At 64.1% G+C, this 56627-nt stretch carries 48 protein-coding genes and 4 pseudogenes (2 of these 52 running past the window's edge); 31 read left to right on the top strand and 21 right to left on the bottom strand.

Annotation, left to right across the window (positions count from 1 at the left end):
* A protein-coding gene (locus ACZY1F_RS03165) for an aminotransferase class I/II-fold pyridoxal phosphate-dependent enzyme (RefSeq protein ID WP_463940203.1) crosses the window boundary here: on the bottom strand, window positions 1–281 show its beginning. The gene continues 916 nt to the left of window position 1, outside the view; only the first 281 of its 1197 coding nucleotides appear in the window; the start codon lies at window positions 279–281; its stop codon lies beyond the left edge, outside the window.
* Between the two features lie 131 nt (window positions 282–412).
* Entirely contained in the window at window positions 413–1339 is a 927-nt protein-coding gene (locus ACZY1F_RS03160) for an aldo/keto reductase (RefSeq protein ID WP_463940202.1), read from the bottom strand.
* Window positions 1340–1545: 206 nt separating this feature from the next.
* On the opposite strand from ACZY1F_RS03160, the gene ACZY1F_RS03155 reads away from it, so the two are divergent.
* From ACZY1F_RS03155 to ACZY1F_RS03145, 3 genes are all read left to right on the top strand, one after another.
* Window positions 1546–2511: an alpha/beta hydrolase gene (locus ACZY1F_RS03155; RefSeq protein WP_463940201.1), complete on the top strand. Its 966-nt coding sequence runs from the start codon at window positions 1546–1548 to the stop codon at window positions 2509–2511.
* A gap of 84 nt (window positions 2512–2595) precedes the next feature.
* On the top strand, window positions 2596–3597 hold the full coding sequence (locus tag ACZY1F_RS03150) for a helix-turn-helix domain-containing protein (protein WP_463940200.1): 1002 nt from the start codon (window positions 2596–2598) through the stop codon (window positions 3595–3597).
* A gap of 245 nt (window positions 3598–3842) precedes the next feature.
* Window positions 3843–4541 (top strand): hypothetical protein, encoded by a 699-nt coding sequence (locus tag ACZY1F_RS03145; RefSeq protein WP_463940199.1) that lies wholly within the window; start codon window positions 3843–3845, stop codon window positions 4539–4541.
* A gap of 253 nt (window positions 4542–4794) precedes the next feature.
* On the opposite strand, the gene ACZY1F_RS03140 is transcribed toward ACZY1F_RS03145, so the two are convergent.
* Window positions 4795–6303, bottom strand: a complete 1509-nt coding sequence (locus ACZY1F_RS03140) for an MFS transporter (protein ID WP_463940198.1) — start codon at window positions 6301–6303, stop codon at window positions 4795–4797.
* 85 nt (window positions 6304–6388) lie between these two features.
* On the opposite strand from ACZY1F_RS03140, the gene ACZY1F_RS03135 reads away from it, so the two are divergent.
* From ACZY1F_RS03135 to ACZY1F_RS03110, 6 genes are all read left to right on the top strand, one after another.
* Window positions 6389–6772 carry a MarR family winged helix-turn-helix transcriptional regulator gene (locus ACZY1F_RS03135; protein ID WP_463940197.1) on the top strand — a complete coding sequence of 128 codons (384 nt, stop codon included), beginning with the start codon at window positions 6389–6391 and terminating at the stop codon, window positions 6770–6772.
* A gap of 213 nt (window positions 6773–6985) precedes the next feature.
* Window positions 6986–7441, top strand: coding sequence for a nucleoside deaminase (locus tag ACZY1F_RS03130; protein ID WP_463940196.1), 456 nt, complete (start codon window positions 6986–6988; stop codon window positions 7439–7441).
* Window positions 7442–7974: 533 nt separating this feature from the next.
* A complete protein-coding gene (locus ACZY1F_RS03125) occupies window positions 7975–8814 on the top strand; it encodes an alpha/beta fold hydrolase (RefSeq protein WP_463940195.1) in 840 nt (279 codons plus the stop codon).
* 51 nt (window positions 8815–8865) lie between these two features.
* Window positions 8866–9861, top strand: a complete 996-nt coding sequence (locus tag ACZY1F_RS03120) for an NADP-dependent oxidoreductase (RefSeq protein WP_463940194.1) — start codon at window positions 8866–8868, stop codon at window positions 9859–9861.
* A gap of 65 nt (window positions 9862–9926) precedes the next feature.
* Window positions 9927–10793, top strand: a complete 867-nt coding sequence (locus ACZY1F_RS03115) for an alpha/beta fold hydrolase (RefSeq protein WP_463940193.1) — start codon at window positions 9927–9929, stop codon at window positions 10791–10793.
* A gap of 133 nt (window positions 10794–10926) precedes the next feature.
* On the top strand, window positions 10927–11190 hold the full coding sequence (locus ACZY1F_RS03110; RefSeq protein WP_463940192.1) for a Clp protease/crotonase-like domain-containing protein: 264 nt from the start codon (window positions 10927–10929) through the stop codon (window positions 11188–11190).
* A 265-nt stretch (window positions 11191–11455) separates the two neighbouring features.
* Here ACZY1F_RS03110 and ACZY1F_RS03105 read toward each other — a convergent pair whose 3' ends face one another.
* Together ACZY1F_RS03105 and ACZY1F_RS03100 are read right to left on the bottom strand one after the other, a co-directional pair.
* The gene (locus tag ACZY1F_RS03105) at window positions 11456–12181 is read right to left on the bottom strand and encodes an SDR family oxidoreductase (protein WP_463940191.1); all 726 of its coding nucleotides are present in this window, start codon (window positions 12179–12181) and stop codon (window positions 11456–11458) included.
* A gap of 224 nt (window positions 12182–12405) precedes the next feature.
* Entirely contained in the window at window positions 12406–12627 is a 222-nt protein-coding gene (locus ACZY1F_RS03100) for an oxidoreductase (protein ID WP_463940190.1), read from the bottom strand.
* Between the two features lie 163 nt (window positions 12628–12790).
* Here ACZY1F_RS03100 and ACZY1F_RS03095 point away from each other — a divergent pair, with 163 nt between their 5' ends.
* The 5 genes and pseudogenes from ACZY1F_RS03095 (at window position 12791) to ACZY1F_RS03075 (ending at window position 18687) form a co-directional block, all read left to right on the top strand.
* On the top strand, window positions 12791–13396 hold the full coding sequence (locus tag ACZY1F_RS03095) for a TetR/AcrR family transcriptional regulator (RefSeq protein ID WP_463940189.1): 606 nt from the start codon (window positions 12791–12793) through the stop codon (window positions 13394–13396).
* 168 nt (window positions 13397–13564) lie between these two features.
* Window positions 13565–15163 (top strand): PucR family transcriptional regulator, encoded by a 1599-nt coding sequence (locus tag ACZY1F_RS03090; RefSeq protein WP_463940188.1) that lies wholly within the window; start codon window positions 13565–13567, stop codon window positions 15161–15163.
* On the top strand, window positions 15160–16092 hold the full coding sequence (locus ACZY1F_RS03085) for a glutaminase (protein WP_463940187.1): 933 nt from the start codon (window positions 15160–15162) through the stop codon (window positions 16090–16092). The genes ACZY1F_RS03090 and ACZY1F_RS03085 overlap by 4 nt, the downstream gene beginning before the upstream one ends.
* A gap of 84 nt (window positions 16093–16176) precedes the next feature.
* The gene (locus ACZY1F_RS03080) at window positions 16177–17697 is read left to right on the top strand and encodes an amino acid permease (protein WP_463940186.1); all 1521 of its coding nucleotides are present in this window, start codon (window positions 16177–16179) and stop codon (window positions 17695–17697) included.
* Window positions 17698–17753: 56 nt separating this feature from the next.
* Window positions 17754–18687 (top strand): annotated as a pseudogene (locus ACZY1F_RS03075) (thiamine pyrophosphate-dependent enzyme).
* 156 nt (window positions 18688–18843) lie between these two features.
* On the opposite strand, the gene ACZY1F_RS03070 reads toward ACZY1F_RS03075, so the two are convergent.
* Window positions 18844–19218 carry a DoxX family protein gene (locus ACZY1F_RS03070; protein WP_463940185.1) on the bottom strand — a complete coding sequence of 125 codons (375 nt, stop codon included), beginning with the start codon at window positions 19216–19218 and terminating at the stop codon, window positions 18844–18846.
* A gap of 169 nt (window positions 19219–19387) precedes the next feature.
* Here ACZY1F_RS03070 and ACZY1F_RS03065 point away from each other — a divergent pair, with 169 nt between their 5' ends.
* The 4 genes from ACZY1F_RS03065 to ACZY1F_RS03050 all read left to right on the top strand — a co-directional run bounded on the left by ACZY1F_RS03065 (window position 19388) and on the right by ACZY1F_RS03050 (window position 22417).
* Complete coding sequence (locus tag ACZY1F_RS03065; protein ID WP_463940184.1) at window positions 19388–19915, top strand: MarR family winged helix-turn-helix transcriptional regulator; 528 nt, start codon at window positions 19388–19390, stop codon at window positions 19913–19915.
* Between the two features lie 88 nt (window positions 19916–20003).
* Window positions 20004–20609 (top strand): helix-turn-helix domain-containing protein, encoded by a 606-nt coding sequence (locus ACZY1F_RS03060; RefSeq protein WP_463940183.1) that lies wholly within the window; start codon window positions 20004–20006, stop codon window positions 20607–20609.
* Between the two features lies 1 nt (window position 20610).
* Window positions 20611–21516 (top strand): EamA family transporter, encoded by a 906-nt coding sequence (locus ACZY1F_RS03055; RefSeq protein ID WP_463940391.1) that lies wholly within the window; start codon window positions 20611–20613, stop codon window positions 21514–21516.
* A gap of 4 nt (window positions 21517–21520) precedes the next feature.
* On the top strand, window positions 21521–22417 hold the full coding sequence (locus tag ACZY1F_RS03050; protein ID WP_463940182.1) for a dihydrodipicolinate synthase family protein: 897 nt from the start codon (window positions 21521–21523) through the stop codon (window positions 22415–22417).
* A 126-nt stretch (window positions 22418–22543) separates the two neighbouring features.
* Here the strand turns inward: ACZY1F_RS03050 and ACZY1F_RS03045 are convergent, their stop codons facing one another.
* Entirely contained in the window at window positions 22544–22900 is a 357-nt protein-coding gene (locus ACZY1F_RS03045) for a VOC family protein (protein WP_463940181.1), read from the bottom strand.
* A gap of 88 nt (window positions 22901–22988) precedes the next feature.
* Window positions 22989–24542: a glycoside hydrolase family 32 protein gene (locus ACZY1F_RS03040; RefSeq protein WP_463940180.1), complete on the bottom strand. Its 1554-nt coding sequence runs from the start codon at window positions 24540–24542 to the stop codon at window positions 22989–22991.
* Window positions 24543–24810: 268 nt separating this feature from the next.
* On the opposite strand from ACZY1F_RS03040, the gene ACZY1F_RS03035 reads away from it, so the two are divergent.
* Both ACZY1F_RS03035 and ACZY1F_RS03030 read left to right on the top strand, forming a co-directional pair.
* The gene (locus ACZY1F_RS03035; RefSeq protein WP_463940179.1) at window positions 24811–26559 is read left to right on the top strand and encodes an ABC transporter ATP-binding protein; all 1749 of its coding nucleotides are present in this window, start codon (window positions 24811–24813) and stop codon (window positions 26557–26559) included.
* On the top strand, window positions 26556–28610 hold the full coding sequence (locus tag ACZY1F_RS03030; RefSeq protein ID WP_463940178.1) for an ABC transporter ATP-binding protein: 2055 nt from the start codon (window positions 26556–26558) through the stop codon (window positions 28608–28610). The genes ACZY1F_RS03035 and ACZY1F_RS03030 overlap by 4 nt, the downstream gene beginning before the upstream one ends.
* A 62-nt stretch (window positions 28611–28672) precedes the next feature.
* Here the strand turns inward: ACZY1F_RS03030 and ACZY1F_RS03025 are convergent, their stop codons facing one another.
* Together ACZY1F_RS03025 and ACZY1F_RS03020 are read right to left on the bottom strand one after the other, a co-directional pair.
* On the bottom strand, window positions 28673–29515 hold the full coding sequence (locus tag ACZY1F_RS03025; protein ID WP_463940177.1) for a hypothetical protein: 843 nt from the start codon (window positions 29513–29515) through the stop codon (window positions 28673–28675).
* Between the two features lie 73 nt (window positions 29516–29588).
* On the bottom strand, window positions 29589–30938 hold the full coding sequence (locus ACZY1F_RS03020; protein ID WP_463940176.1) for an AAA family ATPase: 1350 nt from the start codon (window positions 30936–30938) through the stop codon (window positions 29589–29591).
* A 785-nt stretch (window positions 30939–31723) separates the two neighbouring features.
* Between ACZY1F_RS03020 and ACZY1F_RS03015 the strand changes: the two genes are divergently transcribed.
* Window positions 31724–32476 (top strand): DUF2971 domain-containing protein, encoded by a 753-nt coding sequence (locus ACZY1F_RS03015; protein WP_463940175.1) that lies wholly within the window; start codon window positions 31724–31726, stop codon window positions 32474–32476.
* A 177-nt stretch (window positions 32477–32653) separates the two neighbouring features.
* The gene (metH, locus tag ACZY1F_RS03010) at window positions 32654–36304 is read left to right on the top strand and encodes a methionine synthase (protein WP_463940174.1); all 3651 of its coding nucleotides are present in this window, start codon (window positions 32654–32656) and stop codon (window positions 36302–36304) included.
* A 469-nt stretch (window positions 36305–36773) separates the two neighbouring features.
* On the opposite strand, the gene ACZY1F_RS03005 is transcribed toward metH, so the two are convergent.
* The 4 genes from ACZY1F_RS03005 to ACZY1F_RS02990 form a co-directional block, all read right to left on the bottom strand.
* Window positions 36774–37226: a peptidase inhibitor family I36 protein gene (locus tag ACZY1F_RS03005; RefSeq protein ID WP_463940173.1), complete on the bottom strand. Its 453-nt coding sequence runs from the start codon at window positions 37224–37226 to the stop codon at window positions 36774–36776.
* Window positions 37227–37506: 280 nt separating this feature from the next.
* The gene (locus tag ACZY1F_RS03000) at window positions 37507–40428 is read right to left on the bottom strand and encodes an ATP-binding cassette domain-containing protein (RefSeq protein WP_463940172.1); all 2922 of its coding nucleotides are present in this window, start codon (window positions 40426–40428) and stop codon (window positions 37507–37509) included.
* Window positions 40425–40982, bottom strand: coding sequence for a hypothetical protein (locus ACZY1F_RS02995; protein WP_463940171.1), 558 nt, complete (start codon window positions 40980–40982; stop codon window positions 40425–40427). The genes ACZY1F_RS03000 and ACZY1F_RS02995 overlap by 4 nt, the downstream gene beginning before the upstream one ends.
* A gap of 124 nt (window positions 40983–41106) precedes the next feature.
* The gene (locus ACZY1F_RS02990) at window positions 41107–42693 is read right to left on the bottom strand and encodes a phospholipase D family protein (RefSeq protein ID WP_463940170.1); all 1587 of its coding nucleotides are present in this window, start codon (window positions 42691–42693) and stop codon (window positions 41107–41109) included.
* 114 nt (window positions 42694–42807) lie between these two features.
* Here ACZY1F_RS02990 and ACZY1F_RS02985 point away from each other — a divergent pair, with 114 nt between their 5' ends.
* The 4 genes and pseudogenes from ACZY1F_RS02985 to ACZY1F_RS02970 all read left to right on the top strand — a co-directional run.
* Window positions 42808–43116, top strand: coding sequence for a hypothetical protein (locus tag ACZY1F_RS02985; protein ID WP_463940169.1), 309 nt, complete (start codon window positions 42808–42810; stop codon window positions 43114–43116).
* A 537-nt stretch (window positions 43117–43653) separates the two neighbouring features.
* Window positions 43654–43959, top strand: coding sequence for a hypothetical protein (locus ACZY1F_RS02980; RefSeq protein WP_463918708.1), 306 nt, complete (start codon window positions 43654–43656; stop codon window positions 43957–43959).
* 313 nt (window positions 43960–44272) lie between these two features.
* Window positions 44273–44904 (top strand): annotated as a pseudogene (locus ACZY1F_RS02975) (MmyB family transcriptional regulator).
* A pseudogene (locus tag ACZY1F_RS02970) lies at window positions 44897–45244 on the top strand (SDR family NAD(P)-dependent oxidoreductase); the annotation flags it as partial. The pseudogenes ACZY1F_RS02975 and ACZY1F_RS02970, both read left to right, overlap by 8 nt.
* Window positions 45245–45321: 77 nt before the next feature.
* Here the strand turns inward: ACZY1F_RS02970 and ACZY1F_RS02965 are convergent.
* Together ACZY1F_RS02965 and ACZY1F_RS02960 are read right to left on the bottom strand one after the other, a co-directional pair.
* Window positions 45322–45945 (bottom strand): annotated as a pseudogene (locus tag ACZY1F_RS02965) (FAD-binding protein); the annotation flags it as partial.
* A gap of 170 nt (window positions 45946–46115) precedes the next feature.
* Window positions 46116–46784 carry an HAD hydrolase-like protein gene (locus ACZY1F_RS02960; protein ID WP_463940168.1) on the bottom strand — a complete coding sequence of 223 codons (669 nt, stop codon included), beginning with the start codon at window positions 46782–46784 and terminating at the stop codon, window positions 46116–46118.
* A 136-nt stretch (window positions 46785–46920) separates the two neighbouring features.
* Here ACZY1F_RS02960 and ACZY1F_RS02955 point away from each other — a divergent pair, with 136 nt between their 5' ends.
* Complete coding sequence (locus ACZY1F_RS02955; RefSeq protein WP_463918706.1) at window positions 46921–47388, top strand: Lrp/AsnC family transcriptional regulator; 468 nt, start codon at window positions 46921–46923, stop codon at window positions 47386–47388.
* A 356-nt stretch (window positions 47389–47744) separates the two neighbouring features.
* Here the strand turns inward: ACZY1F_RS02955 and ACZY1F_RS02950 are convergent, their stop codons facing one another.
* Together ACZY1F_RS02950 and ACZY1F_RS02945 are read right to left on the bottom strand one after the other, a co-directional pair.
* Window positions 47745–49157, bottom strand: coding sequence for an aldehyde dehydrogenase family protein (locus tag ACZY1F_RS02950; protein WP_463940167.1), 1413 nt, complete (start codon window positions 49155–49157; stop codon window positions 47745–47747).
* Window positions 49150–50202: a homoserine dehydrogenase gene (locus ACZY1F_RS02945; RefSeq protein ID WP_463940166.1), complete on the bottom strand. Its 1053-nt coding sequence runs from the start codon at window positions 50200–50202 to the stop codon at window positions 49150–49152. The genes ACZY1F_RS02950 and ACZY1F_RS02945 overlap by 8 nt, the downstream gene beginning before the upstream one ends.
* Before the next feature lie 300 nt (window positions 50203–50502).
* On the opposite strand from ACZY1F_RS02945, the gene ACZY1F_RS02940 reads away from it, so the two are divergent.
* The 3 genes from ACZY1F_RS02940 (at window position 50503) to ACZY1F_RS02930 (ending at window position 54025) form a co-directional block, all read left to right on the top strand.
* On the top strand, window positions 50503–51942 hold the full coding sequence (locus ACZY1F_RS02940; protein ID WP_463940165.1) for an amino acid permease: 1440 nt from the start codon (window positions 50503–50505) through the stop codon (window positions 51940–51942).
* An 81-nt stretch (window positions 51943–52023) separates the two neighbouring features.
* Window positions 52024–53193, top strand: a complete 1170-nt coding sequence (alr, locus tag ACZY1F_RS02935) for an alanine racemase (protein ID WP_463940164.1) — start codon at window positions 52024–52026, stop codon at window positions 53191–53193.
* Between the two features lie 31 nt (window positions 53194–53224).
* Entirely contained in the window at window positions 53225–54025 is an 801-nt protein-coding gene (locus tag ACZY1F_RS02930; protein WP_463940163.1) for an IclR family transcriptional regulator, read from the top strand.
* Here ACZY1F_RS02930 and ACZY1F_RS02925 read toward each other — a convergent pair.
* The 3 genes from ACZY1F_RS02925 to ACZY1F_RS02915 are packed head-to-tail and all read right to left on the bottom strand — an operon-like array spanning window position 54022 to window position 56017.
* Window positions 54022–54798 (bottom strand): IclR family transcriptional regulator, encoded by a 777-nt coding sequence (locus ACZY1F_RS02925; RefSeq protein ID WP_463940162.1) that lies wholly within the window; start codon window positions 54796–54798, stop codon window positions 54022–54024. The two genes, ACZY1F_RS02930 and ACZY1F_RS02925, sit on opposite strands and share 4 nt — an antisense overlap.
* A gap of 32 nt (window positions 54799–54830) precedes the next feature.
* Window positions 54831–55583: a cyclase family protein gene (locus ACZY1F_RS02920; RefSeq protein WP_463940161.1), complete on the bottom strand. Its 753-nt coding sequence runs from the start codon at window positions 55581–55583 to the stop codon at window positions 54831–54833.
* On the bottom strand, window positions 55580–56017 hold the full coding sequence (locus tag ACZY1F_RS02915; protein WP_463940160.1) for a YqfO family protein: 438 nt from the start codon (window positions 56015–56017) through the stop codon (window positions 55580–55582). Before ACZY1F_RS02915 ends, ACZY1F_RS02920 begins: the two co-directional genes overlap by 4 nt.
* 339 nt (window positions 56018–56356) lie before the next feature.
* Here ACZY1F_RS02915 and mmuM point away from each other — a divergent pair, with 339 nt between their 5' ends.
* Window positions 56357–56627 carry the 5' portion of a homocysteine S-methyltransferase gene (gene mmuM / locus ACZY1F_RS02910; RefSeq protein ID WP_463940159.1) on the top strand. It continues 698 nt past the right edge of the window, so the window shows 271 of its 969 coding nt (coding positions 1–271); it begins with the start codon at window positions 56357–56359; the stop codon falls past the right edge of the window.

The following is a 56627-nucleotide window of genomic DNA, read 5'->3' as shown; positions in this document are numbered from 1 at the left end:
CTCTGAAGTGACTCCGCGGCGGCCTCCCGGGCGGCCTCGCCGTTGGTCTGGTAGGCGAACCACTGATCATTCTGCGGCGTCAGGGCGTCCCGCAGCGTGTTGACGTAGCGGGCGGCCGGCATCTGGTGCGGGTTGCCGAAGGTGAAGTCGCACCCGGGCGCCTGCCCGTGCCCGCGGGAACCATATTCGCGGATGTAGGCCTCAACCCGCCGGAAAGACGGGATCGACGCCAGCCGGGCAGCGCGGGCGGATACCGCTGAGGTGGCTGTCGGATCGTTCATGTGACCACTCCTGGGCAGGGCAGCCGTGGGCCGGCAGCCGGACGGGCAGCGCGCTGCTGAGTCAGTGGAGGCTGTGGTGCGACCTATTCTGGACTCCGAGATGAGTCGAAGTAAAGGGGCGCGGGAAAGGCTCAGCCCAGCTCGCCGGTCCCGGCCGCCGCGAGCGGCAGGATGTGGCTCCAGAAGTCCTCGGGGATATCCCATTCGGCGAGCCGGACGGTTTCCTCGACACGGCCGGGCTCGGACATGCCCACAATGGTGGAGCTGACCCGCAGATCCCGGGTGGAAAACTGCAGCGCCGCGGCAGCCAAAGGCACGCCGTATTCCTTGCAGATCGCTTCCATCTTCTTGACCCGCCCGATAATGGCCTCGCTGGCCGGACGGTAGCAGTAGTTGGGTGCGGCGTCCGGGCCCTTCACGAGCATGCCGCCGCCGAACGGGGCAGCGTTGACGTAGGCCACGCCGCGGTCCGCCGCGTCCTGGATGAGCGGCTCGGCAGTCTGGTCCACGAGCGTGTAACGGTTGTGGCTGATGACGACGTCGAATGCGTCGGTGGCGAGGTACTTCAGTTCCAGGTCGATGGGGCCGCCGGCCACGCCGAGGTGCCCGATGACGCCTTGGTCGCGCAGTTCGATCAGCGCTTCCAGCGGGCCGCCCGCTGCGATGCCTTCCTCGAAGGTGATCTTCTCGGGATCGTGGAGGTAGACCAGCTGCAGATGGTCAAGGCCGAGGCGTTCGAGGGATTCCTCCACGGAGCGGCGGACCCGTTCGCCGGAGAAATCGCTGACGCCGCGGATGGGGTCCACCTTAGTGGCCACCACAACGCCCTCGGGCAGGCCGCCGGCTTCCGCCAACGCCTGGCCGATCCGGCGCTCGCTGTTAGTCTGCCCGTACTCGTTGGATGTGTCGATGAAGTTGAAGGGGCCTTCGAAGACCCGCCGGATGGTGGCGACGGCGGTGTCGGTCCCGTGCGGTGCCGGGTGGCCGCCCAGCGAGCTCGTGCCCACGCATACGGCGGAGACTGACAGGCCGGTGCGGCCGAGTGGGCGGTAGTCCATGGTGGATTCCTTCAGGTATGAGGTCCAGAAAAGGCTTTCTCTCTCTGTATTCTGCCTGCTTCGCATGCTCGATCGTGTGATTGGTCCCCGCCAGATGGCGGTTTGGACACTCCGGTTTGCGTGTTGCTGGCGGTTAGAATCGCGATAGGGAATACCTAGGCTGAATTCAGGTCACAACGCGGTGGCCAGCCACCCAGGAGTACACAATGCCAACCCCGAAAGCCCCACCTTTTGATGCTGAACTTGGTGCAACACTGGCCGCGCTGGGGGATCTGCTCAACCCCACGCTGACCCCGGACATGATTTCCGGGATGCGGGGTGCGCCGCTCACGTCGCCCATCGAAGAGCAGCTTGCAGGTCACGCCGTGACGCACGTAGAGCGGACCATCCCGGGCCCCGAAGGCGCCCCCGACCTCATTGTTTCCATCTTCTCCAGGATCGATCATGTTCCCGGCGGGCCCGGGATTTGTCACACTCACGGCGGCGGGATGGTCATTGGTGACCGCTTCCTGGGGGCGGACATGCTCATCGAGTGGGTGGAACTCATGGATGCTGTGGCCATATCGGTCGAGTACCGCCTCGCCCCCGAAAACCCGGACCCGGCGCCCGTGGAGGACTGCTATGCCGGCCTCCTCTGGACCGCGGCGCATGCCGAGGAGCTCGGCTTCGACCCGGAGCGCCTCATCATCGCCGGCGCGAGTGCCGGCGGCGGGCTGGCCGCGGGAGTGGCCCTGATGGCGCGGGACCGGGGAGGTCCGGCATTGGCTGGCCAGGTGCTGATCTGTCCCATGCTCGATGACCGCAACGAAACGGTCTCCAGCTACCAGATTGACGGCTTCGGGCTGTGGGACCGGACCAGCAACGACACCGGCTGGGATGCTTTGCTGGGCGACCGGCGCAAGACGGCCGACGTGTCAATCTATGCGGCGCCGGCCCGGGCAACCGACCTCTCCAACCTGCCGCCCGCTTTCGTCGACGTAGCCACGGCAGAGGTGTTCCGGGACGAGGTTGTGGCCTACGCCTCGGCAATCTGGGCCATAGGAGGTGTTGCCGAGCTACACGTCTGGGCAGGCGGATTCCACGGCTTCGACATGATTGTCCCGCAGGCAGCAATGTCCATCCAGGCCCGCGATGTGCGGACGAAGTGGGTACGCCGCATCCTCGGCGCCTGACGCGGTGCCTGAGGCGGTGCAGGCGCCTGGAAGACGCTGGCGGAGTAAAATTCGCACCACAAGCTAATTCAACGAGCGGCAGATATGCAGGGATTGGTATGGCGCCTCAAGGCGCTCGACCCTGAGGCCTCCGAAAGCCTTAAGGTGATCGCGTACTTTGACGCGCTCGTTGACGGGCACGCCAGCGCCCAGGTCCTGCTGAGCGGGGCCGCCGTGCTCAGCGGCTGCCCGGCAGGATACGTGGCTGACGGGAACACCCTCCGCGTCGACGCCTCCGGTACCAAAACTGCGCCCGGCGAACCTGGCGCCTGGCCCGGACACGATTTCGGTGACGGCGGGCGGGTATGGATCGAGCGGTCCGGCCCGGCCTTCGCCAACGATGAGATGATCCTGGAGCGGGTAGCCATCGCACTGGGGATATCGTTCGACCGCACCAGCCCGGTGGCGGCCACCCGCCGGGCCGTCGCGACGATCGTCGACGGTACTGCGCCCCTGGACCGGCGGATGGATGCTGCCGCCTTGCTCCATCTTGATCGTGACACGCCCTACCGCATCATGGCTGTCCCCGCGGCCACGATGCTTACGGGACCAAACGCGGTCATCTACACAAAGGTGGGGCCCGTGCGGGCAGCTGTGCGCAGGCCCGCCGATGCCCCGCCTGAGTCCCGCTCGGGGATCGGCCTGGCCATGGTTCCCGGCGCGCTGGATCGGTCGTGGGCATCGGCCCTCCCCGCGCTGCGGTTGACCACTCCGCAGAATCCGAGCCAGCTTGCCGACGGTCTGGGCAGCCTGCTCGTCTTTGCGGAGCTGGCCGATTCTTCGGGGCTGGAAACCCCTGACCTCACGGCACTGAAGCGTCTTCTCCAATCGCAGCCCAAAGCGCTGGCGCTCCTCGAGTCCATTGCAGCGACCAGCAGCCTGCGGGCCGTCGCAGAGGAGGTTGGCCTCCACCATTCCAGCGTGCAGAACCGGGCGGCCGACTACTCGACGGCGCTTGGGTTCGACCTCCGCACCGCGCCGGGGCGCGTGCGACTGTCACTCGTGCTCACGCTGTACAGGCTGGCCACCACTACATTCGGCCAGTGAGCGCAGGCAATCCGCCGATGGACGCCAGCGCCTGTCGGGTGTCCGGCAGTTGGCGCTCTGGCGGGAAGCCGGCCAGCGGGTCAGGACTCTTTCGTTATCGCCGCAACGGTTCGGCACCAATCGGTCCGCCGCCGGATCCCGGCGCGCCCGCCGGCCCCACAATTTAAGGACCAAACTCGGACCCAAGGGAGAGTGTGATGCGCAGTCCCGCCGCGTCAGGCGCGGTTTTTCCTACAGCCATTCTGATGGCTTTGCTCTTCACGGGCTGCGGCCCCCAGGCGGGACCGACGACGACGTCGAGTCCCAGCCCCACCGTCACCTCGACGACGTCCACCGGAACCACCACTGCGACGCCGACGGCGACCAACTCGCCGAGTGCCACCGCACCGGCGTCGGCCTCCTGGACCAGCTACACGACGGCGGACGGCCAACTGACGTTCGAGTATCCGGCCACATGGAGCGTCCGGGACCCGGCCGGCGAACTGCCGGAGGGCGGCGGTGCGTTCGCGGAGGTGACGAACCAGGCCGGCAAGCCGCTGGCGACACTCCGGACCAACATGGCCACCGGGTCCATGTGCCTGGAGCGGTTCCCGTACGAGGTGCTGGAATCCCAGGAGTTGCCTTGGCTGTCGCAGGGCGGGCCGGCGCCCTGGTTTGTTTTCGAGACCCGCGGCAATGATGCGGCGCCGGGTCCGGCCGACACGCCGGCCGCGGCCTACGGCATCGCGTGGGCGCCGCCCACGGGCGACTCGGCCTGCGCCATTTTCCACTTCTTCACCTGGCCGCCCACCGCTGCCATGTTTGGAGCGTTCTACAACCCCGGGAACAATGTGTCGCCGGGGGCCGAGTCCCTGCCGTATCTGGAGCAGGCGAAGAAGTACGCGGAGACCCCGGAGTACCGGGACATCAAGCGGATGATTACGTCCTTGAAGCCAGCCGGTTAGGCGCCAGGGGTTAGGCTCCGCGGGCTCATGCGGGCTGGCTCAAGGTTCACACAAGATTTGGGGAAGAAGGCCATATTCCGTCCTTGCGTCCGCCTGGATTCGATAGATTGATCCCGGTTCCGGTCCCCCCACCGAAACCCGGAAGCCCCCGCGCTTGAGTTCAACTCGCGTGGGGGCTTCCAACCAGAGGTCAGGCTTTGGGCAAACGAAGCAGCTGGGTCTTGAATCCGGCCGACAGGGGTTGAACCGATGGTTAGCTAGGCACGTCCTCCCCGCTGGTTTCAACTCCCGGCTGCCGCCTTTTGCCCAGCGATAGCTTGGGCGTCGCGGCCACCAGGAGGGCAGCCACGGCCACCGCGGCGCTCAGGATCAGGCCCGGCCGGTACTGTTCCAGCATCGCGGCCGCATCGACGGCGGCACCTGGGCCGGGCGCATTGCCGTGACCGCTCACCATGGCCGTGGTGACGGCCAGCACCAGGGCGGCACCGACTTGGGTGCTGGTCTGGATCAGGCCCGCTGCCAGGCCTTGCTCGGCATCCCGGATGCCAGCGGTGGCCTGGACGTTGATGGACGGGAAGGCCAGGGCGAAACCGACTCCCAGCAGCAGGACGGACGGCAGGATGTCGGTCACGTAATTGGGCGAGGTGCCGACGCGAAGGAACAGCACGTACCCGAGCGTCAACGACGCCAGTCCGGTCAGGATCAGCCGCGGGGCGCCGAATCTCTCGATGAGCCGGTCCGCGAGGGGTGCGCTCGAGGCCACCAGCAGGCCGGTCGGGAGCAGCGCCAGGGCCATGCCAAGGGGGCTCCATCCAAGCACGGACTGCAGGTAGAGCGTCAGGATGAACTGGAAACTCAGGTAGGAACCGAACAGTCCCACGGCACTGAGGTTGGCCCGGGCAACCCAGCCTTCCTTGAGTATGCTGAACCGGATCAGGGGGTGTTTGACGCGGTTTTCGATCACGGCGAACGCTGCCAGCACCGCGGTGGAGGCCACGAATCCGGCGATTGTTGCCACAGATCCCCAGCCGTTCCCCGGCGCCGCTACCAGCGTGTACACCAGCCCCAGCATGCCGCCCGCGAGTGTGATGGCGCCCCAGACGTCATGCCCGCTCTCTTGCTCCCCGTCTGCGGCCTGGCCTGCGGCTCCGTCCCGAGGGATGTACCTCAGGCCAAGGATCACAACGGCCACTGCCACCGGAACGGAGACCAGGAAGGTCCAGCGCCAGCTCAGGGCGGTCATGAGGCCACCCACGACCAGGCCGAGGGAAAATCCGCTGGCGCCGAACGTGGTGAAGATGGACAAGGCGCGGTTGCGTTCGCGGCCTTCAGCGAAGTTGGTGGTGATGATCGAGAAGGCAGCGGGGGCTGTGAATGCGGCGGCCAGGCCCTTGACGAAACGGGTGGCGATCAGAAGGGCCGGGTCATCCACCAGTCCGCCGAGCATGGATGCTGCTGCGAAAACGCTGAGCGCAATCAGGAAGATGCGACGCCGGCCGAGCAGGTCCGCCATTCGTCCGCCCAACAGGAGCAGGCTTCCGTAGCCGAGCACGTAGGCGGAGACGATCCACTGGAGGGATTCGGTCTCGAGATGAAGTTCGTTGCCGATCGAGGGCAGGGCCACACCGACCATTGATACATCTAGTGCGTCGAGGGCCAGAACGGTGCACAGGACCAGGAGGAGCATCCACTGGGCGCGGGTCCAGCGCACGGCTGTGAGCCGGCCGCCGGCTGATCTTTCAAGGGTGGAAGTTGAAGTCATGGGAATAACTTATATGACGCGTCATTGAATGACAAGGAATATTATGACGTGGACTTTTTAATGGGTCATGAACTAGAATCACCTCATGGCAACACAGCAGGACCGTCAGTTGGTTGAGCAATGGCGCAGCATCCAAACCACGTACTTCAACACTGCGGGGGCACTTGAGCGTGCGCTGGAGTCGAAGTTCAGCATCGGCCTGACGGAGTTTGAAATCCTGGACCTCGTGGCCGAAAGCACCGACGCGGCATGCCGCATGAAGCAACTGGGTGAGCGCACGCCCATGACCCAGAGCGCCATGTCCAAGGTGGTGGACCGGCTCGACAAAGCTGGGCTGATTTCCCGCCAGTCCTGCGAAGATGACCGGCGCTCACTGTTCTTGGAACTCACCGACGCCGGCCGCGCGCTCCACCGACAAGCCGCCGTCGAACACCGCGCCCTGCTCAGGGAAAACTTGGGCAAGGACTAGCCGTCAGCCTTTGCGGTCCGGGCTGGTCTCTTCCTCATCCCTGGTTCGCGATGCCAGGCATGCAGCCGGCCACGCTTCTTATTGCGGCGGCTGCTGAGTAGTGTCTGACTTAGTAGACAAACTTGTCCAGTCTGGTGGTCCTCAGAGACTTTATTCCGCTCAGCGACCGGGAGCATAGCGCCGATGGTGGACATATGTCTTTAGACTGCCCCCATGTCCGAAACTGAACGAACCATCGCAGACCCGGCCTTCGAGGCTGCCTACGAGGCCGCACAAAAGAGCCTCCGAGAGGGCGGCATCCCGATCGGTGCCGCCTTGGCCCGCGGCGGGGTGGTCATTGCCAGCGGCCACAACGAGCGTGTCCAGCATGGCGACCCAATCGCCCACGGCGAGATGTCTGCGTTGCGGGCTGCCGGACGCCAGAAGAGCTACCGGGACACAACCCTCTACACCACCCTGGCGCCGTGTGCGATGTGTACCGGGACCATCATCCAATTCAAGATTCCGCGCGTCGTGGTGGGCGAGGCCGAGACGTTCCCCGGCGAATTCGACCTTCTCCGCTCACGCGGCGTCGAAGTGGTGGTGTTGGATGATGCCCGATGCGTTGCGATGATGCGCACCTTCCAGGACGAGCACCCTGAACTATGGGCGGAGGACATCGCCGAGTAGCACCCCTGGCGGGAATGTCTGGCGACCGCGCGGTCAGCAGCCGCAGGACCGGCGAATGATGAGCTCTGCGGGGAGAAGTTGGCCCTTGCCATTTGAATGGTTGGCAGAGAGCGCTGCTTCGACCGCTGCTTCGGCAGTCTGGTTGTGGGCTGACGGACAGTTGTGAGCCGAGGCCAGCTGACTTCCGATTCCGAGGTTCCGTCGCATGAGACAGCCGGCCGTCAGCCGCCGGCCAGGCGATTGAACCCGACTCCCTCCGGTCAGCCACCCAGGATGACGTGATCTTTCCCGGAGCCAACTTGCCCGGCAGTGTCCCGTCAAGGGTGGGTGTCGCATGCCCGCGGATCCACCCCGACCAGGTGGTTCTCTACCGAATCACCCGGACCGGCTGACGCCTACGCGTGCCGGACGGCGTGGCCCGGCTTTGTTCGCGGGTGCCGGTGGCCGGCGGCCTCCCTTGACAAGAAAACTGAGCGAACTCATAATTGAGTATATTCAACTATGTCGACTAGGGGACCCAATAGGAGAAAGTCATGGCAGACGTACCCAGCACGCAGGGTCATCGGAATGCGCCGCCGATGGCTGTCGCGGCGGCGGGTGCGGAGTTCGCGTATCGCGAGTACGGCCCACAGGGCGGCGTCCCATTGATTGTCCTGACGCACCTCGGGGCGAACCTGGATAGCTGGGACCCCCGCATCGTAGAGGGCCTGGCTGAGGAGCGGCACGTGATCGCTGTGGGTTACCGCGGCGTCGGCCACTCCACCGGTCCCGTTCGTGAGTCGATCGAGGACATGGCCGCAGTGATCCGCGCGCTCGGATACGGCCGGGTCGATGTGTTCGGCCTGTCGATGGGTGGGATGGTCGCCCAGGCGATCGCCGTGCAGGCGTCGGAGCTGATTGACCGGCTCATCCTCGCCGGGTCCGGCCCGGCCGGAGGACCCCGGCTCACCGACATGACCCGCACTACCATCACAACTGTGTTGCGGGCGGTCATCACGTTCAACGATCCGAAGGCGCTCCTGTTCTTCACCCGCACCCCTGCCGGCAAGAAGGCCGCGCGCGAGTATCTCGCGCGGTTGGAGGAGCGCACTGCCGGCCGCGACAAGCCAGTCACTCCCAAGGTGTACCGGGCGCAGTTGGCCGCGGTGCACGGGTGGGGTCTGCAGCAGCCCGATGGTCTTTCCCACGTCACCGGCCCGGTGCTCATCGTGCACGGAGACAGCGACCGTATGGTGCCGGCGGCAAACGTGGCCGCGCTCACCCGGCAGCTGCCCACCGCGTCGGTCACGATCTTCCCGGATTCCGGCCACGGCGCCGTCTTCCAAAACCACCACGCGTTCGTCGACGCCGCCCGGAATTTCCTCGGCCGGTAACGGGGACCCGTCAACTTCACCACGCAGCATCACCAATAAGGAGCAAGGTTCATGAGAGCGTTCGTCGTCGAAAAGTACAAAGGCCCACTGCAGGAATCGAATGTTCCTGAGCCCACAGTGGGGGAGCTGGATGTGCTGGTGCAGGTGCAGGCCGCGGGTCTCAACATGCTCGATGAAAAGATCCGGGCGGGCGAGTTCAAGCAGATCCTCCCGTACCGGCTTCCTTTGATTGCCGGAAATGATGTCGCGGGAACCGTCATCCGTGTCGGTTCGAAGGTGCGTGCGTTCAAGCCTGGTGACGAGGTTTATGCACGGCCTGGCCAGGACCGCATCGGCACGTTCGCCGAGCGAATCGCCATTGCCGAGGCCGATCTTGCGCTCAAGCCGGTATCGATCAGCATGGAGGAGGCGGGCTCGCTGCCGCTGGTCGCACTGACCGCCTGGCAGGCGCTCGTTGAGCGCGGTCACGTGCGGCCCGGCCAGAAGGTCCTCATCCACGCCGGCGCCGGGGGAGTCGGATCGATCGCGATCCAACTCGCCAAACACCTCGGGGCGACCGTCGCGACCACAGTGAGTGCCTCCAACATGGACTTCGTGCGCGAGCTCGGCGCCGACATCGTCATCGACTACCGCAGCCAAGACTTCGAACAGCTCCTGAGCGGCTACGACCTGGTGCTGGATAGCCTCGGCGGCGAAAATCTCCAGAAGTCCCTGCGCGTACTCAAGCCCGGCGGCAAGGCGATCGGGATCACCGGGCCTCCGGACCCGGCCTTTGCCCGCGAAGCCGGCCTGAATCCGGTGCTCCGCCTGGCGATCAGCGGCCTCAGCGCAGGGATCCGCCGGCAGGCCAGGAAGCTCGGCGTCAGCTATCAGTTCCTCTTCATGCGCGCCAGCGGCGACCAGCTGCGCCAGATCACCGCACTGATCGACGACGGCGCGCTCCGCCCCGTCGTCGGCCGCGTTTTCCCCTTCAGTCGGACCGTCGAGGCCCTTCAGGGCCTGGAAAAGGGCGGCATCCGTGGCAAGGCCGTCATCAGCAACCCCTGAGCCTTCCAGGGCACCCGCCCCATCTTCATCAGACAACTACCAACCAACTTCACAGGAGAACCGTCATGAACGCGCACGAGCCCTTAAACGAACCCGTAGTTACGTCCTACGCCAAAGCGCCGTCCCGCCGAATCAGCGCCGGCGGCGTCACCTACGCCTACCGGGAGCTTGGCCCCAAAGGCGGCATCCCTGTCATCTTCTTCGTCCATCTCGCAGCGACCCTGGATAACTGGGATCCACGCATCATCGACCCCATGGCAAGAAGCCGCCACGTCATCACTTTCAACAACCAAGGTGTCGGCGCCTCCACGGGCCAGGTGCCCGACAGCATCGAGGAGATGGCCGACGACGCCTACACCTTCATCAAGGCGCTCGGATTCGAGAAGATCGACGTTTTCTCCTTCTCCCTCGGCGGTATGGTTGCCCAAGCCCTGGTCCTCAAGCACCCGGACCTCGTCCGAAAGCTCGTCCTCACGGGAACCGGTCCCAAGGGCGGCAAGGACATGGACAAGGTGGCCGGGACCACCTACTACGACATACTTCGGGCCACCCTTACCCGGTCCGACCCGAAGGAATTCCTGTTCTTCAACCGCGACACCGCGGGCAAGCAAGCCGGTAAAGCATTCGTAAAGCGACTCGAGGAGCGCACAGCCGACCGCGACGCGCCAATCAAGGTCAAGGCGTTCCAGACCCAGCTGAAAGCCATCAAGAAGTGGGGGCGCGGCACGCCGGCTGACCTGTCGAAGATCACCCAGCCCACCCTGATTGCCAATGGGGACAACGACCGGATGGTGCCCTCAGTCCTTTCCGAGGATCTGCACCGCCGCATCAACGGCTCCGAGCTGATCATCTACCCCGGTTCCGGCCACGGCGGTATCTTTCAGTTCCACGACAAGTTCGCCCCTATCGCGGCAGAGTTCCTCGCCCGCTGACGGACATGAACGCCCACCCCGACGGCGGGCAGCTGAGACTGAGAAAACATCGGCGAGACCGTCCACCGTCTCACCGAGATCGTCGAAGAGTTGGCGGCTGATCCCGACGTCCAGGTCGTCGTATTCGACGGCGGTGTGCCCGACTTCTTTCTACAACCACTTCGACCTCGTCGCGGCCGCCGACTTTCCCGCCCCTGAAGGCGAGGGAGCAGTGCCGGTGTGGACCGACCTGGTCCTGAAGCTTTCCAAGGCCCCCTACATCACCATCGCAACCATCCGGGGCCGCACCCGTGGTGGGGGCAACGAGCTCGCCCTCGCCTTCGCAGCCCGAGGTCGGCGGTGGTCTGCTGCCCGGTGGTGGGGGTACGGAGCGGCTTCCGCGCACTATCGGTCGTGACCGGGCACTGGAGGTCGTCCTCACAAGCGCCGACGACGACCTGGAATACCGGCTTGGCGAGTACATCGGCATCGCCAACCAGCGCTGCTGACATAGCCACCACGAGTGAGGGCCGCAGCATTTGCTGCGGCCCTCATGGGTTCCACACCTGCTCGAAGGTGAGCGTCAGCTCGGCATCAGGTTGAATCTGCGGCGAGTGCGATCGCTGCCGCTTTGCCGATGCTTGAGGAAGCGCCTGTCGCCAGCGCGACCTGCCGGGTTGCTGTCATGACTGGCTCCTGGAGTTCGTGCCCTGCAACTCGGGGTAGAGGGCTTCGACCGGGCCACTCAGGGCGGCCTTGAGCTGTAGGGACGTGTCGTCGGCGAGAACCTCATACTCACCGGCCTCGACGGCATCCAAGACGGTTCGTACCAGATCGGCCGGGTCAGTCTTGGGCTCGCTGGTGTGTGCCGCCATCGCGGTGTCGACATAGCCGACGTGCACTCCGACGACGTGGACGCCTGCGGGGGCGAGTTCCAGGCGCAGTGAGTTGGTGGCCGACCAGAGGGCGGCCTTGGTGGCGCTGTAGATGCCGGCGACGGCGTACCAGCTCAGGGCGGAGTGGATGTTGATGATCACAGACTCTTCCCTCGCTGACAGGATCGGAGCGAATGCCCGGGTGAGGAACAGCGGGCCGAGGAAGTTCGTCTCGACGTTGGTCCGGATTTCCTCATTCGTGTGGGTAAGGATGCCCGGGCTCGCCACGGAGGCTCCGGCGTTGTTGATCAACACGGTGACGTCCCCGGCGGCCTCGACTGCTGCCTGGATGGACTCGGGGTCGGTGACATCGAGGGTGAGGGGGACAATGCGCTCATCCTCCCAGGTGCGGGGGGTGCGGGCGGTGGCGTAGACCTTGCTGGCGCCGCGTGCGAGGGCGTCGTGGACGAAGTGGGTTCCGATGCCGCCGTTTGCTCCGGTGACGAGGACGACTGCTTCATTGAGTGAGGGCATTTTATGGACTTTCTGCTGGTGAGGTTATCCGTGCCGGTCGGCGCGGATGGTATTGATGGTTAGGGGCACCTGATCAGGCGTGTGCCATGACCGGGTAATCGGTGTAGCCGGCCGCGCCGCCGCCGTAGATGGTGGCCGGGTCCACGTCGTTCAGCGGGGCGTCTGTGCGCAGCCGCTCGACGATGTCGGGGTTGGCCAGCGCGAAACGGCCCAGCGGGGCAATGTCAGCAAACCCCGCGTCGATGTCGCCAGCAATCTGCTCGCGGGTTCGTCCCCTCCGTGATGATCAACCCAAGGGAGGCGCGCTGCGCGTAATACTCGGCGGTGAGGTCGCTCAGGGTGCCATCCGGGTTGGCCCTCGTGCGGGTCATGGGTGCCAGTGCGAGCCGATGGGGGAGTTCCACCCGGCCGAGGGTGAACGGTTGCCAGAGAGAAGACAAGCTCATGGGAGGGGTTTTCCTTTGATCGATCGGTCATGAAAATCACCGCTGCGCCGGCCAGAAGTGCGTCGTCAGTGAGAGAATGAGCGAAGGCACTTTTGAGCCGCTAACAGTAGCGACTATGCTCATAACTGAGCGTAGTCAGATTCTATTCCCGAAGGAACATTCAATGTCAGTCGCCCCTCAGCCGGTCGGACGGCGCGAGCGGAACAAGCAGGACAAGCTCGACCGCATCACGGCCGCCGCACGGGAACTCTTCTCCGAGCATGGTGTCGATGACGTCACCACCCAGCAGATCGCCGACAAGGCTGACATCGGTACGGGGACTCTATTCCTGTACGCCAAAACCAAAGCCGAGTTGCTCCTGCTCGTGCAGAACTCCGGCTACGCCGACGCGCTCGTGGAGGGTAAAGCGGCCGCCGGGGCCGTCCCCGATGTGTTCGAGGCAGTGATGGCGATCGCTCGCCCGGTGGTGGAGTGCAACCGTAAGCAGATCGACAACGGCCGGACCTACCTTCGAGAGATCGTGTTCGGCGACCCCGAGGAACCCCACCACCGCGATGCCCTCGCCCTGACCGTTCAGACCGAGGAAGCGATCGCCGACGTGTTGCGGCGTGACCCGCGCATCGGGCCCAAGGATGCTGCAACGCTCGCGCACATGGTCTCCGCGATTATGTTCCTCAGCATGGCGGCCACAATCAACATCTCGAAGTCCATCGACGAAATCCTCGCCGAGATCTCAGAGCACGTCGGCGTTTTGGTCCCCCGCCAATAGGAATTACTCATCGGGGCCATACAGGTCCCTGCACCGTAGAAACTTGGTCCGCCAACCGAAAAGCTGCCACTGCATTTGGGTTCCTTTCCATATTTTGGGGGCGCCTGGCTGGATAGCATGAGGTGACCGGACAGAGCCGTCCGGCCAGCTCTACGCGGAAGGATGCCCATGGCAGCGGTTACGGTGGACGATATCCTCTCGGATCTCCCCTTGGGTTTCGCCAGCCTCATCCTCAGGCCAGCCCCGGCCGGCTCTGCGATCGACCGGTTCCTGATAGTGGATGCGGATGATGAAACGCCCGACGGCGGTGCGGCCTTTGTCCTGCTGATCGGCGTCCGCGGCCGCTCGGCTTTGCCCGCGCTGCGGCGGCTCCTGAAGAACCCTCCGGCGGTGGTGGCCGTCAAGGGCAGACGTGAAGAGCTCGCCGAAGCTGAAGAGCTGCTGCGCGAAGCCGGCACGGGCCTGCTCCTAGTGGATCCGGGGGCTGACTGGGACCGGCTGCTGTCCATCGCCAAGGATCGCATCCAGCCGCGCAGCTACCAGAGTGAAGTGCTGACGCTGCTGGAAGAGGACCTGTTTGCCATCGCCCAGACCACCGCCAGGCTCACATCCAGCCATGTGCTCATCGAAGATGCCGCCAACAAGGTCCTGGCATACTCCACCGTTTCGAATGACATCGACGAGCTGCGCAAGGCCTCCATCCTGGCCCGGCGTGGTCCGCGTAAATACGAGCTGCTGCTGAAGGACCTGGGCGCCTACCGTGAGCTGCACCGGACCCGGCCGCCGGTGCGGGTACCGGCCCGGCCCCAGGACGGGCTGCGGGAACGGGTGGCCATCACGCTGTTCGCCGGCGACCGGATCATGGGCTACATCTGGCTGCAGGAAACCGGGGACGGTTTCGGGCCGGACGTTGATTATGTGCTGAAAGGATCTGCTGCCCGGGCCTCGGCCGAGCTGATCCGTCACCGCAACCAGCAGTCTGTGCACATGCGCGAGGACCGCATTGTGCGGATCCTGTCAGGTTCGGCGGAAGCCGCGGCCAGTGCCCACAGCGAGAAGATCTCCGCCGAGCGCCCGGCCGCACTGATCCTGATAGGAATGCCCGTTTCCGAAGCCCAGGCCGACGACGCAGCACTGAAGCACGGCGAACTCGCCAACCTGGCGTCCATCCACGCGGCCGCCTACAAGCCGTCCGCCGTCGTGGGCCAGTTCAAGGGCGACACCGCCGTCATTGTCCCCGGCCTGCAGTCAACCTCGGCGGAGCCCGGGCTGCGGAGCCTGGCTGAGGCAATCGTCCGGGATGCCGGCAAGCACCTCGGCATCAGCCCGTTCGCCGCCGTCGGTCCGGTAGTCCCGGACCTGCTGTCCCTGCACTCAACCACCCGTATCACCGAGGCCCTGTTGAGGTGTGTGGGCACGTCTCCGGACCGTGGCGTTGCCACGGTGGACGAGTTCGAGGGAGAGATCCTCTTCCGCGAGGCGGTCCAGAATTTCACCTCCTCCACGTTCCGCCACCGAGGTCTTTCCGCCCTGTTGCGGCAGGACACCGAACTCGCGGAAACCCTGCACGCGTACTTCGACGCTTCACTCGATGTCGCCGAGTGCGCCAGCAGGATGGGGCTGCACAAGAACACCGTCTACTACCGGATCAGCAAGGCATCCCGGGCCACTGGGCTGGACTTCGGCAACCCGAGGGACTCGCTGGTGGCCCTGCTCCACATCCAGGAATGGGCCAGCACACCTAAAGAACAACTGGGCAGGAAATGACCACAACACTCAAAGCACCGCCGCTGGACCGGATACTGCATGACATCGTCCGCAACCACAGGCCACAGCGGGAAACCGGGTCTGTCCCGGCCAACATCCCCCTCCTGGCAGCGGTACCCTTCCACAGGTTCGGAATCGCCGTCGCCACCACGTCCGGTGAGGTGTTCAGTTCCGGCGATGCCGACGTCCCGTTTTCCATCCAGAGCATCTCCAAGGTGTTCACGCTGGCAATGGCGCTTCGAGGCGACAGCTCAGGAAAACTGTGGTCCCGGGTGCTGCGCGAACCGTCCGGGACCTCGTTCAACTCCCTGGTCCAACTGGAAGTGGAGCATGGCATCCCGCGGAACCCGTTCATCAACGCCGGCGCCCTGGTGGTCACCGATCACTTGATGGAAGAAATGTCCGACGCCGCCACCCAGGTGTTGCGGTTCCTCACCACCCAGGCGGCCAGCACCGGGCCCTTCATCGATGAGGCCGCCGCTGCCAGCGAGCTTTCCAGCAGCAGCCGCAACCTGGCATTGGCGCACTTCCTGAAGGGCTTCGGCAACCTGGGGCAGGCCGCGGAATCCGTGGTGGAAAACTACGTTCGCCAATGTTCCATCATGATGTCCTGCGTGGAACTCGCCAAGGCGGGACTCTTCCTCGCCCGCGACGGCCAGGGAACGCTCGGAACCGTGGTGTCCCGCAGCGACGCGAAACGCATCGGCTCAATCATGCTGACGTGCGGGATGTACGACGCCGCGGGCGAGTTCGCCTATCGCGTGGGCCTTCCCGGGAAAAGCGGGGTGGGCGGCGGGATCCTGGTGATCGTTCCAGGTGTTGGTGCCATTTGCGTCTGGAGCCCGCGGCTGGACGCTAAAGGAAACTCCCTTGCCGGTACCGCGGCCCTCGCCGACCTTTCCGACCGCACCGGCTGGTCTGTTTTCTAACCAGTTTTCTTGCCCGTCGGGGTGCACGCCCCACAACTTCTTTCCCATCCCAGCAGGATCTTCTCCGTATCGAAAGGATCAACCATGCCCATCAACCCCAATGACGAGGTTGTACTGAACCAGGCCGACGGCGGCCACGCGCATGCTTCCGAGTCTGCCCTGCACGCGGAGGACAAGGGGTATCACAAGAACCTCAAACCGCGGCAGATCCAGATGATCGCGATCGGCGGCGCGATCGGAACGGGCCTGTTCCTCGGCGCCGGCGGCCGCCTCAACGCCGCCGGCCCGTCGCTGGTCATCGCTTACGCGGTCTGCGGGTTCTTCGCGTTCCTCATCCTCCGGGCCCTGGGCGAACTGGTCCTGCACCGCCCCTCCTCGGGCTCGTTTGTCTCCTACGCCCGGGAGTTCTTCGGCGAGAAAGCCGCGTTTGTCTCCGGCTGGTTCTACTGGATCAACTGGGCCACCACCACCATCGTGGACATCACCGCCGCCGCGCTCTACATGAACTTCTTCGGCCACTACATCCCCTGGATGGCCGAGGTCCCGCAATGGGCCTGGGCCCTGATCGCCCTCCTGGTGGTCCTGGCCCTGAACCTCGTCTCCGTGAAGGTCTTCGGTGAACTCGAATTCTGGTTCGCCATCATCAAAGTCGCAGCCCTCGTCGTCTTCCTCGTTGTCGGCACGTACTTCGTCATCTTCGGCACCCCCGTCGACGGCCAACCCGTAGGCCTGAGCCTGCTCTCGGATAACGGCGGGATCTTCCCCAACGGCCTGCTCCCCATGATCATCCTCATGCAGGGCGTCCTCTTCGCCTACGCCTCCATCGAACTCGTCGGCACCGCCGCCGGCGAGACCGAAAACCCGGAAAAGATCATGCCCAAGGCCATCAACTCCGTGGTCTTCCGCATTGCCGTGTTCTACGTCGGCTCCGTCATCCTCCTCGCCCTCCTCCTCCCGTACACCTCCTACGAGAAGGGCGTCAGCCCCTTCGTGACGTTCTTCGGCTCCATCGGCATCCAAGGCGTCGACGTCATCATGAACCTCGTCGTCCTCACCGCCGCCCTCTCCTCCCTGAACGCCGGCCTCTACTCCACCGGCCGGATCCTGCGCTCCATGTCCGTGAACGGCTCCGCCCCCAAATTCGCCGGCCGCATGAACAAAGCCGGCGTCCCCTACGGCGGCATCGCCATCACCGCCGGAGTCTCCCTCCTCGGCGTCCCCCTGAACTACCTGGTGCCGGCGCAGGCCTTCGAAATCGTCCTCAACGTCGCCTCTGTCGGCATCGTCATGACCTGGGCCACCATCGTCCTGTGCCAGATCCAACTCCAACGCTGGGCTGACAAAGGCTGGCTCCAACGCCCCTCCTTCCGGATGTTCGGGGCCCCCTACACCGGCTACCTCTCCCTCCTCTTCCTCGCCGGCGTCCTGATCATGGTCTTCATCGACTCACCCCTGACCATGCTCGTCACCGCCATCGCCTGCGTCCTCATGGTCTTCGGCTGGTACGCCTGCCGGGCACGCATCCGCGAAATCGCCGAAACCCGCGAAGGTTACACCGGCACCGCCCCCGTCATCGCCAACCCACCCGCGAAGACCTTCAGATAAAACCCCGCACCATCCACTACAAACGCCAAACCAGTCCAAACAGCCAAAGAAAGCCCATGACAACGGAAACCGAAGCAACCCTGACCGCATCCCACACCCTGCCCGCCGCCGTCGGGAATTCCGAGCACGGCTCCCGGCCGTCAATCCATTCGGAGGTGCCACACGCTGGCACCGGCCAGGCACTGAAGTCAGCCGGGCACGTGATTGTTGATTCGCTGGTGGCCCACGGTGTGGAGCGCACCTATGTGGTCCCCGGCGAGAGCTTCCTGGACGTCCTGGACGGCCTGCACACATCGGACATTGAGACCATCGTCTGCCGGCATGAGGGCGGGGCCGCCTACATGGCCGAGGCCGACGGGAAAATGAACCAGCGCCCGGGCATAGCGATGGTGACCCGGGGGCCCGGCGCGGCCAACGCGCATGTGGGGCTGCACACAGCATGGCAAGACTCCACCCCCATGCTGCTGTTTGTTGGCCTCATCCCGTTCGCGCACCGGGACCGCGAGGCGCGCGGGGGAGCACACCAACTGGGCCCACCGCTATTTCCCCACGCGCCGCTACGCCTCCATGATCAGCGCCCGCAATGGCTCAATGGGCTACTCCGTCCCTTCGGCCATCGCTGCTTCGCTGGCTGAACCCGGGCGCCGCGTGGTCACCATTGCGGGGGACGGGGAGTTCCTCATGAACGGCCAGGAGTTGGCCACCGCGGCCCAGTACGGGGCCACGCCGCTGGTGATCGTTATGGACAACCAGGAATACGGCACCATCCGCACCCACCAGGAGCGGCATTATCCTGCACGCGTCTCCGGGACCCAGCTGAAGAATCCGGACTTCGGCCTGATGGCCCGGGCCTTCGGCGGTTTTGGCATCACGGTCACCGAGGACTGTGACGTTCCGGCCGCACTGGACGCCGCCCTGGCGGCCATCGATGAGGACGGCGTCTTCGCCCTCATCCATCTCATCGTGGAACAGCGCGTAAAGGCTTACTGAGCCAGGTGCTGACAGAGCAGCGGACGACGGCGGGACATCCCGCCGTCGTCCGCTGCTCTTTGGCCGGTGGTAGCGTCCGTCGACCCGGTCACGCCACTTTGGTCATTGCGCCTTGGGCGGCGCCGGACGGAGTCGGTTGGACCGGGCAGCGTTGGGTTAGAACGGGACGGGGCCAAAACGGCCAACGGCGACGAAGAGTGCCAACGCGCCCAGGACGGCGTTGATGACAACCGCCTGCTTCTCGCCGCGCTTGATGTGGGTGATGATAGCGCCGACCATCACGACGGCCAGGCCGGTGGCGGCGACAGGTACAAGGAAGGTGGCGATACCCGTGAGTGCCGGCAGGATCAGGCCCAGGGCGCCGAGGACTTCAGCTAGGCCGATGGCCTTTACGGCGCCGGAATTGAAGTCTTCCGCCCAGCCCATGCCCGAAGCGGCGAGCTTCTCCTGCGGCTGGGAGATCTTCATCAAACCCGCGGCCAGAAAGGCCAAGGCAAGGGCAGAAGCGACTATCCAGAGGGTGATGTTCATGATGATTCCTATGTGGTGTGAGAGTGGGAGATGTTCGCGATCGAAGAGCTGCAACTTCCGGCGTTGACTTCAACCTTGAACTCAACAGTAGAGCGAATGACTTCAAGACGCAAGTAAATTTCTTGCCCGGAGACTTCATGGATGAAGTGAACCCTGTAGCATGACTGGCATGGAAAGGTCACCCAGTGTCGAAGCCAAGGGGCAGCCGTCAGCTCCCCAGCCTGCGAGCGAGCCGCGCTGGCTGAGCGAGGAAGAGCAGGCGGTCTGGATTGCCCTCGGGAGCGTTGTCTTTCGCCTGCCGGGTGCGCTGGATACGCAGCTTCAGCGGGATGCCGGCATTAGCCATTTCGAGTACGTTGTTATGTCTGTCCTGTCTGAGTCACCGGAACGCACCATGAGGATGAGCGAGCTGGCCGTGATGGCCGAAGCCATGCTCCCGCGGCTGTCCCAGGTGGTGTCAAAGTTGGAGAAGCGGGGCTGGCTCCGCAGGGCCCCCGACCCCGCCGATGGCAGGTACACACTTGCCACCCTCACCGACGATGGCTGGGAAAAGGTCGTTGCAACCGCCCCCGGCCACGTCGAGACCGTCCGCAGCCTCGTCTTCGACCCGCTGACCAGGGCCCAACTCAAACAAGTCCGCGAAATCAGCCGCCGCATCATGACTGCCGTCGACCCGGAAGACCGCTGCCTGCGCTAACCACCCCTCTGGGCCGAAGCGCCCTGCAGGCCCAGGTGCCCTCCCGTTGCATTTTCAAGTGCACTTTGAGTGCAGTATGATGCACTGTATGGATAAGAGTACAAGTGCGCTTGCGACGGCGATTGGTGGCCGGGTGCGGCAGGAGCGGCAGTCACGGGGCTGGACCCTCGATCAGCTGGCCGACGTTGCAGGAGTAAGCCGCCGCATGCTGGTCAACGTCGAGCAGGGCGCGGCGAATCCCAGTGTTGGAACCCTGCTGAGGATCAGCGATGCCCTCGGCATCGGACTGCCGGCACTGGTCGATTCTCCCCGCCCCAAGCCGGTGACTGTGACGCGCAGCGGGGAAGGCGCCGCCCTGTGGACGTCGGCGCCCGGTGGGCGCGGCGTGCTGGTGGCGGGGACTGAATCTCCCGACGTCGTCGAGCTGTGGGATTGGACGCTGGCCCCTGGTGACCTGCATGAAAGTGAGGCTCACTCGGCAGGCACCAAAGAGCTGTTGCAGGTCCTGCAAGGGTCCGTCACTGTTGTGGTTGCCGACGAGTCGTACGTCCTCGGTTCCGGTGACGCTGTTTCCTTCCCCGGCGACATCGCCCACTCCTACGCCAATTCCGGCGCGGAACCGGCAAGGTTCTCCCTGGCCGTCTTCGAACCGGGCGTGGGGACCGGACACCGGAGTGAGGCTGCAGATGCGTGAGATGCGCATGCGAAGCGCTGTGAACCTCCCGGTGCCGCCGTGGGGGCTGGCCGTGACGGCGATCCTGTCAATTCAGCTGGGTTCTGCCCTGTCGATGGATCTGATCGAGGCGGTGGGCCCGGCCGGAACGGCATGGCTCAGGCTCAGCATGGGAGCCATCATTCTCCTGGCGATCGCCCGCCCGCCGTTGCGCTCCGTCCGCCGAGGCGACGTGCTGCCATTACTTGGACTCGGGATCACGACTGGCATGATGTCGATCGGGTTCCTCGCCGCGATCGAACGCATACCGCTCGGCACCGCCGTGGCCATTGAGTTCCTTGGACCCCTGACGGTGGCCGCAGTGCGCAGCCACAACCGGAAGGCGCTCATCTGGCCGGCCGTGGCGCTGCTTGGCGTCGTCTTACTGACCGAACCCTGGCAGGGCGACTTCGACCCGGCGGGCGTGGCGTGGGCGGCGCTGACGGGCGTCGCTTGGGGCGGCTACATCCTGCTCACCCAGCGGATCGGCGACCGTTTCACCGGAATCGGCGCGCTCTCAATGACTGTGCCCATCGCTGCTGCCACGGCAGCCTTCGTCGGGATCCCGCAGGCCGCCGGCCACCTCACCTGGGGGATATTGGCCGCCGCGGCCGGGCTGGCCATCCTGCTGCCCGTGCTGCCGTTCGCGCTGGAAATGCTCGCCCTGCGCAGGATGACGCCTACCGCGTTCGGAACGCTGATGGCCCTCGAACCCGCGCTCGGCGTCCTCCTCGGACTGCTCATCCTGCACCAGCAGCCCTCGGCCATCCAGGTCCTTGGCATCCTGCTCGTGGTCCTCGCCGGTGCCGCGGCTCAGCTCGGCGGACGACGGCGGACAACGTCGCCGCAGCGGAGCGCCAGTCCTGCCGACCTCGACTGGGTGGGCTGATCCGATGTTCACTGGTTTGAGCGCTTTTCCCCTCACCCCGCTGGCCCACGATGCGGTGGATGAGGCGGCGTTTATCCGCTTGGTTGAACGGCTCAGCGAAGCCAACGTCGATTCGATTACCGCGCTCGGCTCCACGGGTTCCTACGCTTACCTGAGCAGTGATGAGCGAAGCCGTGTTGCGCAGCTGGCCGTCCGGCACGCCGGCGGGACACCGGTCATTATCGGCATCGGCGCGCTGCGGACCTCCCAGGTCCTCACGAACGCGGAAAACGCCGAGCGGGCCGGAGCTTCAGGCCTGCTGCTCGCACCAATGACGTACCAGCCCCTCACAGACGATGAGGTGTTCGAACTTTTCCGGACGGTTACTGCGCATTCGTCGCTGCCGGTGGTGGTCTATGACAACCCCGGCACTACCCATTTCACCTTCACCCCCGAACTCTATGCACGGATCGCCGCGCTGCCCGGCATCGCTTCCATCAAAATCCCGGGGGTATCCGCTGACCCGAAGCAGGCGCGGGCCAGGGTCCAGGAGATCCGCGCGGCCATCCCGGAGCACGTGACCATCGGGGTGGCCGGAGACGCAACGGCCGCCGACGGACTGGCCGCCGGGTGCGATGCCTGGTACTCGGTCTTGGGGGGCACCTTGCCCGCCCTGGCGGCTGGAATCACCCGGGCGGCGCAGGAAAAAAGGTTCGACGACGCGCGGGACGCTTCCGAGCGCCTGGCACCACTGTGGGAGCTGTTCACTGAGTTCGGCGGAAGCATCCGCGTGGTCGCTGCCATCGCAGAACACCTTGGACTTGCCCCGAAAGGCTGCCTGCCTTTGCCGATCCGGGGATTGACCGAGGACCAGCGCCGCCGTGTTGCCGCGGTGATGGATGCGCTCGGCCTCCAAGGGTAAAAAGAGCACCGGAGCTTCAGAGAAAAGTGCCGCGGGTTGATGAAGAGGAATCCGCGGCTGCCGGGCCTTCGGTACAAGTGCTGTTGGCCAGGAATTACGATGTGACGACGGTTTCCCGACGCGTTGTCAGCCAGCAGTTGCTGACCGCACAACGCACCATTCGTTGCCCTCCGGATCTTGGAGCACTTGGAACGTACCCGCGGCACTGACGTGGATCGTCCCCACCCGGACAGCTCCGAGAGCCTCAGCGGCGACGGAGGCTGCCGGCACATCGTCAACGTGCACGTCAAGATGCAGACGGTTCTTCCCGTGCTTGGTCTCGGGCACTCGTTGGAAGGCCAGGCGGGTCCACCCCGGCGGATCGATGAAGGACCAGGCCTCGCTTCGATGCACCGGTTCGCCACCGAGGACCGAGGACCAGAACTCCGCGAGTGCGGCGGGCTCCTGGCAATCCACTACCACCTCATCAATGCGTCCAATCATTGCCTGAGCCTACCGCCGTGCCGGAGACGCGAAGTCCAGATACCGGCCTCGGCCATCGTTCGGCTGGCGAGCCCGCCTGGTCCAGGTCCTAGCTGAATTCGCGGATGGTGATCCCGGAGAAGGTCGCAGGGCCGCCGTCGGCGTACAACGAGATTCCGGTGTCGCCGTCTGCGAAGTGCACTTGCTGCGAGAGCACCGTTTGCCCGGCATTAACGAAGACTTCGACGCTCTGTTTGTCGACGAAAATGCGCAGGTGCACCGAGCGTGCGGCGGCGTCGATGGGCGCCGCCGCACGGGTGTACGGCACGAGCGAGAAGCCGCTCTGGTCCGAAGGAGCGCGGTCGACATAGACCTCGCCAGCGTACTTGCCGATGTTCGTGTGGCGCGTGCCGTTGGCGGAGCGCCCCACCGATACCCCGACGTTCGCGGCAGCATCCCACGAGATGTCGAGCTCGAGCTCGTAGGCGCTGGCGCTCCGCGGCAGCACGGCGCTGCCGTTCACGGTGCGGTCGGGAAGCACGGTTGTGGAGGTGACGTAATTTGAGAGCGCCGCAACGGGGGCACTGAGCAAGCTGTACCAGCCTTCTGGCTGACGCTCCAGGCGCAGCTCGCGCACGATCGAGTTCTGCCCGTTGTACCCGTCGGATGCATCGGTGGGAACATCGCGCGCGGCGTACTTCCAGTTGTTCATCCAGGCGACCGCGTACCGCCGCTCGTCCGGTGCATCCACCGCCGGCCAGGTCACGGCGGCGTACCAGTCCCAGCCCCAATCGAGCCACTGCGGGTCGAGGTTGTTGGTGATGAATTGTTCGCCATCCCACGTGCCAGTCCAGTAGGCGAAGGTCATCGGGAGGCCGACGCCGTAGGCGTCCATGCTTGCGCCGAGCACCCAGTGCCGTGTTCCGTCATTGGCGGTCATTTGGAAGATGTCGGGGCATTCGATGCCGCCAAGCGCGTGATTCGGGTAGTCGAAGTTCCGTTTCAACTGCCAGTCGCGCAAATTCGGTGAGGTGTAGAACGCTGCATATCGGGCACGGCCGATGACGCACATCCACTCACTGCGCGCCGCATCCCAGTGGATCTTCGGATCTCGGAACCATTCGGCGTTGTCGATCTCTGCCTGTGTAGTTGCGGTGCGGCCGTCGGTATTGACGATCACCGGGTTGGGGAGCGCCGTAAAGGTGTACCCGCCGTCGGTTGACCAGTACAGGTACTGCTCCTGGTACTTGCGGACGTTGTTGGTGGGCTGCGTCGCGAGCGCGATGATGGCTCCCGCGCCGAAGCCCGCAGTGTTTGACGTGTCGACCACTGCCGAGCCCGACCACACGGGAAAGTCTGTCTGCAGCGGCAGTGAGGCTCCGTGATGGGTGAAGGTCACTCCGTCGGTGGTTGTGGCGTGGTCCCATCCGCCGGGGCCGTTGTTCTGCCCGGAGTGCAGGTAGTACAGGTGGTGGGCGCCGTTGGCGTACACCGGGCGCTGCGGGTCGCACAGCCAGCCCGACGGCGGGGTCAGGTGGTAGACGGCGCGCAGTGATCCCTGGGCCTGGGCGGCCGTGATGGGCATGCCGCTGCTTATGAATAGGGCGAGTGCTCCTGCTCCTGTGCCTTGCAGGACGTGGCGCCGAGAAAAATCATGGGTCATGTTTGCTTCCTCGCAAAGGGTGGTAGCTGCAGACATCAACTTTGATGCCTGGTCCTGATTAAGCGTTTGATCAAGCTAAAGATAATTGGTCGCACCGGCGCGATCAAGCGTTTTAGCAAATTTCTTTTTGACTGGCGCGCAGGCAAGGCATATACGCTCTGGGAGAACCCGCGCACTTCTCCCTGTCTCCTACTGGTTGCCCCCAGCAACCAGACGTAAACTGACCTTCGAACCGCTTCCCGCGGGACCGAACTGGGTTGGAGCCACTTTGCTCTGGAAACTGCTTGTTGAATACCTGCGGCCGCACCGGCAGCTGCTGATCGCCGTCGTGATTTTCCAGCTGGCGCAGTCCATCGCGTCGCTGTACCTGCCCACGCTGAATGCGGACATCATCGACGAGGGCGTGGCCAAGGGGGACACCGGCGTCATCCTCAACCTGGGCGGCCTGATGCTGGGAATCACGCTGCTTCAGATCGTGTGCTCAGTGATCGCCGTGTACTTCGGGGCGAAAGCGGCGATGGGCGCGGGCCGGGATCTGCGCGGGGCCATCTTCACGCGGGTGGGGGAGTTCTCCGAGCAGGAAGTCACGAAGTTCGGCGCGCCCAGCCTGATCACGCGCTCCACCAACGACGTCCAGCAGGTCCAGCAGCTGGTGCTGATGTCCGCCACCATGCTGGTCACCGCGCCCATGCTTAGCATCGGCGGCGTGATCATGGCTGTGCGGCAGGATGTGCAGCTCTCGTGGCTGATCGCCGTGGCCGTGCCGGTGCTGCTGATCGGGGTGGGGCTGATCATCATCCGAATGGTGCCGCTGTTCCAGAAGATGCAGAAACGGATCGACACCGTGAACCGGGTGCTCCGCGAGCAGCTCACCGGCATCCGCGTGGTGCGCGCCTTCGTCCGCGAGGACATCGAGACCGCCCGCTTCGCCCAGGCCAACGTGGACGTCACGGACACGGCGCTGCGGGCCGGCCGGCTGATGGCGCTCGCGTTCCCCGTGGTGATGCTGGTGCTGAACATCTCCAGCGTGGCCGTGATCTGGTTCGGCTCGTTCCGGATCGAGGACGGCTCCATGCAGGTGGGCACGCTCATTGCGTTTCTGAGCTACCTGATGCAGATCCTGATGTCCGTCATGATGGCCACCTTCATGGCGGTGATGATCCCGCGTGCCGCTGTTTCGGCGGACCGGATCGGCGAGGTGCTGAACACTGAGTCGAGCGTCCGGCCCCCGTTGAAGCCCGTGAGCAGCGCGGTCTCGTCCGACGGGCACCGCCGCGGGCAGCTGGAAATGCGCGACGTCGGATTCGCCTACCCGGGTGCCGACCAGCCCGTCCTCTCCGGGATCAGCTTCACTGCCAAGGCGGGGCAGACGACGGCGATCATCGGCAGCACCGGTGCCGGGAAGACCACCCTGGTGAACCTCATGCCGCGGCTGTTCGACGCCACCACCGGATCGGTTCGGATCGATGGCGTGGACGTGCGCGAGCTGCACCCGGACCTGCTCTGGGGGCACATCGGCCTGGTGCCGCAGCGGCCCTACCTGTTCAGCGGCACCGTCCGCAGCAACCTGCAGTACGGCAAGCCGGACGCCACCGAGGACGAGTGCTGGACCGCGCTGGAGATTGCGCAGGCCCGGGACTTCGTGGAGGAGATGGAGGGCGGGCTCGACGCGCCCATCAGCCAGGGCGGCACCAACGTCTCTGGCGGGCAGCGGCAGCGGCTGGCCATCGCCCGGGCCCTGGTGAAACGGCCCGAACTGTACATCTTTGACGACTCGTTCTCCTCGCTGGACACCGGCACCGACGCCCGGCTCCGGCAGGCCCTCAAGCGCAGCACCGCCGGCGCCACGCTGGTGATCATCGCGCAGCGTGTGTCCAGCATCGTGGATGCGGACCAGATACTAGTGCTTGACGACGGCAGGATCGTCGCCCGTGGAACGCACGGGGAGCTGCTGGAAACGTCCGAGACGTACCGGGAGATTGTGTCCTCCCAGCTGGCAGCGGAGGAGACGGTATGAGCACGCAGAACCGGCCGACGTCGGGCGCTGCCCACGGTGCCGCCACCCACGGAGCCGGCCCCGGCGGAACCGCAGCGGCCTCGAAACCCGGGACTGCCGACGTCGTACGCATTCCCCGTCCGGCGGGCGGACCGGGACGCGGCGGACCCTTCGGCGGGATGAACATTCCGGCGGAAAAGGCGATGAACTTCGGGCCGTCGGCCAAGCGGCTGCTGGGGACGCTGCGGCCGGAACGGGCCTGGCTGGTGCTGGTGCTGGTCATGGGCGTTGCCAGCGTGACGCTCTCGGTGATCGGGCCGCGGCTGCTGGGGGAGGGCACCAACCTGATCTTCGCCGGCGTGGTGTCCAAACAGCTGCCCGCCGGGGTGAGCAAGGCGGAGCTGATCGCGCAGCTGCGGGCCGCGGGCGAGAACCAGAAGGCGGACATGCTGACGCCCATGGCGCTGACGCCGGGGCAGGGGATCGATTTCGCGGCGCTGGGCAGCGTGCTGATGTGGGCGCTGGTGCTGTATGTGCTGGCGTCGGCGTTTATGTGGGTGCAGGCGTATGTGCTGAACGGGGTGGTGCAGCGGACGGTGTTCGGGCTGCGCGAGGAGATCGAGGGGAAGATCCACCGGCTGCCGCTGCGGTATTTCGATTCGATCCAGCGCGGCGAGCTGCTGAGCCGGGTGACCAACGATGTGGACAACATTTCCCAGAGCCTGCAGCAGTCCATCAGCCAGGCGGTCACGTCGGTGCTGACGGTGGTGGGTGTGCTGGTGATGATGGTGATCCTCTCGCCAACGCTGGCGCTGATCGCGCTGGTGACCATTCCTTTGACGCTGGGGATTACGGCGCTGATCGCCAAGCGCTCGCAGAAGCTGTTTGTGGCGCAGTGGAAGCACACGGGGGAGCTGAACGGGCAGATCGAGGAGACGTACACCGGTCATGCCCTGGTGAAGGTGTTCGGCCGGCAGCGCGAGGTGGAGGAGCGGTTCCGGCAGAAGAACGTGGAGCTGTATGAGGCGAGTTTCGGCGCGCAGTTCATTTCCGGGCTGATCATGCCGGCCATGACGTTCATCGGGAACCTGGTGTATGTGGGGATCGCGGTGGTGGGCGGCCTGCAGGTGGCGTCCGGGGCCATGCAGCTGGGCGACGTGCAGGCGTTCATCCAGTACTCGCGGCAGTTCACCATGCCGCTGGCGCAGCTGGGGTCCATGGCCAACCTGCTGCAGTCCGGGGTGGCGTCCGCCGAGCGGGTGTTCTCGTTGTTGGATGAGGAGGAGGAGTCTGCGGAGCCTCCTGCTTCGTCTCGTCCTGTTTTTGGGCGGGGGCGACTGGTGTTTGAGGACGTGTCCTTCTCCTACTCGCCGGACAAGCCGCTGATTTCCTCACTCTCGTTGGTGGCGGAGCCGGGGCAGACGGTCGCGATTGTCGGGCCGACCGGCGCGGGCAAGACCACCCTGGTGAACCTGATGATGCGGTTCTACGAGCTGGACGCGGGCCGGATAACGCTCGACGGCGTGGACGTCACCTCGGTGCCCCGGCGCGAACTGCGCTCGCGGCTGGGAATGGTGCTGCAGGATACGTGGCTGTTCGGCGGGACGATCCGGGACAACATCGCCTACGGGCGGCCTGGCGCTACGGAAGCGGAGATTATGGAGGCCGCCACGGCCACTTATGTGGACCGGTTTGTGCACTCGCTGCCCGAGGGGTACGACACCGTGCTGGAGGACGAGGGCTCCAACGTGTCCGCCGGTGAGAAGCAGTTGCTGACGATTGCGCGGGCGTTCCTGGCCCGGCCATCCGTACTGATCCTGGACGAGGCGACTTCTTCAGTGGATACGCGCACCGAGGTGCTGGTGCAGAAGGCGATGAGTGCCTTGCGGTCCGACCGGACGTCCTTTGTGATCGCACACCGCTTGTCCACCATCCGCGACGCCGACCTCATCCTGGTGATGGAGGCCGGTCAGATCGTGGAGCAGGGGACGCACGCTTCGCTGCTTGCTGCTGGTGGAGCTTACGCGCGGCTGTACGAGGCCCAGTTCGCGGCTCCTGTGGCGGAGGTCTAAGCTCTAGCGATTTGACTGACTAGCATTCATTTGTCCTGCCATGGAGTGGAGCGTGGCCACCCCTAGATATCAGCCATCACTTTTACCGCTCGCTCGGCCTCCCAGCGACGTATCCGGTTTGCCGTTTCCCAGTGTTGAAGACCGCGCAGATCCGATCCGGTTCGAATGGCCGATGCCATCTCACCGTTTTCAATTTCGTATCCAAGTTCCCTAGATAACAAATATGCGTAAACTTTCACGAGACTGTGGCCATTTGAAAAACGACGAGCCATGCAATGGTCGCACGATCTCATACTGTGCAGTCGACACAGCTTTCCGCCGCCCGACTTGGCTAAATCGTTGATTCGCACTCGCTGGTCGTCAGTCCAATCCAACTCAGCACCCAGAACATCGGCGAGCACGTCAAACTCAGGGACTACTAGTGCATCCATCCATTCTTCGTGCTCTTTGATATCAGACAACTCAATGCGACGTTTTGTGTTAGTGGTCTTGTCTACTATGCGAACTCGGCTGGCAACCTTGCGTCCAGCATCGATCACAATCCCGAATGCCGCGGTGAGAGCAAGCCCGTAGGCCGCAAGTTCGCGTGATTTTCCCCGCACGCGGCTCAAGGAATCCTCGCGTTTGCTAAGGCGACTTATTGCAATTCTTTCAAAGGCACTCAACTTGCATATTAAGTCCGCTTCTATGTCCCGAAATTCGCTGATGACGAGATTTGGCAGGCCTAACCAGACCGAGTCGGTCTCACCATCGCAGTCCACGAGGTAGATGCAGTTAGGGAGGTCTTCGCCGCTCAGTTCCGAGTAGGCGCGAAGGATGGATTCTTTGCCCCGACCTGGCACAAAGTAAACATCCTCATGGAGGAATACTGAAACAGCTGTCTTGTCCGTTGTTCCCTCAACCATCAGTAGAACTGTGGATTCCGGTAGACTACGTCGGCGCATGCGAATGGACTGTGCCAGAGATCCTGGCGGAAAATCAAGAGCCATGCGGAACTCCGGGAAGAGCGCGTTCCAGTTTCCCGTGATTTGCAAGTATTACGGGAGAGTGGGTTGCCATGAGGAAGCTAAGTTCAGCGGCTCTGCCCATTTTTGCCAAGTCTTCGATCAATGTGTCCTGCCAAGTTACGTGGAGAGAGATTTCAGGCTCATCAATGATTACGAGCGTTCGTGGCTTGGCGCGGAAAAGAATTTCGTATGCAAGAACGGTCATTTGCTGTTCACCAGAGCTGAGCTGGCGCGGGCTTATGTGCGTCCCAGCGGAAGTGCTGAACTGCATTCCGAACTCGCGGCCTAATTCAAGTTTCTTTGGCGTGAACCGTACGTCTAGGAAAGTCTTTAGGGCACTGAGTCGTTGTTCTAGGCTGCGAAGCACCTCCAATTTATCCAATGAAGATTTGAGGACTGCGTTAATAACGATACGCAGGTTAGGGTCGCTGAGCGTTTCATCAGTAAGCTCAGGTTCGTATTGGGCGCCGTCATCTAGGAGGCCTACGAGGCGCAACTGCTCGCGCTGCTTAGAGACTTGTTCGATCACGCGGTCAAGCTCCCCGGAAGAAACGGCCTGTCCCCTGGACATGGCGGTTATCAAGTCCTGAGGAAATGATCTGTCTTTCTGCTGCGCGGTTCTTGCATAGGCTGAATCGGCAGCTTGAATGCTGTCTGCTAATTCGACACCCGCGGCTTCAACTGCCAGTTTGCTCGTGCGCTTAGGAGTTCCCCGCGTGGACGGTCTCTTTGCCCGGGATTCTCGGACCAGGCGCTGGTCGGTAACGAAAAGTACCGGGAACCGTTCACCAAAATCCTGCAGCCATTCAGGTAGCCCATATACGGATTCAACTTCGATCTCTTCCAATGTCGAACGGACCCGCCGATATTCCTGGAAGGGAATTGAGTGCGCGGCTGCGTACTCGCTCATGCCACGCATTGCATCGGCTATGTCGTAGTCGCATTCTTCGAGTAGGCCTAGTCCCCAATCCGGAAGGCCCGCCAGTGGCTTTGCCAGCTCCACGTAACCCTCTTTGTCCTCCCAGGTGATCAAGAACCCCCCGTCACTTTTGACTCTTGTCATCGTGAGTGGCTCAAGATCCCAAAAATTCAGCTTTAAGCGGTCTAGTGGTGCCGTGGCAAGTGGCACGATATCGCCATTAGAGAGGGCGCTTATCAGTCTTAGAAGCGTAGATTTACCGGTTCCATTCGCACCAGTGAGGACCGTCGGGTCGCTTGGATCAATTACAATTTCGAAGGGAACGCGTCCAAAAAGCCCATCTACTTCGATGGACCGAAGTCCGAAACGCTCGCGCTTGGCTGATCCAGTCGATTCAGACATGTATACCTCGTTTAGAAGCGAATTTTGAGTGTCAAATATTGCCAACTCGGATTTGGCATCGTTCTCTGGACGCGAGTCTAAGGGATCCTTGGTCGTACTTCGAATCGCGAAGCAGCGTGAAAACTAAGAGCCAATCTGAGGGCCCCTGTAGCGCCCTAACCGCTGCCTCAAAGTACGGCAACCTATCTGTGTCTGTCGCCGTCGAAGCACACAGAAATACGGGCCAGTGTTACGGGCGCCGCGGGTAGTCTGTGCGGAGTTCACCTCGGGATTGCTTGAGTAGTCCCGCACCCATACGGCTTTGCACAGATGCTTCGAACGCTCTGTAGGCGATCTTACTGCTTTGCACTCACCCGTTCGCAACAAACAAACTGCCCTAAGTTCTCCCGCAGCAGTCCTTTCACGCCCCCTTCCGTCGGGCACCCGACAACGAGGCACCCAAGCCGCTCCCGTCGTCGGCCAGCAGGTCGCCCAAGCCCATGCAAACAAAGACTAGGAGCATGACCGCGCAATGTTCGACGCCCTCGAGGACGGCTTCGCAGCGTCGAAAGGGAACGTGTGCTGCATGCATGGTGGCGGCGTCAGAGTACATTGAAACGCGTACGGCGTGAGTCCTGAGATGAGGCCAGGGTTCAGACCTCGATGAAGGCCCTTATCTGTCGGCCCTGGGGTCCCCGTGGCGGGATGCGAGGACGAACCCACACAGTTGCTTGCGTCGTCGCAGACCCTCACAACGAGTTCTCAGGCATATGCGTTGCTCTAGCGCCTGCCGATAGGCTAGCGATGTGTTCGTTACAGAATTTCACCCCAGCTTCACGAACCAGCCTGGTGACGACGACGTGCTTTGGCGCTATATGGATCTTGCGAGGTTCCTCTCCTTGCTAGAGGACGAAGCTATCTATTTTGCACGGGCAGACCAGATGAGCGATAAGTGGGAGGGCTCATACAGCCAGGCCAACGTGGACATGCGCCCCCAGCTTTATGGTGAGTTGTTTGAAGACATGAATCGCCAGTACCCGATAATGCACCAAACAGGGCTTAAGACGACTCATGTCAACTGCTGGCACGAGTCTCTTGTTGAATCTGCGGCGATGTGGGATATCTACCAGCGTGAGGGCCGCGGAGTCGCCGTCAAGACAACGTGGAAAAATCTGGTTGCAAGCATTGGGTCTGATCGGAGCATCTTCGGAGGCCGAGTAAATTACGTCGACTACAGGACAACTTTCATTCCCGAGGGCAATTTTTTTGATCGCTTCATGCACAAGCGATTGAGTTTTGCTCACGAACGCGAGGTCCGCCTCATCATGATGACGGGACGTAGCATCCCGCACCCCACGGAGGAGCATAGCGCCATTTCGCTGGGTCCCGAGCCTGCTGCGATACCCGTTCCTGTCGATCTAAAGCAACTGATTCAAGCGGTTCACGTCGCTCCGGACGCTCCGGATTGGGTCAGCGACCTAATCCATAAGGTGTGCAGGAGGTATGGTCACGGCTTTGCTGTCCGCCATTCCGATTTGGCGAGCGATCCTATTGCCTGACTTCCGCCAACCGAGCTTCGTTTCGAAGACAACCTCATCCATGACCGGGTGCTTCCCCAACCAGTACCTCCTTGCGCCCGGGAGCGACACGAACGTCCTAGAACTGCACAACCACCCCCCGCCGTAGTACACGGACACACAGCGCAACGTTGCAGCCCCCAGACGTAACCTGTTTAGATGCCTCGTTTTGCGCTTGATATTGAGTCCGTCGCCCGCCCCGTCCGCGCCCAGGAACTCCTGGATGCTGTGAACCACCGGGTCGTCATTGCCGATGGGGCCATGGGCACCATGCTGCAGGGGCGGGAACTGTCCCTCGAGGACGACTTCCTGGGGCTGGAAGGCTGCAACGAGATCCTCAATGCCACGCGGCCGGACGTCCTTGCCGACATCCATGACGCGTACTTCGCGGTGGGCATCGACGCGGTCGAAACCAACACCTTCGGCGCGAACTGGTCCAACCTCTCCGACTACGGCATCGACGACCGGATCGAAGAGCTCGCGCGGAAAGGCGCGGAAATCGCCCGCGAACGCGCCGAAGCGGCAGAAAAAACAGACGGACGGATGCGGTGGGTCCTGGGCTCGATGGGGCCGGGCACCAAGCTCCCCAGCCTCGGGCACACCAGCTACGACTACCTCAAGCAGACCTTCGCCCTGCAGGCCGGGGGCCTCATCGACGGGGGAGCGGATGCCTTCCTCATCGAAACCAGCCAGGACCTCCTGCAGACCAAGGCCGCCGTCAACGGCTGCAAACAGGCCATCGTGACCCGCGGCATCCGGCTCCCGATCTTCGTCGAGGTGACCGTCGAAACCACGGGAACCATGCTCATGGGCTCCGAGATCGGCGCGGCGCTCACCGCCCTCGAGCCGCTCGGCGTCGACGCCATCGGCCTGAACTGCGCCACCGGGCCGGACGAGATGAGCGAGCACCTCCGCCACCTCTCCAAGCAGTCCTCCGTGGCCATCGCCTGCATGCCCAACGCCGGCCTGCCCGTTCTTGGCCCCAATGGCGCGCACTACCCGCTCTCGCCCACCGAACTCGCCACCGCGCACGAGCAGTTCGTGCGCGAATTCGGCTTGGGCCTGGTGGGCGGATGCTGCGGTACGACGCCGGAGCACATGGCCGCCGTCGTCGAACGTCTTGCACCCTTCCGCACGGCCGCCGCGGTCACCAGCGGCGGGAGGGGCGCCGACGGCAGCCGCCTTCCCACCGAGCGTGAAGCCGGCATCGCGTCCCTCTACCACCACGTGAATTTCGACCAGGAGTCCGCGTACCTCGCCATTGGCGAGCGCACCAACGCGAACGGATCGAAGGCGTTCCGCCAGGCCATGCTGGAGGAGCGCTGGGACGACTGCGTGGACATCGCGCGCGAGCAGGTCCGCGTCGGCGCGCACCTGCTGGACGTCTGCATCGACTACGTGGGGCGCGACGGCGTGGCCGACATCAAGGAGGTCGTCTCGCGTTTCGCGTCGGCCTCCACCCTCCCGCTCGTCATCGACTCCACCGAACCGCCGGTCCTGCGGGCCGGGCTTGAACTCATCGGCGGACGCCCGGTGGTCAACTCCGTCAACTACGAGGACGGTGACGGCCCGGACAGCCGCTTCGCGCGCATCATGCCGCTCGTGAAGGAACACGGCACCGCCGTGATCGCCCTGACCATCGACGAACAGGGCCAGGCACGCACCACCGAAGGCAAGGTGGCCATCGCCTCCCGCCTCGTCGACGCCCTGGTGGGCGAATGGGGCATGCGCGTCGAAGACATCATCGTGGACGCCCTGACCTTCCCCGTCGCCACAGGCCAGGAGGAAACCCGCCGGGACGGCATCGAAACCATCGAGGCCATCCGCCAGATCACCACCAAGTACCCCGGTATCAACACCACCCTCGGCGTCTCCAACGTGTCCTTCGGCCTCAACCCGGCAGCGCGCATGGCCTTGAACTCGGTGTTCCTGCACGAGGCCGTGCAGGCGGGCCTGACCAGCGGCATCATCGACGCCGCCAAGATCGTGCCGCTCGCCTCGCTCCCGGAGGAACAGCGGAAGGTGGCCCTGGACCTCGTCTATGACCGCCGCGAATACGACGCCGACGGCAACGTCACCTACGACCCCCTGGCCATCATGCTGGACCTGTTCGCCGGCGTCGACACCGCAGCGCTCAAGGACCAGCGCGCCGCGGAACTCGCGGCCCTGCCCACCGGCGAACGCCTGCAGCGCCGCATCATCGACGGCGAAGGCAAGGGACTCGAAGCGGACCTCGACCTTGCCCGCAGTGAAGGCATGTCACCGCTGGCCATCATTAACGACCAGCTCCTCGAGGGCATGAAAGTCGTCGGTGAGCGTTTCGGCGCCGGCGAGATGCAGCTGCCCTTCGTACTCCAGTCCGCCGAGGTCATGAAGAACGCGGTGGCCCTGCTCGAGCCGCACATGGAGAAGTCCGATTCGTCGGGCAAGGGCACCATGGTGATCGCCACCGTCCGCGGCGATGTGCACGACATCGGCAAGAACCTGGTGGACATCATCCTCACCAACAACGGCTACAAAGTGTTCAACATCGGCATCAAGCAGGGCATCGCCGAGATCATGGCCGCGGCTGAGGAACACAACGCCGACGTGATCGGCATGTCCGGCCTGCTCGTGAAGTCCACCGTGGTGATGAAGGAAAACCTCGCCGAACTGCAGTCCCGGGGCCTCGCGAAGAAGTGGCCCATCATCCTCGGCGGCGCCGCCCTGACCCGCGCCTACGTGGAGCAGGACCTGGCCGAGCAGTTTGAAGGCACCGTCCGGTACGCCAAGGACGCCTTTGAGGGCCTCGCCCTCATGGAACCGCTGGTGCAGGTGGCCCGCGGCGCTGACCCCGCCGCCGTCGGCCTTCCGCCGCTGAAGAAGCGCATCCACAAGGGTGGCCCGAAGTTTACGGTGACCGAGCCGGAGGCAATGCCCGGCCGGTCCGACGTCGCCGCCGACAACCACGTGCCTTCGCCGCCGTTCTGGGGAACGCGCATCGTGCGCGGCGTCTCGCTCCACGACTACTCCACCTTCCTCGACGAACGCGCCACCTTCATGGGGCAGTGGGGGCTCAAGCCCGGCCGCGGCGACGACGGCGCGTCCTACGAGGAGCTGGTGGAACGCGAGGGCCGGCCGCGCCTGCGCTACTGGCTGGACCGCATCCTCGGCGAGGGAATGCTGGATGCGTCCGTCGCGTACGGCTACTTCCCGGTGGTCTCCGAGGGGGAGCAGGTGGTGGTGCTGCACCACGGTGAAGACCGCGACGGCGTCCTCGGCACCGCGGGACTGCTCTCCCCCGACGGTGGCTCAGGCGGCCCGATCGGCACCGACCGGCTGCGTTTCGACTTCCCGCGCCAGCGCCGCGACCGGCACCTCTGCCTCGCCGACTTTGTGCGCTCACGCGAATCGGGACAGGTGGACGTGCTGCCGGTGCAGCTGGTTACGGCCGGTTCCAAGATCGAGGAGTTCACCTCCAAGATGTTCGCGGCCAACCAGTACCGCGACTACTACGAGCTCAACGGCCTGGTCATGCAGCTCACCGAGGCGCTGGCGGAGTTCTGGCACGCGCGCATCCGCTCGGAGCTGGGTTTCGCCGCCGAGGAGCCGAAGGACAAGGCCGGCCTGTTCAAGCTCGATTACCGCGGCGCGCGGTTCTCGCTCGGGTACCCGGCCTGCCCCGACATGGAGGACCGCCGCAAGGTGACGGAACTGCTGAAACCCGAGCGGATGGGCGTGGTCCTCAGCGATGAGCTGATGCTGCACCCCGAGCAGTCCACCGACGCGTTCGTGTTCCACCACCCGGAGGCGAAGTACTTCAAGGTGTGAGTTGCGGTTGGACCACGCGCTGCTGTGGACCAAGGAGCTAAACTCCGGTTAACGTCATCGGCCCTGCGGCAACTTTCCACGCGGCCGGAAGTACTCCTCACGCCTGGCACGGTCCAGTCGCTTGCCTGCGATGCCTGCCTTGGACATCCATTGGTAGCAGGTGTTCTGGTTCAGCCCGAGTCCGGCGGCAGCACCCATTACGCTGCCGACCCGGCCCAGAACAGCAAAGAACTGTCCTTCTGCTCCGCCGAGAACTGCCTCCGGCCGACAGATTCCTTCGTTAGAGACAACACGGTCGTTGCAACTCCCAAAAATTCTGGGTGTTGCAACGACCGCTAGAACCCAAGAGCGGGTGCCGGCCTTGCGTGTTTTCTGGTGTGGGTCACCTTCTTGTGAACCCTCTTTGTTGCCATGCCATTTTTTGGGCATTGCCCGAGAGGTCGGCATTGCCCCGCCGGGCAGTGTAGGGCTAAGCCCCGGACTGGTCCCGTGAGATGCAGGCCCCGCCGCCGTCGGTTATGTAGATTGAACTGACCCTGTTTTTCATCTCGCCCAAGTTGAGGCGTTCCTGCATTTGTATGTTCCATGCGTAGCCAACGCAGTCGGGGCTGTCGTAGATGGTTATGTACCCGTACGTGTTGTTGATCAGGGACGCTGAGTTGTTGTTGACCTGGACTCCCCAGCCGTTCCGCCCAGCCGGGCCGTCGGTGAACAGCTCGTTCCCCATGCCGGCGTCGCTGTTGGCGTAGTCTGCCCGGGCGCCTTGGTAATCGGAATTGAAGTAGAAACACACCCGTCCTGACGGACACGCTGTCCCTGAGCCTGAAGCATTGGCAGCGGGCGCGCCCGCCAGAAATGCGCTGGCACCCAGGGCCAGTACGGCTCCAGCAGTAGCTGCTGCTTTATGCATCGCGAGTTTCATGAAGTTCCCCAGTCATTTTTGTTCGCGGACTTATCATCCGGGTGCCCAACGCAGGCGCCTCCGTCATCCTCCGCCATCCCGTCTCATACGGCCATGGGGACACCTGCCCTAACCCTGGGGTGGCTGGCCCGCGAAACACGCCAGGCCAGGTCCTCGACGGCGAGTCCCCTCGCAGGTTGAGCCGTGGGTAATGTCCCGCCCATAAACGCATGGGCAGCGCTTTCCGGTAGCCGGCCCCGGCAAGCCAGGGACGGTCTGGCCGGGTGACCCGGCGGTGCCGTCAGACCCTGAGTCGAAGCCGGTCCCTAGCCTGACCGGAGTGCGCCTGCGCGGAGTGCACCTGCGCCGCGTGCCCGCCCACGCTGGAGACCGGCTTCACCCGCCGGAACGCGGCGAGAATGGCCCGGCCCACCACAGCGATTCCGATGATGGTGGTGACGGCGCGCAGGGTGTCCCAGCCCGCCGTCGACGTCACCAGCGAGTAGAGCAGGAAGCTGCTGAGGTTGGTGCCCAGCGGCGCGCCGGGCACATACGAGATGCCGGTGCCGGCACCTACTGCGAAGGGCCAGAACCACAGGTTGGTCAGCAGGCCGAACAGGTAGGACGCGATGATGCCGTAGCCGCCAAGCATCCACAGTTCGGCCCTTCCGCGCACACGTCGTGGGAGCAGACCGGCCCCGGCACCCACCCAGGCGCAGGCGAAGATCTGGAACGGTGTCCACGGCCCGATCCCGCTCCACAAGGCGCTGGAGACGGCGATGGTGGCGGCGCCGAGGAGCATACCAAAGCGGGCACCGAAGGCCCGGCCGGCCAGGATCAGCAGGATAAAGACCGCCTCCACGCCCCCGACGCCGGTGCTGGCGACCCGCACCGCGGAACCTACGGCGGCCAGGACGCCGAGCAACGCCACCGTATGTGCCGAGCTGACGGAGCCGTCGAGGGACAGCACGATGGCGACGACGGCGAGGGGTGCAATGGCCAGCGCCGCGTAGGGGAGTGCCGCGGCGGCATCCTCCGGGAGGGCCGCAGCGAGCAGCGGCCAGCAGAATGCCGCGAGGGCCAGAAGGTTTGCAGCGGCGAGAACGGCCAGCTCGATGCCCCGCGGCATCCGGATGCGGTGGGATTTTTTGGCAGCTGGAATGTCGGTTTGTTGGTTGGTGAACCGTGGCGCTGCGATGCCTTGGACTGTGGCGGCACTGGCGGTGACTGCACTGGTAGGGGCGGCGTCTGGCTCGGACGAGGGCGCGACGCCGTCGCGCATCGGGAGGATCCGGGCGCCGAGGTCATGGGCAAAGTCGAGGTCGTGCGTGGCGATCAGGACGGCAGCACCGGCGTCGGCTGCGGCGCGCAGCGCCGTCGCAACTGCTTTGCGCGCCGCAGGATCGAGTCCGCGGGTGGGCTCATCGATCAGGAGGACCTGGGGACGGTCCATGGTCTGCAGTGCGATGGCAAGGATCCTGCGCTCGCCTGCCGAGAGGTCCCGAGGATGCTCGTGGCCAATGGGAATGCTGACATCTCCCCGCAACCGGGCAAGGTGGGACTCGGCAGAGCGTGGGTCAGGCTGGTCGCCGCTTGAGCTACGCCGGTCGGGGCGGTCCCGGCCTGATTTTCGCCGTTCTGATTGACGGACCGCGCGCGCCTGGCGCCGCTCTGCCGCGCGGAGCTCGCCTGTCACGGTATCCCTGGTGAAGAGGTCGTCCGAGGCGTCCGGCACCAAGGCGACGCGGCCGCCGTCGACCGTTCCATCACCCGCTGTGCCTCCACCGCCCGTGCCTTCACCGAGGGCGAGCGCCACCAAAAGGGACGACTTCCCGGCGCCGTTCGGCCCCACCAGGGCAACCACTTCACCGCGGTGCAGGGTCAGGGATGCATCCCGCACAAGCGGCTGGCCCTTGCGGTTCACGGCGAGGTTCGTGGCAGTCAGTACGGGCGCGTGCGCCACCGGCCGTGCCAGCGTCGGACGGGCAACGGGAGGGTGCGACGGCGCGGATGGCGGGGCACCCGGTACCAGGGCACCGCCGTCGATGGTCCACCAGGAGTCTGCCACGGGGACGAGCGCCTGTGCCCGGTGCTCTGCCACGATGACGCAGACACCTGCTTCGCGGGCGAGGGCGCTCAGCACGGCGATGACGTGTGCGCGTGCTGCGGTGTCAAGGTCGGCCAGGGGCTCATCGACCAGGAGCAGGGGCGGCTGTTCCACCACCGCGGCGGCGATGGCCACGAGCGTGGCCTCACCGGCCGAGAGGGTGCTGACGTTCCGGTCCAGCAGCGCAGACACCCCGACGCTCTCCGCGACCTCCAGCACGCGGGCTTTGGCGGTATCGGATGCCACGCCCCGCAGCTCGAGGCTGAGGCCGATTTCGTCCCCAACCCGGCTGGAGGCGAACGCTGCGCGGGGATTCTGCAGGACGACGCCGATCAGGCGGGCGGTATCGCGCGGCGGCGCGGCGGCGCGGTCCGTCCCGCCGACGCGCAGTGTGCCGGAAATATTCCCGCCGTCGAGGTGGGAGAGGAGGCCCGCGATGCCCCGCAGGATGGTGGACTTGCCGGAGCCCGTGGGCCCGGTAATAACCGCAATGGACCCGCTCGGCGGCGCGAATGCGGCGACGTGCACCTGCGCGTCGCCAATAAGAAATCGTGCGTCCTGGACCAGAACCGGTGCTTCGGTACCTGGGCCGGGTTGGAGTGCAGCCCGGCTCCCGAAGCCGCGCAGCTCCAAGGCCGCGGCAACCCTGCCGGCGTGTTCGAGTGTGCGCTCGAGTACGGGCACCAGGGCGCGGGCTCCGAAGCGTTCGCCCCGCAACCGGAACGCCAGGCGCACGGAGGTCACGGCGTCGGCAAGCGCCGGAAGTGCCGCCCACGCCACCACCAGCATCCGGGCGATGCCCTGCATGGGGCCGCGGCGGGCCAGGTGCACGAAGCCGCGCGCGATGTCCACCCAGGCGTTGAGGATGCCGAAACCGAGGATCATCCCGGCAATCGGCAGGGCGGACAGGACCGCCGCCCACAGCCCGGGTCCGGTTACCGGGCCGAGGAGGACCACATGGGCGTACGGGGGAGGCAGCCGCAGCGGCGGCAGGTCGAGCAAGACCGGTTCACCGATGCCCGCCCCGAAGAAAAGGATGCGGTAGATGACCCGCGCCGCGATGAAGACGACGGCGAGAGCCGCCGCTGCGCGTAACGGCGCGGGTCGAAAGGTCATGCCGCCGGTGTGGCCGGTGCGCCGTCCACCGCGTAGAGGAGCTCCAGGCTTTCGCCGGGGCTGACCTGCAGGGTGGCGAGGCCTTCCTGGGCGTAGGCCCAGTCACCGGTTGCCGGCTTCACCCAGAGGGACCAGTAGGCAAAGGCGGCGGGCATGCCGCTGCATTCTTCCTTGTACGTGCCGCCCTTGTGGGTGATCTCGAAGTCCGCGGCGGGCACACCGTTGACACGGCACACCAGTTCGGTGGGGTATTGGGTGGTGCCGACGGTTTTCACCTTGGCCTCGTCGAGCACCTTGGAGGCGGGAGTCTTTGCGTCCACGGCGACGCAGACCGAGGTGTCAGCGGCGGCCTGCCTCAGGGCACCCGAATCGACAATGACCTTCACACCGGCGCAGGGCCCGGAGGCGGCGCTGGCTGAAGACGTTGCGGCTGGCGCCGGGGTAGAGGCGGTGGGCTGGTTGGTGGCCGGCGTGGAACAGGCGGCAAGGGTAAACAGGAGGGCAGCGGCGGCGAGGGAGCTCGCGGCGGCGGTGCGGATCTTAGTCAAAGTCACGTGTCAAGGGTAGGGCGTTGCTGGTCCGGATCAGGATGGCGTCACGTTGTGTGACGTCAGCGTTCCACGCGGTTACGCGTGCCGGGGCGGCGCTACCCGGTTACAGGCAGCGGACCTGCCTGCCTCAGAACCGGGTAGTTCCGCGCATTTTGCGGGGGCGGCCGTCCGGGTCCACCAGGAAGCGGTTTACAGGATTGGCCCAGAGACGCTGAAGGGGCGGCACGGGTTCTGCACTGTGGCGTCGCACATGTCCCTTGGGGCGGGGCGAGGAGCGGCCGGTTTTGTGCCAGTGATCCAGGGCATCGGCGGCGGCATTCCACAGGCCGAGGGCGTCCGCCGGGGAGTGCAGCCGAGGGTCACCCTTGTCCAGGCCCAAGTGCTCGGCCCAGAGCTGGAGCCGGAGCCCCTGGACCAACGGAAGGGACACCCCGGGACCAGTGTCTGCGCCGGGTGTTTCCCGGTGACCAGAAGTGGTATCGACTACCGCGCAGGTAAGCTCGCTGTCCGTGGTCCAGGATCGACGGTTGAAGTTGTCCGATCCGCAAGTGAACCAGGCGTCGTCGATGATACAGATCTTGGCATGGACGTAGATCGGAGTCCCGGCAGTGTTCTCCAGATTGAACACGCCGAATCTGCCGGGTGCAACGCGGCTCATCCTTTCGATGGCCCTCAGTTGCCCGAGCCGCTTGGGTGGCCCTGCGAGCGGACCGTCTGAGTCCGGGTATCGGGGAACCACAGCGATCACGTTCAACCCGGGGTTCTGTTCGAGGGCCGCTGCGATTCCGGCGGCGACCTCTGCGGACCACAAGTACTGGTCCTCGATGTAAATCAACGAGCGGGCCAGGGCGAACGCTTTTGTGTAGGCCCGGGCAACGCTCCGATCACCGCCGGGTGCGAACGGGAACGGCGGATGCTTCACAGCGTAGGTGCGCAGCAGCTGCACGGCGTGAGGGCCGGCCGGCGGCGGTGGCGGCGCAGCCTCCGGCAGGGGTTCCGGGTGCCGGGGCATGTCCGCCAGGCGTTGCAGCAGCATCCGGTAGGGTGTGCGCCGGTCCAGGGGATGGGGGTCATTCCACCGTTCAGCGAACAGTTCCAGCACATCTGCCACCACCGGGCCACGAAGTTCGACGGCGGCGTCGTGCCACGGAGGTTGTTTCCCGTACCGGGGATCCATGGCCACTGCCTGCGGGTCTCCGGCGTGGTCGGCGTCGTCCCGGCGGCTGTGCGAAAGGTCGATCCCACCCACGAACGCGACGTCCTGCGCAGGGTCATCACGGCGGCGGATGACGAACAGTTTTTGGTGATGGCAGCCGAAGAGGCGCACACGCTGATCCAACAGCACCTCGCCGCCGGCATCGTTGACCTGGCGGCTGAGGAGCTCGTTGGATCGCCAACTCATCGGGGCTGACACGCGTTCCCCGTGGGATCTCCAGATCAGGCCGCGGACTTCCACTCCCGCCCGGGCCAACCGCGCCAGCAAGTCACCGATCGCCGGTCCGTCCGCTGTAAGCCGCTCGTCGGCATCGCCTCGCCAGTCGGTGAACCACACACGGTCTCCGGGCTGCAGGGCTGACAGCTCCTCATGCAGCCGGGCGAAGTAGGTGGCCCCATGAATCAGCGGCCGCACGAGGTTTCCCTCCGACCAGGACGACGATCCCGGACCGCCCGCGTGCACGCCGGTGGCGGCATTACCCCGCTCAGCGCTACTCAAGAACCAATATCCAGCACTACTGTCCACTCGTCGTTCCCTTCGGGACCCGAGGCCGGTCACTAAGCGTCCGGCCTAATCAATAGCCTACGACTGCGGCCCGCTAGACTCGCCTGCATGGGGGGAAACAACACATCCGGGGAACGCAAGACACCGAAGCCAGCCCGATTCTCTGCCGCCGTCGTGCCCGTGGTGGGCCTGCTAACGGTGCTGGTTGGTTGCATCATCGCGTGGAACAACGCGAGTGCGACCATAGGCTGGTTCGCCTACGCGCCCCTGAGCAACGAGCTCTTTATGGGGAACGGCATGGCCTTTGTAACTCAAGGGACGCAGATCGGCTTGGCAGTAGCAGTCACCGGACTGCTCGTCTTGGCGTTCTGGGCCGGGTACAGAATCGGTAGACAAGCCAGCCCGAAGAATCAGTAAGCTCCGGAAGGCGAAAAGGGCTCCGCCTGAGCCGAAGGTACGCGGCCGCATGAGGGACCCCGGGTGAAGAGATCATCTCCTGAGAGCCTTGCGGGAAGTCCCGCCGTCGTACGCGGTCAGGTCAGGTCGGCTGGTACTGCCGGTGAAGCATTCGCATATGCTCTTCGGCAAGCTTGATCATGGCCTGCACTGCCGGCGAGAGGCTGGCGGGATCGCGGCTGATGAGCGTGCGCTGTGGGCTCGGCCCTCGGTGGCCCCGGCCGCCGGCCCGTCTCGTCCTCGAATTGCCACCGTCCCGACTCACGCCACCTCGGCGCAGCTCGCCGCCTCCATCACGTTCCTGCTCAGCGCCGACGGTACCAAACGTCAACGGCGCCATCCTCGCGTCCGACGGCGGCTGGTCCGCGCTGTTGGCGCCCGGATACACGCGCCGAGGAGGGCAAAGCATCGCCGGTTTGAGGCCGGTCCTCCGGCCCTATCGGAATGACGATGGACGGCCTATCTTGGTCTGATACAAGCCCAAGGAAAGGAACAACGATGTTCACCTTGCAGATCAGCTATCCAGTCCGGGACTACGAGGCTTTCAAGAAGGTATTCGATAGCGATCCCGCAGGCCGCGCCGCCTCGGGCGCCAGGTCTGTCCGGCTGCTCCGGGATACGGACGACCAGAACAGCGTGGCCGTGCTCCTTGACTTCGACACCAAGGATGCTGCGACCGTCTTTCTGGAACGGCTCCGCAGCGAGGTATGGGACAAGCCCGAGGTGATAGGGCAGCTGATGACGGCAGCGCCCACTGCAAGGATCCTGGAGGAGACGGCCCGCGAGGGTGAGCGTGCGGGCTGACCGCTGAGTATCCGGGGTTCCGCCGAACCATTTCATTGCGGCCGGCTGGGCCAACTAGAAAGGCTGTTCGGCCTTAACTCAAACGCTCGACGGCGGGAGGCCCCGTCGTCGACCGTTTCCTTTCTTCGTGACTGCTTCCGCCTCCATCCGCCCTGGGGGCGTCTGACAGTCACTGCCGCCGGCCAAACAGCCTGCGTACCGTGGAACTTGTGGACACAAAGAAGACATCCGTGAGTTCCTGATTTCGCGCCGTGCGAAGGTCAGTCCGGAGCAGCACCGGGTCCGTCCCGGCGTGCTGCGCCTGCTGGACGGGATGACCGGAGTGGCCGGCATGGTGCAGAACGGCAGGGGCGACGTCCTCGCCGGCAACATGCTGGGACGGGCTCTGTACTCCGAGGTATTTAACTCAGCTGTGTCGTATGATCAGCACACTCCGGGCCGGCTGCCGAACCAGGCCCGCTACATCTTCCTCGATCCACGGGCAGCCGACTTCTACCCCGACTGGAACGCGATCGCGGCCATCATGGTCGCGATGCTGCGCCTGGAATCTGGCCGGAATCCGCACCACCTCGCCCGAACGAGCTGGTCGGCGAGCTCACCACGCGTAGCGGCCTGTTCGCCGCGCTCTGGGCCGGGCACGACGTGCGGATCCACACCACGGGAACCAAGCGCTTCCACCACCCGGTGGCCGGCGACCTGTCCCTGCAGTACGAAACATTGGGCCTCCCCGGCGACGAAGGGCAGAGCGTGTTCACCTTCACCGCCGAGCCGGGCTCCGCATCCGCAACCGCGCTGGCATTCCTCGCCAGCTGGGCGGCCTCGCCACCCGAGGAAACCACCCAAACAGCCACCGCCGGCGATCCTGCCGGCGGATCCACCGCCCCCGTGCGCTCCCACGCGCAACCAGGGCGCAACACAGGAAAGACAGAACCCTCCGATGACTGAACAAAACAACCCCACTGAGCAGGCCAACAACACCACCGGCAAGAAAGTCTGGTTCATCACCGGCGCCGGCCGCAACCCGGCAGAGGTCACTCAGGCCGTCGGTGACAGCGAGGACCTCCTCGCGGTAAAGCTCGACGTCACCGACCCTGCCGACGCGGGCGCCGCCATCCAGGCAGCCGTGGACCGGTTCGGCCGGATCGACGTCCTGGTGAACAACGCCGGCAACTTCTACGCCGGGTTCTTCGAGGAAATCACCCCCGAGGACTTCCGGGCACAGATCGAAACCACCATGTTCGGTCCCATGAACGTCACCCGGGCGGCCCTGCCGGTCCTGCGGGCCCAGCGCTCCGGCTTGGTGGTCACCATCTCTTCCACCGCCGGCCTAAGCGGGGGTAGAGGGACTCCCAGTCGTGACCGCCGGTCCAGCCATCGCCCGGGCTCATCCATCTGGCCTGTGCAGTTCTCGGCCGACATCCCCGGCAGCGGATGCCGCGGGCTGATGGCTGCCGTGGCGCCGAACAATTCGCCGAGGGGAGGCTCCGAGTCCAGCGCCTTGAGCCAGACCTGGTTGATGCTATCGCCCGCGTAATCAATGAAAAGACTCACGCTGTAGGCGCTGGACACAAGCTGCGTGAAATCCGCCAGCGCCCGTTCCCACGGCAGGTTTTCCAGCACGCGCTGTCGCATGCTGAAGCTCGGCCGGACGGCAAGCCGGAGGCCGGTGACGATGCCCAGGGCGCCCAGGCCCACCACGCTGCCCAGGAACTCCTCGCCGTCCGCGCGGGACAGGGATAGCTGCTCGCCGGAGGGCCGGACCAGGTCAATGCCCTCCACCGCTCCGGCCAGGGAGGGGTTGTTCACGCCGGACCCATGGGTGCCCGTCTGGACGGCCCCGGCCACGGAAATGTGGGGGAGCGACGCCAGATTGTGGATGGCCAGGCCGGCCTGCTGCAGCGTGCGGCACAGAGCACCGTAGCTCACTCCGCCGCTGACGCGGACGCTCTGCCGATCCGAGTCCACTTCAGGCAATCCCTTAACAATCCCCACTGTCAGCGCTCTGCGCATTCTATGCGGCGCGGTAGCGGGCGGAGGATGCAGAAGTGGGGGGACCGGCTTATGCGGCAGGCTACCCGGCAGCGTTCCGGTTTTGCGGCCAAACCGCAGTTCTAGCAAAGAGTGGATTTTGATGCGGGCTGGTCGAACTGGTGGGCTCATCGCACGGGGGGATGGTCATGCTGGGCGGCTGGCCGACGTCTGATGTTCAGGATCAGCGGCAGAAGAGCTGCGGGGGAGGGGACAACGGCGGCAGCTTCCGACGCTTCCTCGGCCTCCCCGTACCCCCAAAGTGCGAATATCGTGGGGATTCCGTGTGCAGCTGCTCCCGCGACGTCGTAGCTTCGGTCTCCGACCATAGCGGGACTGGAGATGTCAACGCCTTCGGATTGGAGCCGGCGCAGCAATTCGGCGATGACGTCTGCCTTGCTCGATCTTCCCACGCTGTCCGACGCCCCGCACACGTCGATGAAATAGCCTTCAATTCCGAACCATTGTGCGAGTCTGATTGCTTGGTCCTCCACCTTGGAAGTGGCTACAGCCATTGGAATGCCGGACGAGTGTATGTGCTTGAGTACGTCTATGATCCCGTCGTATGGGCTGGATTGTTCAGCGCCATGATCGGCATACGCTTTGCGGTAGTGTTGGAGGGCCTTTTGGGCGGTTTTTTCGTCCAGTTGTGAGACTGTTCTAAAGGACTCGATCATCGGCGGGCCGACGAAGCGGCGCAGTTTGTCCATCGCGGGGACTGGCGCGCCTACAGCTGCCAAGGCCTGGGCAGCACTTGCTGTAACGCCGGGTGCTGAATCCAGGAGCGTTCCGTCCATGTCGAACAAGATGCAGCTAATGCCAGTGAGAGAGGGCCGGGCCTGGTGCAGATGTGTCATTTTTTCGAGGGCTTTCGGTCTTGAAATTGGTTCCGTTCCGGTTGTGTCCGGGGGATTATCGCTGTGAAGGGTAGGCATGGATCGAGTGAGTCTTGATCAGATAGATCAGAGGATTCTTGCGGAGCTCACGAAGAACGCCCGCATGAGCCATGCAGAGCTGGCGACCAAAGTCCTACTTTCGAGGAATGCTGTGCGCCAGCGAATCGAACGGATGGAACGGCAAGGGTATATCCAGGGGTACACGATTGTTGCCGGCCCACCCGGCCAGGGCCTCGTGTCCGCCTTCCTGATGGTTTACAGGAAGGACCGGGTGCGGGGGTCGGACGTCATCACCGTGTTGCGGTCGATTCCGGAAGTGGTTCTATGTGACGTCGTGAGCGGTGATTTTGATCTGCTGGTGAGGGTCGAGGCCCGGTCGCTGGAGAGGGTTCAGGAGATCTGGGAGCAGATCGCGGCCATTCCCGGCGTCACGGACACAGTGACGGCCATGACGCTATCCAGTTTCATCAGGCGAGGCACCGGAGGTGCCCGCGCCACCGAGTGAAGGTGATCAGACTCCGGACATGTCCGCGTTTCGGACCGGCAGCACGGCAGATTCAAGTAGCGACTGCGCTGCGTCCCGGTCCAAGAGGTTCCTGCTGGTGACGATGTCCAGAATGGTGACCCATCCTGCAGGGCTTCCTTAGCCACCACTGCTGCTGCTGCGTACCCGATGGCCGATATGCTAGCCGTTGCAAGACCCACCGAGGCTGGTACAGGAACGATCCCGAGCGAATCCGTCTCGATGCGGGTGGTCATGGTTTTCCATCCTCTGTGTGGAAGTTTGGATGGTGCGTAGTCGTGTGCCTTTGCTCGGAGGAATTGGAGGGGCGCAAGGCCCGGCACGCCCCTCCAGTTCGATCAGTTCTTGATGCAGATGACCTTTGGCTGGGTCATCTCCTCATACGCGAAATGGACGCCCTCCCTGCCCATGCTCCCGTACTTGGCCCCTCCGAACGGCATGCCGTCGAACCGGTAGTCAGAGGAATCGTTGATCATGACGCCGCCTGCTTCGAGCTGGCTGGCTGCGTCCATGGCCCTGGCCAGGGAGTCGGTGAATATGCCCGCATGAAGACTGAACTCGATGGCATTGGCGACGTCGATGGCCTCTTCGAAAGTGTTGAATTTACGAAGCATGACCACAGGCCCGAAAACCTCCTCCCTCCACAGGCTGCAATCCGCCGGGACGGCTTCCAGGACGGTCGGCTGAAGCACATTGCCGTCCGTGACATTGCCTGAGAGCAGGACAGCGCCGGCCTTGAGGGCCCCGTCCAGCTTGATCTGGAGCTCCTGCAATGCGGTGGGGCTGATCATGGGTCCGACATCCGTCCGTTCATCCAATGGATCTCCGGCAACCAACCGCGCCGTTGCCTCCAGGAAGCGCTGGCGGAACGCACCGTACACCGGGGCGGCTACGAGGATCCGCTGCACACCCACGCAGTTCTGGCCGGCGGCCCAAAACGCTCCCGAGACACAGGATTCCACTGCGTTCTCGATGTGGGCATCGTCCAGGACGATCACGGGTGCGTTTCCGCCGAGATCCATGGAAAGCTTCTTCAGGCCTGCGGTACGGGCGATACTCTCACCAGTGGAGAACCCCCCGGTGAAGGACACCATCCGTACGTCCCGGGACCTGATGATTGTTTCGGCCACTGCCCGGTCGCCATGAACAATCGTGAGAGCTTCCGGCGGGAGCCCGGAGCTCACGAGGACGTCCGTGAGCAGCTGGGCTGACAGGGGAGTCAGTGCAGAGGGTTTGAGGATCACGGCGTTTCCTCCGGCGATTGCCGGGCCGATCTTGTGTGCCACCAGGTTGAGGGGGTCGTTGAAAGGAGTGATCGCGGCAATGATGCCCAGTGGTTCGCGCGAGTACCATCCGGTGCGGTCCTCTGAGCCCTCATACGAGTCAAAGGGGATGACTTCGCCTGCGTTCCGGCGCGCTTCGGCAGCGGATAGGCGGAGCGTGTTGACCGCGCGCAGCACTTCCTTCCGTGCCTGGCGGATCGTTTTCCCGGCTTCGGACACGATCGTTTGCGCGAACTCCTCGCTTCGCTGCTCGATCTCCGTTGCGGCGCCGTCCAGTATCTTCCCGCGGGCGTTGCGGGACAGTGCCCGTGCCTTCCGGGCGCCGGCGCGGGCCGTTTCGATCAGGGCATCGCCGGCGGTGGCGTCGGTCAGCGAAACCGCGCCGACCACCCTGCCGTCGTAGGGGCTCGTCACATCACGGAACTGCGGCAGCGCCGTTTCCGTCGAACACAGCATGGATTCAGACATTTGCAGCTACTCCCGTCCGGGCTGCGTGCATGGCGATGATGTCAGAGAGCAGAGCGTAGGCGGTCTCCACGCGGCCGGCTCCCGGTCCTGAGACGGTTACTGCGCCCAGAAGGTCGGTATCGAAGGACACGGCATTGGTCGCGCCGGAAACTCCGGCCAGCCCATGGCCGAGGGGGAGCGCCACGGGTGATACGCCTGCTGTCACTGACCCGTCCAGGTTCCGCTGTGCTGCACCGACGAGCTTCCAGCGGCGTCCCTCGCGGGCTGCCTTCTGGATATTCTCCGGCGTCACGGTCGAAATCCCCTGCCGCTGAACGTCCTTGAGTTCTATGCCTGCGTCGAGCAGTTCGTTGGCGAGGATGAGGACCTTGAGCTGAACGTCGTAACCCTCGATGTCCGCTGCGGGGTTTGCCTCGGCGTAGCCGAGTTCCTGTGCCTCGCTTATGGCCGCTTTGAAGTCCAGTCCGGCCTCCATCCGCCCGAGCACATAGTTGCTGGTGCCGTTGAGGATGCCTTCGAAGCCGTTCAGCTTCAGCCCCGCGAACATCTTCTTGGCCAGGCGGATGACGGGTGTGCCGCTCATGACGGCACCCTCGAACTCGAAGTGCACGCCGTTCTGTTCGGCCAGGGAGGTCAGCTCGGCGCCGCGGAGGGCAACCGGGCCCTTGTTCGTGGTGCAGACGCTCTTTCCGGATTCCAGTGCCCATCGCACGTGTGAAACTGCTGGCTCGCCGTCTTCAGGATTCGTGAAGGTGGCCTCACAAATGATGTCGGCGGTGCAGTTGCGGATAACTGATTCGTTATTGGTGTCCGCGGATCCGCCGTACTCGGCGAAGGTTTCGCCGGCACCGTCCAGTTTCAGGGCGATGGAGAGGTCGATGCCCTCGGGTTGGACGAAGGAGCCGAGGCGCAGGTCGGTGATGGCCACGACCCGCAGGCCGAAGCCCAGCTCGGAACGCAGTGTCTCACCGCGTGTAGCGATCAGTTCGGCCAGCGTCCTGTTGACGCCGCCGAAGCCGATCAGCGCAATGTCGTAAGTGGTCATGGTGCTCCTTCAATCAGTTACATCGGTCCTCCAATGTTGACCGGATTCCATGTCCGTCACTGCATGTGATTGTGACCGAAAAACAGGGCGAATTGACCATCTGCCTGCCGATTCGACATCTACACCTCGAAGTAAATTACGTGCAACATAGACATGTTGAAATGTTTTTAATGACCAGAACGCCGTTTTGTGTTACTTTCATCACTATCGCTATTGCACAGCTCGAGGCGGCCTGTCCCACACGCCGGGGCGATGTGCGCACCCTTCGCATCAGACCTGTCCACTCACCTGGGAGAAACCATGGAACCCTCATCACCTGTCCAGCTAGAACCGCAGCCCACGATTCCCCCGTCGACCGATTCCGGGCTCCGGCGGTCCATGGGGGCACGGCATCTGGTCATGATCGCCATGGGTGGGGTGATCGGCTCCGGGCTTTTCCTGAGCTCGGGCTACACCATTTCCCAGGCCGGGCCACTCGGGGCGGTCATCGCCTATCTCATGGGCGCCTTTGTTGTGTACCTGGTGATGGCCTGCCTCGGCGAACTTGCCGTCGCTTATCCGGTCTCAGGCGCCTTCCACATCTACGCGGCGAGGTCGATCGGGCCAGCCACCGGGTTCACCACGGCCTGGCTCTACTGGCTCTGCTGGGCAGTGGCCATCGGATCGGAGTTCACAGCCTCCGGTCTCCTGATGCAGCGCTGGTTCCCGGGTGTTGACGTCTGGGTCTGGTGCGTCATCTTCGCCTCGGTCCTCTTTGGCCTGAACGCAGTTTCTTCGAAGTTCTTCGGCGAATCCGAGTTCTGGTTTGCCATCGTCAAGGTCGGCGCCATCGTGGTCCTTATCGTTCTCGGTGGCGCGGCGCTGTTCGGCCTCCACCCGCTCAGCGAGGGGACCAACCACCCTTTCATGTTTGAGAACTTCAACACCTCCAGCGGTCTCTTCCCCAACGGCTTCACCGGCGTCCTCGTCACCGCACTTGCAGTGTTCTACGCCTTCTCCGGCTCTGAACTCATCGGCGTGGCAGCGGGCGAAACCGCCGACCCCGCCACCAACATCCCCAAAGCGATGCGCAGCACTGTCATCCGTCTGCTGATCTTCTTCGTCGGGGCAATCGCTGTCATCGCCGCTACCATCCCGTTCGAGCAAGCCGGACTGGATGAAAGCCCATTCGTGACGGTCTTCTCATCCATCGGCATTCCCTTTGCCGCTGACATCATGAACTTCGTCATCATCACCGCACTCCTATCCGCCGGAAACAGCGGTCTCTTCTCGTGCGCACGGATGCTCTACTCCCTTGCCGACGAGGGGCACGCCCCCCGGGCCCTGAAGAAGCTGACCCGGCGCGGTATCCCCATGATCGCGCTCTCAGTCAGCATGCTAGGAGGCCTGGCGTCACTCATCAGCAGCGTCGTTGCACCTGAAACGGTCTACCTGGCTCTCGTTTCGGTGGCAGGTTTCGCCGTCGTCGGGGTCTGGATGTCCATCACCGCATCGCACTTTTTCCACCGGAGGTCCTTCGTCAGGAACGGCGGCGATGTCGCTGCCCTTCCCTACAAGGCACCGTTGTTCCCGCTGGTGCCGATCCTGGCCTTCTCGCTCTGTCTCATTTCGCTCATCGGCATCGCCTTTGACCCGAACCAGGTGGCAGCCCTCTATTTCGGAGTCTCTTTTGTTGGTGCCTGCTACGCCTTCTTCTACTTCAAGTACGGGCGCAAGGCGGGCGCAAACCAGCTGTCCTGACGCCATCATCGACCATCGTCTTCTCAGCTTCGTGGCCGGGGTCTTTCTTCCCCGGCCACGAGGCTGTCCAAGGGATAAACCATGAACTCACAAGGCCTGATGCAACACGTGCGCAGTTCGGTCCAGGACGCCGGCAGCTGGCTGGAGATTGACGCCGCCGCTTTCGAGTCAAACGTCCGGAACCTCCTGGCCATGATCGATGACCGGGCGCTTTTGTGCGCAGTGGTCAAGTCCCATGCCTACGGACACGGAGCTGACCTTTTACTCCCTTCCCTTGTTCGTCTGGGCGTTCCATTCGTCGGAGTAGGAAGCAACGGGGAGGCCGCCATTGCACGCCGCTGCGGTTTTGAGGGCCGGATCCTGCGTGTCCGTGCCGCGGCGCCGCAGGAGATCAGGGCAGGCCTGCGTCACGACATCGAGGAACTTGTGGCCGACCCGCAGAGCGCGTGGGAGATACATAAGATCGCTGCCGTGGCCGGAAAGGTGGTCCGCATCCACCTCGATATCAACTCTTCCGGGATCAGCAGGCACAGCCTCGACGTCTCATCCGCGCTTGGCCGGGCATCCGCGGTAGGAATCGTGAGCCACCCGGGGCTTCAACTGGCCGGGATCATGACGCATTTCCCCAAGGACGACGACGGCCATATCGAAACGGCACTTCTGCGTTTCCAAAGCCAGGCGTTGACGCTGCTTCAACTCACCGGAACTCCCCGGGAGGAAGTGCTGCTCCACTGTGCCAATTCATACGCCGCCCTGCACGTACACGGCTCCTGGCTGGACATGGTCCGTGCCGGGGCAGTGCTCTATGGCGATTCGGGTCCGACAGCAGCGCATTTCCAACGGTGCATGGCCTTCAAGGCCCGGATCGCTTCCATTAATAGCTATGCGGCAGGTACCAAGGTCGGCTACGGGCTAACCCACACCTTGGACCGGGACTCAAGGCTGGCGTCTGTGACAGCAGGTTACGGAGACGGCTACCGGCGGGCGCTGGCCGGCCAAGGCGGTGTGCTGGTCCGCGGCCGTCGCGCTGCCATTGTCGACGTCGTTTCGATGAATTCCATGGTTGTTGACGTCACCGATGTGGCGGAAGTCTGCCCTGGAGACGAAGTCGTGCTGTTCGGGCGGCAGGACCGCGAAGAAATCGCTCCCGCAGAACTGGAAGCAGCGAATTCCGCCATACTCGCGGACCTCTACACTGTGTGGGCGCAAGGAAACCGCGTCCTGGTCAATAACGAAGACATGGGAGAATAAGCGTAGTTATCGGGCGGAAGGAGCATGGAGTATGGATTCTTCCTCGGAAGCGTCGTCCATGGCCCAAGGACTGCGGATAGTTCGGCTGGTTGCAGACCGGGAGAAGTGGGGAAGGCGGCTCCTCGGTGTTTCCCAGCTCGCATCCGAGCTGGATATGGAACAAAGCCGTGTCTCCCGGCTGACGCAGGAATTGTGCGAGCTGGGGCTGCTGGAACGTGTCGAACGCGGCCCATTCCGAACCGGGCCACGTTTTTTCAGCCTGGCCGCAGCATTGAATGCCGGCTGGGTCCGGGAATCCAGATCCGAACTTGAGGCTTTGGTGGCTTCTTTCGGCCTTCGATCCAGAATCTCTGTCCGCGAGGGCTTCCGCGTCATTCTCCTGCGGGCCTCCAGCAATGACGCGGTTCCCGGCAGCTTCGTGAAACCCGGCATGGTGACGCCCGTGTGGTGTACCGGGTCCGGCCGGGCCCTGCTGTGGGACGACCAGCAGCCTGCCGTTCAAGCTCTCCTCAAGGACGTCAACTTCATCGGCGTAGGCGGACCTGGAGCGGCCCATTCGCCACAAGAAGTCGCCGAACTGATGGACCGGGACCGGGCGCGGGGCTTCATCGTCGCGGAGGAAGAATTCGAGCATGGAATCTACGAACTGGCCGTTCCCGTCCGCACCGCTGAAGGATCCATTCTTGCCGCGCTGAGCGTATTGGGCAGCCGGGCCGAGATCAAATCCAGCACGAATGACATTGCAAAGGCCCTCACAGCAGCAGCCGAGCGGTTGGGGTCCTGCGAGGACCGCGCCCGGGGCGACGCGGGCCGGAAGGACCTGGCCAGCTAGGGCCGGTTCTGCGGCAAAGGGCGGCCCAGCGACGACTCAAGCCACTTTCCCCAGGACAGGAGAGCCGTGGCGCAGAACTCCCGCCGCGGCTCCAGGCGTGTTTTGGCGCCCACGACCTGCAAGCCTGCCACCACGTCGCCCTTGAAGTCGCGAATCGGAACCGCCAGGGAGTACAGCCCCGGCTCGGCTTCCTCATCGACGATGGAGTACCCCCGTGCCCGCGCTCCGCGCAGTCGTGACAGGAAGTCCTCGACGTCGAGCGGTGTATTGGGGCCATGACGTACGAAGGCAACGCCCGAAAAAATTGTCCGGACCTCGGCGTCCGACGCTTCCCAGAGCAGGGCTTGGCCGGCATCACTGCAGAAGGCGGGGTAGGGCCGGCCCAGCCAAGAACCGACCATATTGCTACTTGCCGGAACGCGCTCACCGACGGTGACCGTACTGTCTCCGCTCAGAACTCCAAGGAAGCATCCTTCATCAGTTTCACCGGCCAAGCCTTCCAAGGCGGTCACACCGTCGGTCTGCAGCCGTTGCTCTGTCAACAGCTGCGCGTCGGTCAGGAGCGACCAGTCCAAGGTGTAGGACCTATGGTCTCCGCGTGCCAGAAACCCCTCCTGCTCGGCGGTCCGCAGGCTGCGCGAAACCTGGCTGCGGTCCTTGCCCAGATCGGCTGCTATATCAGTGGCCGTTCCGCCAGGCAGGCCTCCTGCGTTGCGGGAGCCGACCGCTAGGACTGCCATGATTCCCCGGCCCATGCTGGATGTCTTAGACATGGATCCGATTCTAGTCACTGGACGAACCGGTCCTAGTGGATGGCGAAGACCCGGGCAGGAAAACCGCTGCCTCGCAGGGGCTTAGGCCAGCTCGCAATGAGGGCCGCGCCCGCTTCCGGAAGTCCTTCCAGGTTCGCCATCAGTTCGATCTGCCACCGGTTCCGCGCCAGGACATAGGTCTCCAGGCTGAAATCCTGGCGGGAAGTAGCCAGCCCCGGGTCTGTATCCGTTTGTTCATGACCGACGGCAGTAACCGACCGCTCCTCAATCAGGAAGGAAAGGACTTCCTGCGACCAGCCCGGCGTGTGGCTGACACCCTCATCATCCCTGTTTGCCATGGCGCCAGCGTCGGGCCAACGAAGACTCCACCCTGTCCGCAACGCCACAAATGCCCCCGGTGCGATGGCACCATTGCGGCTCTCCCATGCCTGAACGTCCTCCATCGTGGGTGTGGCGTCCGCATTTGCGATGACCCGCGCGGTGATGTCGAGGATCACCAGCGGAAGGACCATGTCCTCCACAGGAATCTGGTCCAAGGTCCGTCCCCCGCGGATGAAATGCGAGGGAGGATCAACGTGTGTTCCCCATTGGCCGATGATCGAATAGCGGTGGGCAGTGAAACCGTCGCCTTTCTCCAGATCGAATAGGGGTTCCCTGACTTCGTCGGGGAATGCCGGGAAATGCGGCTGGCCAGGGTGGAAGGCGTGTGTCAGGTCGGTAAATGACCTGCCGGCAAGCAGCGGCTGCAGACCGTCCCAAAATCCGGTCGTGGTTGCTTCAATCATGATGCGGCCTCGCTCTCAAGGACTGCCGGAAGGGCAGTGCTGGAGACGCTGATTGGCCCTGTCAGTTCGATGACCGGTACCTCCCAGGGATGGATCTCCACGATGTGCTGGAGGCAGCGCTCCACGGCAGCGTCATCTAGCGCCGCATCGAAATACGTCGTGAAGACCAAGGTAGGCGAAATTGTGCGCTGGCCCACCTGCCCCAACGTAGGGTTGGCACCTTCAGTGCAGGTGAAACCCTCGAAACCCAAAGCCGATTCGAAGACATGCCTGTAGTTGCCAAAATCCCCTAAGTCCGGGGATTCCGACAAAGCTTGGAGCAGGGCCACGATGCCCGCTTCATCCTCGAATGCTTCTACGCCGCCCTTGGCGAGCCGCGAGAAGGATTCCGGAGCTATGGGCCAATGCACACGCAGCTTACGTACTGATTTCATTTCAATCTTCAAGGGAAGCCTCTTCCTGAGCGGTTCGTAAAAGGGTGTCTGAATGCCATGGTGACATAGAGTGATGGTCATTACAAGCATCTAAAAATGCTTATTACGCACACATTGGGATGGAGGCATTCATGTTCACCCCGGCACATCGCCAGACTTGGGGCGTGACTGGGCCGGAAAGGGCAGGTTGCCTTAAAGGACTGCGGACCGTCATGTGCAAGCCCGGGGCTGTGCCGCGCTTTTGTCACTGCACGTTGTGATAACTTGCATTGCCGGATCACGAGTCGCCGCGTCCGCCCGGCAGGCCAGAACGAACCGAACCGCTTGGAGCCCTAAACAATGCCCAGTAACACCAAGCTCTCCCGCATCCTCGATGCCGGAGCGAACCTGACCGTGGACGGCGCACTCGCCACCGAGCTTGAAGCGCACGGCTGCGATCTGCAAGATCCTTTGTGGTCGGCTAAAGTCCTTCTGGAACAGCCGGAGCTCGTCAAGCGCGTACACCAGGATTACTTCCGCGCCGGAGCCTCGGTCGCCATCACGGCGAGCTATCAGGCCACACCGTTGGGATTTGCGCGGCGCGGCATCGGCGAGAAAGAGGCCTTGCGAT

This window comes from Pseudarthrobacter xylosi, from assembly GCF_055412765.1.
This window is presented reverse-complemented; position numbering and strand designations above follow the sequence as displayed.

What these genes read in the sequence shown, in the direction of transcription:
- ACZY1F_RS03160 (WP_463940202.1), bottom strand. Translation starts at nt 1,339, where the DNA reads ATGGACTACCGCCCACTCGGCCGCACCGGCCTGTCAGTCTCCGCCGTA.
- ACZY1F_RS03155 (WP_463940201.1), top strand. Translation starts at nt 1,546, where the DNA reads ATGCCAACCCCGAAAGCCCCACCTTTTGATGCTGAACTTGGTGCAACA.
- ACZY1F_RS03150 (WP_463940200.1), top strand. Translation starts at nt 2,596, where the DNA reads ATGCAGGGATTGGTATGGCGCCTCAAGGCGCTCGACCCTGAGGCCTCC.
- ACZY1F_RS03145 (WP_463940199.1), top strand. Translation starts at nt 3,843, where the DNA reads ATGGCTTTGCTCTTCACGGGCTGCGGCCCCCAGGCGGGACCGACGACG.
- ACZY1F_RS03140 (WP_463940198.1), bottom strand. Translation starts at nt 6,303, where the DNA reads ATGACTTCAACTTCCACCCTTGAAAGATCAGCCGGCGGCCGGCTCACA.
- ACZY1F_RS03135 (WP_463940197.1), top strand. Translation starts at nt 6,389, where the DNA reads ATGGCAACACAGCAGGACCGTCAGTTGGTTGAGCAATGGCGCAGCATC.
- ACZY1F_RS03130 (WP_463940196.1), top strand. Translation starts at nt 6,986, where the DNA reads ATGTCCGAAACTGAACGAACCATCGCAGACCCGGCCTTCGAGGCTGCC.
- ACZY1F_RS03125 (WP_463940195.1), top strand. Translation starts at nt 7,975, where the DNA reads ATGGCAGACGTACCCAGCACGCAGGGTCATCGGAATGCGCCGCCGATG.
- ACZY1F_RS03120 (WP_463940194.1), top strand. Translation starts at nt 8,866, where the DNA reads ATGAGAGCGTTCGTCGTCGAAAAGTACAAAGGCCCACTGCAGGAATCG.
- ACZY1F_RS03115 (WP_463940193.1), top strand. Translation starts at nt 9,927, where the DNA reads ATGAACGCGCACGAGCCCTTAAACGAACCCGTAGTTACGTCCTACGCC.
- ACZY1F_RS03105 (WP_463940191.1), bottom strand. Translation starts at nt 12,181, where the DNA reads ATGCCCTCACTCAATGAAGCAGTCGTCCTCGTCACCGGAGCAAACGGC.
- ACZY1F_RS03100 (WP_463940190.1), bottom strand. Translation starts at nt 12,627, where the DNA reads ATGAGCTTGTCTTCTCTCTGGCAACCGTTCACCCTCGGCCGGGTGGAA.
- ACZY1F_RS03095 (WP_463940189.1), top strand. Translation starts at nt 12,791, where the DNA reads ATGTCAGTCGCCCCTCAGCCGGTCGGACGGCGCGAGCGGAACAAGCAG.
- ACZY1F_RS03090 (WP_463940188.1), top strand. Translation starts at nt 13,565, where the DNA reads ATGGCAGCGGTTACGGTGGACGATATCCTCTCGGATCTCCCCTTGGGT.
- ACZY1F_RS03085 (WP_463940187.1), top strand. Translation starts at nt 15,160, where the DNA reads ATGACCACAACACTCAAAGCACCGCCGCTGGACCGGATACTGCATGAC.
- ACZY1F_RS03080 (WP_463940186.1), top strand. Translation starts at nt 16,177, where the DNA reads ATGCCCATCAACCCCAATGACGAGGTTGTACTGAACCAGGCCGACGGC.
- ACZY1F_RS03070 (WP_463940185.1), bottom strand. Translation starts at nt 19,218, where the DNA reads ATGAACATCACCCTCTGGATAGTCGCTTCTGCCCTTGCCTTGGCCTTT.
- ACZY1F_RS03065 (WP_463940184.1), top strand. Translation starts at nt 19,388, where the DNA reads ATGGAAAGGTCACCCAGTGTCGAAGCCAAGGGGCAGCCGTCAGCTCCC.
- ACZY1F_RS03060 (WP_463940183.1), top strand. Translation starts at nt 20,004, where the DNA reads ATGGATAAGAGTACAAGTGCGCTTGCGACGGCGATTGGTGGCCGGGTG.
- ACZY1F_RS03055 (WP_463940391.1), top strand. Translation starts at nt 20,611, where the DNA reads ATGCGCATGCGAAGCGCTGTGAACCTCCCGGTGCCGCCGTGGGGGCTG.
- ACZY1F_RS03050 (WP_463940182.1), top strand. Translation starts at nt 21,521, where the DNA reads ATGTTCACTGGTTTGAGCGCTTTTCCCCTCACCCCGCTGGCCCACGAT.
- ACZY1F_RS03045 (WP_463940181.1), bottom strand. Translation starts at nt 22,900, where the DNA reads ATGATTGGACGCATTGATGAGGTGGTAGTGGATTGCCAGGAGCCCGCC.
- ACZY1F_RS03040 (WP_463940180.1), bottom strand. Translation starts at nt 24,542, where the DNA reads ATGACCCATGATTTTTCTCGGCGCCACGTCCTGCAAGGCACAGGAGCA.
- ACZY1F_RS03030 (WP_463940178.1), top strand. Translation starts at nt 26,556, where the DNA reads ATGAGCACGCAGAACCGGCCGACGTCGGGCGCTGCCCACGGTGCCGCC.
- ACZY1F_RS03025 (WP_463940177.1), bottom strand. Translation starts at nt 29,515, where the DNA reads ATGGTTGAGGGAACAACGGACAAGACAGCTGTTTCAGTATTCCTCCAT.
- ACZY1F_RS03020 (WP_463940176.1), bottom strand. Translation starts at nt 30,938, where the DNA reads ATGTCTGAATCGACTGGATCAGCCAAGCGCGAGCGTTTCGGACTTCGG.
- metH (WP_463940174.1), top strand. Translation starts at nt 32,654, where the DNA reads ATGCCTCGTTTTGCGCTTGATATTGAGTCCGTCGCCCGCCCCGTCCGC.
- ACZY1F_RS03005 (WP_463940173.1), bottom strand. Translation starts at nt 37,226, where the DNA reads ATGAAACTCGCGATGCATAAAGCAGCAGCTACTGCTGGAGCCGTACTG.
- ACZY1F_RS03000 (WP_463940172.1), bottom strand. Translation starts at nt 40,428, where the DNA reads ATGACCTTTCGACCCGCGCCGTTACGCGCAGCGGCGGCTCTCGCCGTC.
- ACZY1F_RS02985 (WP_463940169.1), top strand. Translation starts at nt 42,808, where the DNA reads ATGGGGGGAAACAACACATCCGGGGAACGCAAGACACCGAAGCCAGCC.
- ACZY1F_RS02980 (WP_463918708.1), top strand. Translation starts at nt 43,654, where the DNA reads ATGTTCACCTTGCAGATCAGCTATCCAGTCCGGGACTACGAGGCTTTC.
- ACZY1F_RS02960 (WP_463940168.1), bottom strand. Translation starts at nt 46,784, where the DNA reads ATGGACGGAACGCTCCTGGATTCAGCACCCGGCGTTACAGCAAGTGCT.
- ACZY1F_RS02955 (WP_463918706.1), top strand. Translation starts at nt 46,921, where the DNA reads ATGGATCGAGTGAGTCTTGATCAGATAGATCAGAGGATTCTTGCGGAG.
- ACZY1F_RS02950 (WP_463940167.1), bottom strand. Translation starts at nt 49,157, where the DNA reads ATGTCTGAATCCATGCTGTGTTCGACGGAAACGGCGCTGCCGCAGTTC.
- ACZY1F_RS02945 (WP_463940166.1), bottom strand. Translation starts at nt 50,202, where the DNA reads ATGACCACTTACGACATTGCGCTGATCGGCTTCGGCGGCGTCAACAGG.
- ACZY1F_RS02940 (WP_463940165.1), top strand. Translation starts at nt 50,503, where the DNA reads ATGGAACCCTCATCACCTGTCCAGCTAGAACCGCAGCCCACGATTCCC.
- alr (WP_463940164.1), top strand. Translation starts at nt 52,024, where the DNA reads ATGAACTCACAAGGCCTGATGCAACACGTGCGCAGTTCGGTCCAGGAC.
- ACZY1F_RS02930 (WP_463940163.1), top strand. Translation starts at nt 53,225, where the DNA reads ATGGATTCTTCCTCGGAAGCGTCGTCCATGGCCCAAGGACTGCGGATA.
- ACZY1F_RS02925 (WP_463940162.1), bottom strand. Translation starts at nt 54,798, where the DNA reads ATGTCTAAGACATCCAGCATGGGCCGGGGAATCATGGCAGTCCTAGCG.
- ACZY1F_RS02920 (WP_463940161.1), bottom strand. Translation starts at nt 55,583, where the DNA reads ATGATTGAAGCAACCACGACCGGATTTTGGGACGGTCTGCAGCCGCTG.
- ACZY1F_RS02915 (WP_463940160.1), bottom strand. Translation starts at nt 56,017, where the DNA reads ATGAAATCAGTACGTAAGCTGCGTGTGCATTGGCCCATAGCTCCGGAA.